Here is a 57,671-nt window from a genome sequence, read left to right as displayed (position 1 = left end):
TCACCCTCGTAAAATTCTGCCTTCCCATTATCGCGTATGCGTTCTAAGGTTTGCGCAAATTCCTCGTATTTGAAGCGTTCACCCGCTTTCCAACCATTTTCGAAAGGAGTAACATAGTTATTTGCCTGCTTGATGAGGTCAACATTTTTGCTCATATAAGAATCGACTTGCAACTGAGTGATGAGCACTCCATTGCGCGCCAAGTCGATAGCAGGCTGGATAAGTTCGGCAAAAGGAAGAGAACCAAACTTTTGATGTACTGCAAAGAGGCCAGCGATAGTACCTGGCACACCTACAGATAAAGCGCCTAATGTACTTTTATCGGGGATGACATTGCCATCTTTGTCTAAATACATATCGCGATGCGCTTTAGCAGGAGCTTTTTCGCGATAGTCTAAAGCGCCTTTTTCGCCATTAGCTAAACGGTACACCATAAAGCCGCCGCCGCCTATATTGCCAGCATTGGGGTAAGCTACAGCTAAGGCAAGTTCGGTAGCTACCATTGCATCGAAAGCATTACCTCCTTTTTTGAGGATAGTAAGACCTATTTGTGAGGCTTCTTCTTTGGCACTCACCACCATAGCGTGTGTGGCTACTACTCCTTTTTCGGGAGAGGTGTGTTTTTCAGTAGGTGTATTGCGGCAACTTATGAGTAAGGTTATAGCAGTGAGGATAGAGAAAATTCTTTTTATCATAAGTTTTCTGTTTTTAGAAATGAACTTTGCCAAAGTTCAAAACTTTGGCAAAGTTGAATGTACAATTCTTAAGTGATTATTAGCTAAGCACTTCCTTCACTTTATCAGCAGCTTCTTGGAAGAGGATTGCAGAGTGAACGGCTAAGCCTGAATTGTCTAAAATTTCTTTAGCAAGTTCGGCATTAGTACCTTGCAAACGTACGATGATAGGCACTTTGATAGCATCGCCCATATTTTGGTAGGCATCTACTACTCCTTGAGCTACGCGGTCGCAACGCACAATACCACCAAAGATGTTGATAAGGATAGCCTTTACATTAGGGTCTTTGAGAATAATGCGGAAAGCAGCTTCTACGCGTTTGGCATCGGCGGTACCCCCTACATCAAGGAAGTTAGCAGGTGAACCACCCGCTTGTTTGATTAAGTCCATCGTAGCCATTGCGAGTCCAGCACCATTTACCATACAGCCCACGTTACCATCGAGAGCGACATAGTTGAGACCTACGGCTTTTGCTTCTACTTCTACTGGGTTTTCCTCACGTGTATCGCGATAAGCTACATACTCAGGGTGACGGAAAAGCGCATTGTCATCAAGAGTTACTTTGGCATCTACTGCCATTATTTTATTATCAGAAGTTTTTAAAACAGGGTTAATTTCAAACAAGCTCGCATCAGAAGATACATAAGCATTGTAGAGTGCTGTTACGAACTTTACCATTTCTTTTTGAGCGTCACCAGTAACTCCTAAGTTGAAAGCAATTTGGCGAGCTTGGAAAGGCAAGAGCCCTACAGCAGGATCGATTTCTTCGGTGAAGATAAGATGAGGTGTTTTTTCGGCTACTGCCTCAATATCCATTCCTCCTTCGGTAGAATACATAATCATATTCTTACCTTTGGCACGGTTTAATAGTACCGACATATAGAACTCTTGGGGTTCACTTTCACCAGGGTAATATACATCTTCGGCGATGAGCACCTGATGTACTTTTTTTCCTGAAGGTGGCGTTTGAGGAGTAACGAGTTGCATACCTATAATTTGAGAAGCGATAGGTTCTACTTGGTCTAAACCTTTGGCTAACTTAATGCCGCCGCCTTTACCGCGCCCTCCAGCGTGTACTTGTGCTTTTACCACATACCACTGAGTATTAGTGGCTTCGGTAAGTTGTTTGGCTGCCTCTACAGCTTCAGTGGGGGTTTGGGCAACGATGCCACGTTGTACGCGTACCCCAAAACTCGAAAGGATTTCCTTTCCTTGGTATTCGTGTAAGTTCATACGAGAATGATTTGGTAACTATTCGGCAAAGATACGAAACAATTTATTAATTAGCAAAAAATAATTAATAATACTTCTAAAAATTGCTAATTTGCTAATTAGCAAATAATCCTTACTTTTGCATTTTAATTGAAAAGAATGAAAAATACCTATATATTAGCTATAGAATCTTCTTGCGATGACACTTCAGCTTCAGTGCTTTGCAATGATAAAGTACTTTCTAATGAGGTGGCTAACCAAGAGGTGCATAAACAATACGGTGGGGTAGTGCCCGAATTGGCTTCACGCGCCCACTTGCAAAATATAGTGCCTGTAGTTGCTCAAGCACTCAAAAAAGCGGGAATAACCAAAGAAGAACTTTCGGCTATTGCCTTTACAAGAGGGCCAGGTTTAATGGGCTCGTTATTAGTAGGCACATCGTTTGCTAAGTCGCTGGCAATGGGACTAAATATCCCACTCATTGAAGTGAACCACATGCAGGCACATATTTTGGCACATTTTATAGATGAAGGACAGCCGAAACCCGAGTTTCCTTTTCTAGCGATGACTATCAGCGGGGGGCATACCCAAATTGTGAAGGTAAACAGTTTTTTTGATATGGAGGTGCTGGGCGAAACTCTCGACGATGCAGTAGGGGAGGCGTTCGACAAAACAGCTAAAATATTAGGACTTCCTTACCCTGGTGGACCTCTCATTGATAAATATGCCCAAGAGGGTAACCCCCAAGCCTTTAGTTTTTCTAAGCCTAAAATATCAGGTCTTAACTTCAGTTTTTCTGGACTTAAAACGGGTATTCTCTATTTTGTGCAGAAAAACACTGAGGAAAATCCTAATTTCATAACTGAACATTTAGCTGATATTTGCGCTTCAGTACAACACACGATTGTGGAAATACTGATGAGCAAACTCAAAAAAGCTGTAAAAGAAACAGGTATCAAGCAAGTGGCTATTGGTGGGGGAGTATCGGCTAATTCAGGTATTCGCAATGCCCTCACAGCTTTAGGAAAGCAATACGGTTGGCACACCTTTGTGCCTAAATTTCAGTATTGTACTGATAATGCAGCGATGATAGGTATCGTAGGTTATCACAAGTTTTTAGAAGGAAATTTTGTAGCACAAGAAGTAACTGCCCAAGCGCGACTTTCTTTTAATTAGCAGATTTGTTAATTTATTTTGAAACATTCAAAATAAATTCGTACTTTTGTCTCCTAAATTATAAAAACCATTGAAACGATGAAGACAGAAACATCATTAAATGAAAAACAAGGGCACTGGATTCTCGCCAAACTCGGCAAGAAAGTGTTGCGCCCAGGAGGAAGAGTACTCAGCGAATGGTTAGTAAAAAACTTAGAGATTACCTCCAAAGATGATATTGTAGAGTTTGCCCCAGGCTTAGGATTTACGGCTAATATAGCCTGTTCTTACAAGCCTTTCAGCTATACGGGAGTAGATATGAATGAGGCAGCTGCTGCTTTGGCTAAAAAGAATATTCACTATGAAAATGCACGTGTGATTGTAGCTGATGCCGCTGCTTCTACACTTCCCGATGCTTTTGCTAATAAAGTGTATGGAGAGGCGATGCTCACTATGCAACCTCTTGAACACAAAAAAGCTATTATAGCAGAGGCTTTTAGGATACTCAAACCAGGAGGTTATTACGCTATTCACGAATTAGGCTTACAGCCAGACAATGTGAGCGACGAGGTGAAAAACGATGTTTTTAAAGAACTAAGTGCCAATATACGTGTGCACGCACGCCCTATGACCCCCAGTGAGTGGAAAGCTCTTTTTGAAGAGCAAGGTTTTAAGGTGGTGAAAGAACAGCACAACGCAATGCTCTTACTTGAAAACAAGCGTGTATGGCAAGATGAAGGGATATTCCGCACGCTTAAATTCTTCTTCAATCTCTTTACCCACCCCGATTTGCGCAAACGCGTGATGAATATGAAGAAAACGTTTAGAAAACACCAAAAGAACTTAGATGCTATAGCTCTTGTTGTTCAAAAACCCCTTTAAACGATTTCACAAAAAAGCTCATATCTTTATAGGAAATTTCCTATAAAAATATGAGCTAAAAAAAGTAACAAATAAAAATAATTCTTCTCTTTTATTGGTCTTTTACAATTACGAGTTGTGCTTTTGAGCCTGTTGCTAAATCCCAACGGTTGCGTATAATGGTATTGCCTTTGTCGTCCAGCACCATAAACTCGGCTGTATTAGGACCCGATTCGCCTTGGTTGAGTGCTAAAAACTCTACTTTGTTGAAGCCAGGTTTTAACTCTACTTTAAAACCTCTGAATTCTCCAAGGAGAAAAATGTCGCGAACTTCTTCTACTCCATTCACATATAAACTCACTCGATCGCCATCAATAGCAGCGAAGTCGCGACAATATACATTTACAAACTTTCCATTATTAGTGAAGTCACCAAAAAATTGGTCGCCTTTAGGTGCTTCGTAATCTTCTCTCTTATGGTCGTTCAGTACCTCATAATTAGGTTTGAACTCTACTTTACGCTGTACTAAATTGCTCTTTCCTGTAAAATCAATACTTTTTTCAGGCATCTTCATCCAAGAGTTGTTTTCTTTTTTAGGAGCTACCCTCAGATTGATAGGGCTACCCTTGTACTCCAGTTCAGGTGATTTTTCTAAAGGAATGACTGCCTTCTCATCTTTTTTTCGTGTTTCAAACGGTTGAGCTTGAGCTACTAAGCCTCCTAATAAAAGTAATATGTACAAGCATAAATGTTTCATATTGTTTGGGCATTTAATTTTTTATAGCTATAACTATGCCAAATTTGCTATTTTGGCAATTGTTTCATACCTTTGCGCTTCATTATAAAGTATTTTTTTATGAAAAACATTACATTATTTGTAGCGCTATCTTCCTTTTTTATAGGAACTGCACAGGACGACCTGATCAAATCTGTAGCAGGAAATCAATCGGCTAACGCTGGTTTTCAGTTTACTACCGTTATTAACCTCGAACGCACCGACGTGAAAGACCAAGGTAGCAGTGGCACTTGCTGGAGCTATGCAGGGGCTTCGTTTATTGAAAGTGAAATGAAGCGTATGGGCAAAAAGCCTATCGACCTTGCCGAAATCTTCACTGCTCGCAATTGCTATATCGAAAAAGCTAAACAATATGTGCGTATGCACGGCAATTTAGATTACGGACAAGGAGGGGAACTCCACGATGTAATCAATATGTACGCCAAATATGGTGCTGTGCCTCAAAATGTTTATACAGGCTTGAACTACGGTACTACCCGTAATGATTTTGGTGAACTACACGCTATCTTAAAAGGATTCCTTGAAGGAATGATAAAGAATGGAGAGAAAAAGAATAAACTCACTCCTAATTGGTTACCTGCTTTCACAGCGACCATCGATGCCTATTTAGGTGCAGTGCCGGAAAGTTTTACGTATGAAGGCAAAAAATATACCCCTCAGAGCTTTGCTAAAGAGCGTGTAGGCATCAATCCTGCTGACTATATAGAAATGGTATCGTATGCCGACCAACCTAAATACCAAAACGTATTTATGGCAGTTCCCGATAACTGGAGTTTTGATCACGCTTACAACATTGCAATGACTGACCTCACAAAAACCATTGACAACGCTCTTAAAAAAGGTTATACGGTAGCGTGGGCAGCCGATGTGAGTGAGCGTTATTTCAGTTGGAAAAACGGAGTGGCTTTTGTGCCAGAAAAAGAAGTGACTGAAATGAGTAATGATGAAATATTGCATCTTTTTTCTAATCCACCTACTGCCGAAAGAACTATCACCCCCGAGATGCGTCAGCGTGATTTTGATAACTATCAAACCACCGATGACCACGCAATGCACATCGTAGGGCTTGCCAAAGACCAAAACGGACGTGAGTACTACATTGTGAAAAACTCTTGGGGCTTGCGCAACGACTATGAAGGCTACTTGTACGTAACTAAAGCCTTTGTAGAGTTTAAAACTACTGCTATTATGCTTCACAAAGGCGGAGTGCCTAATGATGTACTCAAAGGGTGGAAAAAATAATATTAGTAATACGAAATTGCTAATTTTCTTTCATAGGAAATAAATACAAAACTAATCCCCGCAAGATTTAGTATAAGTCTTGCGGGGATTTTTTTCTCTACACGGTATTACTACAATACAGCAATACAAGAAATTTCTACTTCTACGGCTTTAGGCAATTGTGCTACTTGCACAGTTTCGCGTGCGGGTGCTGTTGCCTCGTTGAAATAACGTGCATATACGCCATTTACTTGTGCAAATTGCCCCATATCGGCTAAGAAAATAGTGGTTTTTACTACATTCTCAAAAGTAGCTCCTGCCTCGGTGAGAATGGCTTTGAGGTTTTCCATTACTTGCTCGGTAGCAGCTTCTATGCCTTTTACTACTTCACCTGTTGCAGGATTTACAGGAATTTGTCCTGATACGTAGAGCGTGTTGCCAGCTTTTACCGCTTGTGTGTAAGGGCCTATTGGCGCTGGCGCTTTTTCTGTAAAAATGATATGTTTCATATAGTTATTAATTATTAGTCGTTAGTTTGGTAAAGTTAGCTTTTAGAGTTCCTACGTTGCCTACTCTGTCTTTGGCATTTACGATGAGCTCGTATTTATCAGTTTTAGTAGTATCAATATCACTAAAATGGAAAGTAAGGCATTTGTTTTTGGGTTCGTATTCAAAAAGTATCCACTCACCATTGAGGGTCGCTGAACAAGAGGAAAAACCACTGAAATTATCGCTTACTAAAATTTTGAGAGTATCGGCTTTTACGATACCACCATTTTTGAAATTCACCGCTTTGAGAGTAGGGGCAGTTACATCTTTGCGCAAGGTGAAAGTACCAAAGTTGCGCACACGGGCTGTAAATACACCATCTTTATAAATTGTAGGCTCATAACTACCGCCACGCGAAAGGAACATTTTGCTGGCTTCTTCGGGGGTATAACTATCGTCTTTAATAGTTACAGTAAAGTATTTCTGAGCAGGAATGCGGTAATCACCTACGGTAATAGAATCTTTTTTGCTGGTGATGAGCATTTGCACATCCTCATAAAGAGTATTTTCAGGTAAATAAACACTACCGTGATCTAATTCATAGTAGTTATCGCGAGTGGCTACCACCTGTTTGTTGCCCTTAGGTTCAGGGCGTGGAGTTTTTAGTATTTCGCGTTTGCCTTCTATAGGAATATTGATAGTAGTGGCATTCCCTTTGAAATCTTCGGCTATAATAGTAACAGTGTATTGTTTGCCTTCTTCTATAGTAAGATAGCCAAAATTGCTTTTGGTAGGAGGGGTAGGGTAGACGTCCAAACGGTTGTTAGGCAGTTTGTAAAGACGTTGTACCATACCTCTTTTTTGAGTATACATTTCATAATCTATTAAGGCGTTGAGGTAGCGAGTGTCGTTGAAATTTACCTTGTCTAAAACAGTTTGGAACTGCACCTCTCCATTGAGCAGAAGGGTTACTTTGTAGATGCCATTTCGGTGCATTGTCTCATTTTGTCGGTCGAAGCCTTGAATACCAAATCCAATAGTTCCAATAGCACTGATATTATCGGCGAGATAAGTGCGGTCGGCTTGTAAAGTTTTGTTAATTTGTCGGGGGAGTTGAGTGTTTTCTATTTGAGCATCTTTGCCGAGTGAATAACCATAGAGGTTTATAATTTCGGGAGGAGTAGTATCTTCAATGAGGTCTTTGAAACCGAAGAGCATAGGGTTCCAGCCGTTATCACTAGTGTCGCGCACCTCAAAGTGCAAGTGAGGACCTTGGCTACCCCCCGTGTTACCGCTGAGGGCTACCCATTGGCCTTGCGCTACGGGAAATTGTTTTTCATTGAGGATAATATCGATGTCGTAAGTTTGTTGTGCGTATTGTTTTTGTTTTACAAAAGCCTCTATTTCGGGAGCGTATTTTTGCAAGTGTCCATAAGTAGTTACATAGCCACTAGGATGCGTGATATATAGCATTTTACCATAGCCATACGGACTCACTTTGATACGAGAAATGTAGCCTTTATCGGCAGCTAATACTTGCAATCCTTCGCGACTTTCAGTTTTTAAGTCAATCCCGCCGTGGAAGTGATTAGGGCGCAATTCGGCAAAAGTGCCTGCGAGTAGAGGTTTCGTATTGAGAGGAACTATGGGTTTGAATTCTTGACCTTTTGAGGTAAGAGGGAAAAGATAAGTGATAAGAGATAAGAGAATAGTTAAGTGATAAGTGATAAGTTTTTTCATTCTTTGTTAATAAAAGTTTTGCATATAAAACGGTGCAAAAGTAAGAATAATTTGTCAATTAGCCAATTTGTTAATTAGCCAATTTGTATAATGTACAAAAAAAACTTTGTTGAAGTTTCTAAACTTCAACAAAGTTTAAAGCCTATTGTCTAATACCTAATACTTACAAGGTACTAATATTTAAATCCTTTAAATCTAAAGTAACTCCTATTTCTAAAAGGTGAAGGCGGCGATGGTCGTCTTTGAATTTGCGTTTAGCAGCTTCTTTATCAATTTTGATTACAGGAAAGGTATCGTAATGTACACCCAGCACGTTGTTTACCTCTACAAAACGAGCAGCTGTAAGGGCATCGCGCACTCCCATAGTATAGTTGTTGCCGATAGGGAAAATAGCTAAATTCACTTTGTATTGGTGAGGGATAATTTTCATATCGTAATGCAAGGCGGTATCTCCTGAAATGTAGATAGTATCATCATTACAATCAATCAAGAAACCTGCAGGATTACCCCCATAAGAGCCATCGGGGAAAGATGAAGAGTGTTCAGCTTTAATCATCTTGATTTTTACTTTGCCATCTACGAATCGGTGAGAGCCTCCAAGGTTCATAGCGTGACCACTGAGTCCTAAATTTTCGTAATGAGCGAGAATTTCGGGATTGGTAATTAGCTGAGCACCTGTGCGTTTAGCAATAGCTTCTACATCGGCAATATGGTCACCGTGGGCGTGAGTGATGAGGATGTAATCTGCTTTGATAGAGTTTATATCAATGTGTGAAGCCAAAGGGTTAGGGCTAATGAAAGGATCTACAAGAAAGTAAGTCCCATCAATGTCTATATTCACGCAAGCGTGACCTAAATAAGTTACTTTCATAATAAATTTTTTATAGGTTATCAACAAGGCAAAGGTAGTGATTTATTTTTTAAAGTGCAAAATAATTTAATAATTGGCAAATTGGCTAATTAGCAAATTATTCTTATCTTTGCCGCCGCAAAATATAAAAAATATCACAATGGTTTTACCTATTATAGGATATGGCGACCCTGTGCTTAGGAAAGTAGGGGAGGATATAACTCCCGATTATCCTGAGCTTAAAGCGCTTATCGCCAATATGTACGACACTATGCATCACGCTTATGGTGTAGGCTTGGCTGCTCCCCAAATAGGGCTTGCTATACGTTTGTTTGTAGTAGATGCCTCGCCATTTGCCGAAGATGACGACTTAACAGCTGAAGAACAAGAGTTTTTAAAGAGTTTTCGAAAAACCTTTATCAATGCTAAAATCACCGAAGAAACAGGTGATAAATGGAATTTCAATGAGGGGTGCCTCAGTATTCCAGGGGTGCGTGAAGATGTGAGCCGTCACAAGCAAATCACTATTGAATACCTTGATGAGGATTTTAAACCTCAAACACTCACTCTTGATGGTTTGGCAGCGCGTATTGTTCAGCACGAGTACGACCATATAGAAGGCATATTGTTTACTGATAAACTTTCGGCTTTCAAAAAACAGCTTATCAAAAGCAAGCTGAACAATATTATGAAAGGGAAGGTGAAGGTAGATTACAGAATGAAATTTTCAAATGCTAAGTAAATAATCAATATTAAAAATATAAAAATGAATTTAACGAAAATACTTGCCATATCGGGGAAACCAGGTTTGTATCATTTAGAAACGCAAACGCGTACAGGATTTTTAGCAACTTCTTTAGCTGATGATAAACGCATTTCGGTAGGGATTCGCAACAATGTGAGTTTGTTATCAGAAATAGCTATCTACACTATGGAAAAAGAAGTGCCTTTAAGTGAAGTATTTGAAAGTATGAAAACTTTAGAAGAAGGCAAAGAAGCGAGTATCTCAGCAAAATCTGATGGAGCTACTTTAGAGTCTTATTTTTCTAAAGTACTTCCTAACTACGATCGTGACCGCGTATATGCTAGTGATATTAAAAAAGTAATACAATGGTATAATCTCCTACTCAGCAAAGGATTTTTAGAAGAAACTCCAACTGAGGAAAAAGCATAAGAAAGAGGCTGTAAGAATTAATTCTTACAGCCTCTTTCTTATTTAAACTTCATTTTTGTATGAAAGCTACTGATTACTCAGCGTTTTCAGTATTGTCAATAAGTACTTGTCCACGATAGTAAAGTTTACCTTCATGCCAGTGTGCACGGTGGTACAAGTGGTTTTCGCCCGTTGTAGGGTCTTTTGCAATTTGTGGAAGTACTGCTACATCGTGAGTTCTTCTCTTATCTCTTCTTGTTTTTGATTGTCTTCGCTTAGGATGTGCCATTGCTTAATATTTATTTATCAGTTATTAATTTTTTTAAACTTTCCCATCTTGGGTCTATAGCTTGTGGAGCTATATGGTTTTCTTTTGGGGCTAATGCTTCGAGTTTGTCTAACACCTCGGAGTGCATCGAACCATTGATTACATCAGGATGTACGCGTTTTGCTGGGATTGATAGTACAATGAGTTCATAAAGATATTGAGCTATCTCTAATTGATGTTCGCCGTGAGGGAGTATTAGTAACTCTTCGTCGTCATCGTTGTATTCTTCACCGAATTTTACTACCAAGAACAATTCACCGTTTATGGGTAAATCAAAAGGTTCATTAGAAACATCACAATTCACATTCACTGTTCCTTTATTGTGAAAGAACAATTCCATAAGGTTGCTCTTTTTTTCTAAATCTACAGTGACGGTTTGTTGAGTATCGTTTATTTCATCAAAATTAAAAAGCTCTAAAAACTTCTTATCAATGTTATAAATGAACTGATGTTTTCCTTGTTTTAAGCCTGCAAAAGAAATAGTGTAATCTTTTAACTTTCTCATTTTCTACAAGTTCAGTAATTGATTGCCTATCTTTTGAGGCGCAAAGTTAAGAATTTTCAGTGAACTACCAAAAAAAAAATAAAAAAGTTCCTAAATAAAGCCGTCAGTATCTTTGTTGGCAACCAATCTAAAACCTTCTCCGTGGATGTTTAGAATCTCTACTTTTTCATCTTTTTTGAGTAATTTTCTCAGTTTAGCGATATATACGTCCATACTGCGAGAGGTGAAATAGTTATCGTCTTTCCATATTTTAGATAGGGCGAGTTCTCGTGACATAAAGTCATCAGTATGTAGAGCGAGGAGTCGTAGGAGTTCATTCTCTTTAGGGGAGAGTTTGATAGGATCTTCGTCTTTATATTTAAGGATACGCAATTTAGTATTGAGGAAGAAATTACCTATTTCAAACTCAAACTTATTGTTGTCTACCATTGTTTCGATGTTTTTACGTTGTAACATCGAGCGTATTTTCATTAAGAGAATTTCTGAATCAAAAGGTTTGTTGAGGTAGTCGTCTCCACCAGATTTATATCCTTTGATTACATCTTCGCGCATGGTGCGAGCAGTAAGGAAAATGATAGGGATTTTTTCGTTTTTCTCACGGATTTCTCTTGCAAGAGTAAAGCCATCTTTATAAGGCATCATTACATCGAGGATGCACATATCAAAGATTTCTTTTTTGAATAATTCAAAGCCTTCCATACCATTTTTGGCTAAGGTAACGTCAAAACCACTCATTACTAAGTAGTCTTTGAGTACAGTACCGAAGTTCGGGTCGTCTTCAACTAAGAGGATACGTTTATCCTCGGAGGACGGTTTGGCAGGGTAATAGTTTCCGTTCATATTAATTTTTTTATTTGTTTTTTAGTTATTTTAAGTTGATTTGTATAGTATTTATATGATGGGTAGCTTAATGAAGAAAGTAGATCCTTTGCCTTTTTCACTTTCTACATAAATAGTTCCTTGATGGTAATCTATAATGCTTTTGACATAAGCAAGACCTAAGCCATGTCCTTTTACATTATGTAAATCGCCAGTGTGTTCTCTATAGAATTTATCAAAGATATGTTTGGCAGCTTGTTTACTCATGCCTTGTCCGTTATCTTTAATTCGGATAAGGATTCTGTTTTTAATATTTTCTGTATAAATTTCTATTATAGGGGCTTCTGGTGAATATTTGATAGCGTTTTCTATTACATTTACAAACATGTTGGTGAGATGTGAGTCGTTGGCAGATATATCGCTGTTACTTGCTAAAAAGTGAGTGTGTATTACTCCGCTACGTTCGTTGAGCATCACTTGTACGTGACTGATGGCATTTGTGATAAGGTCGTGCACGTCTAAGGGGTCTCTTTCTAATTGTAGGTTTCCTTTTTCAAGGCGTGATATTTGCAAAATGTTTTCTACTTGAGAGAGCATTCGTTTGTTTTCTTGTTTGAGTATTTTCACATAATGCATTATTTTATCGGGGTTATTTAGGGTAATAGGACTTTTGAGTGTATCGAGTACTAAGTTCATTGTAGCGATAGGGGTTTTGAACTCGTGAGTCATATTGTTGATAAAATCTGTTTTTATTTCGGAAATACGGCGTTGGGTAATCAGTTGGTTTAAAGTAATGATAAACACTGCTATAATGATGAGCATAAAAACAGTGGAAAGACTTGCTATCTCTATAATTGATGACAATACAAAACGCTCTCGTTGTGGAAATATAACAGCTAATTCATAAAAAGAATCGTCGTTGCTATTAGCTCCAAAAAGAGGGGTTCTGTATTCTTTAGTTTCATTAGGTTCAAAGTACTTAGAATGTACTTTTGAAAGTACGTTTTTATTGTATATAGCAAACTCAAAATGTAATTTGAGGTCACTTTTATCTAATTTTTTTTCAATGAGTTTTTGAATCTGAGGGAGCGATACTCGCTCGCTTATAGATTGTTGGCGAATAATACTCTTAAACGATTCTTCAATCATCAAGCGCTCTATTTCAGGCAATTCACTTAGTTTTTCATAAGCTTTTACTAAATATGAATTGGCGTCTAATTCTTCGGTGTTTAAAATACCTCCTAAATCATTATTAGATAAATAAGTAGATGTTATGGGTAGTTCATAATCTTCATCTAAAACCCCGTGATTGTAAGCAAAAGTTTCTCTATTATCTTTGTTGTTTTGTATAAAAATAAAGTCGTGCAAAAGAGGATCTCTAAGTTTGAGAGTGCTGTCATTTTCTCTTAAAAAAATGATTTGAGCTACATATTTATCTACTTCATCTTGCTCAATTTTCTTTACTACATTGTTGAGAACCTGCTGAATAGAGTAAGTGAAAGCCTCTTCTTTATCATCAATTGCTATCTTAATCCAATATCCTTGAATAAAGATAATTCCAACAAGAGATAAACTTGTGAGGACTAAAGCTACTATGTATAAACGTCTATTCATCGCGCAAAGTTAATACAAAATATTAAAAAAACAATAATAAGTCTTAAAAAAACTTTTATCTTAAGGCAAAAAGTTTCGAAATTCTAAGTAAATCAAAAGGGAAAGCCATTAAAAGCTATAAAAAAAATCCTTAAAGCGTAATGTTACTTTAAGGAATTTTTTGTTAATTGTATATGATTATTTCGTTTATTCAAAAAGCGTTCCCTGTTTTGCAGGATGTACTTTTCCTAAATGTTTATAAGCTAAATCAGTTACTTCACGCCCGCGAGGGGTGCGTACAATAAAACCTTCTTGAATGAGGAAGGGTTCATACACCTCTTCAATAGTTTCAGCACTTTCGGATACGGCAGTTGCTAAAGTAGTAATCCCCACGGGGCCTCCTTTGAACTTATCAATAAGGGTTGAGAGGATTTTGTTATCCATCTCGTCTAATCCGTGTGCATCTACATTTAAGGCTTTTAGTCCGAAGCGGGTAATAGCAATGTCTATTTCACCGTTGCCTTTTATTTGTGCAAAGTCGCGAATACGGCGTAAAAGGGCATTGGCAATACGTGGGGTACCTCTACTTCTGCTAGCTAATTCTATAGCAGCTTCCATAGAAATCGGTACTTTAAGAATAGAAGCACTACGCTGAACGATATCTGCCAAAAGTTCGGTAGAATAATACTGCAATCGACTTTGAATACCAAAACGTGCGCGCATAGGAGCTGTAAGTAGCCCTGAGCGAGTGGTCGCACCTATAAGCGTAAATGGATTGAGGTTGATTTGCACAGTGCGAGCATTAGGGCCTGATTCTATCATTATGTCAATCTTGTAGTCTTCCATAGCTGAGTAAAGGTACTCTTCTACTACTGGACTCAAGCGGTGTATCTCGTCAATGAAAAGTACATCGCGTTCATGCAAATTGGTGAGTAACCCTGCTAGATCGCCAGGTTTATCAAGTACAGGACCTGAAGTAATTTTGATGCCTACGCCTAATTCGTTAGCCAAAATATGAGCGAGCGTAGTCTTTCCAAGTCCTGGAGGCCCGTGAAATAGAGTGTGATCAAGGGCTTCGTGGCGCATATTAGCAGCTTTTACGAATACTTTTAAGTTTTCTAAAACTGCTTCTTGCCCTGCAAAATCATCAAACGACAAAGGGCGCAAGGCTCTTTCTATATCGAGTTCTTGCGCCGAATAATTTTCTTTATTTGGGTCTAAGTTTTTATTCAAGCTTTTAGGATTTAGGGAATCGCATCACTTCATATTGCGAAGATTGATTACTTCTTGTTGAGTGAGACGACGCCAATGACCACGAGGTAAATCTTTTTTAGTGAGCCCAGCAAATACAACACGGTCGAGTTTTTCTACTTGGTAGCCCAAGTGTTCAAAAATACGACGTACAATGCGATTACGACCACTGTGAATTTTAATACCTATTTCATTCTTAGGTTTGTCGTTCACATAGCTGATTTCATCTACTTCAATAAGGCCATCTTCTAACTCTAATCCGTCTTGTACTTTCATAAAGTCCTTGTAGTCGAGTTTGCGGTCGAGGATTACATGGTATATTTTGCGCACACCGTGAGTGGGGTGGGTGAGTTTTTTGGTAAGTTCACCATCATTGGTGAGCAATAACAAACCTGTAGTAGCTCTGTCTAAACGACCTACAGGCAAGATACGTGCATTGGTAGCATTTGCCACCAAATCCATCACAGTTTTGCGTCCTTTTTCATCGTTGGTAGTGGTGATGAAGCCTTTGGGCTTATTGAGCAAGATGTATTCTTTCTTTTCAGAAGAAAGGAGTTTACCATCGAAACGCACTTCATCGGTAGGTTTTACACGATAACCAAGCGTAGTCATCACTTCACCATTCACAGTTACATTACCTGATGAAATATACATATCGGCATTACGGCGAGAGCATATACCAGCATCAGCAATATATTTGTTCAAACGTACTTCAGCTGGAGTAATAGTAGGATAGTCTATAGGAGCGTTGTTTTGAGGCTTGTAGGTATTGTTATAAGGTTTCTTGTTGAAAGGTTTTTTATAATTATCGTTTTGCTTATAACCTTCATTGCGGTTATAACTTTCGTTACGATTGTAGCCTTCGTTACGGTTATAGTTGTTAGGTTTACTATATCCCTCATTCTTTTTGAAATTAGGATTATATGATTTTCTGTTTTCTGAGTTATAACCATTGTTACTATTGTTGTAACGATTGCCACCGTTATTTTCATAACGATTGCCACCATTATTTTCATAACGATTACCGCTATTGTTATCATAGCGGTTGCTGTTGTCATAGCGGTTTCCGCTGTTGTTGTAACTGCGTCCTTCGTTCTGTCCGTAAGTTTTCTTTTTGAATGAACTATTGCTGTTGTTGCGATTGTTACCGCTGTTGTAAGAAGAATTGTAAGGCTTTTTCTCTGAATTCCCATTAGAGGAATAGCTATTCTTCTTGTAGTTGTTGTTAAATTTTTTGTTTTCCATATAAAATTAAATCTCTCTATTATGTATCCCAATGTATTACATTATGCTAAGGCCTCTGAACCTCCTACGATTTCTATAATCTCACTAGTAATAGTAGCCTGACGGGCTTTGTTGTAGGTGAGAATAAGTTCATTCTTAAGATCTTGAGCGTTGTCGGTAGCCTTGTGCATAGCTGTCATACGAGCACCGTGCTCAGCAGCTACTGAGTCGCGTAATGCTTTAAAAATTTCTGTTTTTAGCGAACGTGGGATGAGTTCTTCTACAATTTCTTGCTTAGAAGGCTCATAAATATAATCTGTGTTTAGTTCTTTAGCTTTTGATTTAGTAGCTATAGGTTGAATAGGCAAGAAAGTTTCTTCTGTAAGGATTTGAGTAGCTGCATTCTTAAAGCTGTTGTACACCAATACTATTTGGTCATATTTACCCGAAGTGTATAATTCCATCAGTTCTTCGGCTAAAGTTGCTGCTGTCGCAAAGGTGAGCTTATCAAAAATTTCGCTATTATGAGCTATAATATTGTCGTATTTTTTCAATACATCATTGCCTTTTTTGCCTATGGTATAGAGTTGTACTTGTTTACCTTTGTAGGTGGTTTGCTCTAACTCTAACACCTTTTTTATCACACTAGCATTGAATGCCCCACAGAGTCCTCTGTTGGAAGTGATGGGCACTAAAAGTACTTTTTTTACCTCTCCTTTGCGTGGGTTATAAACGTTCTCATCACCCAAAGCAGCGCTAAGGTGTTCTAACAACTGCTTGAGTTTATAAGCATAAGGTTTCATCGCTAGAATAGCATCTTGTGCCTTTTTCAATTTGGCTGCTGATACCATTTTCATCGCTGCTGTGATTTGCATCGTTGAACTTACTGATGAAATTCTGCTACGTATTTCTTTTAAATTTGCCATTTTATTAGGTAAGAGGTAAGAGGTAAGAGGTAAGCCCTATATACCACATTTACCACTAATCATTAACTATTTGTTATTTAATTGTGCTTGAAATTCAAGTGTGAGCGCATAGCTCTCTTCTATAGGAACTAACTTTCGGCTGCTGTTTCCAAGGTTTTTACCTTCTTTTGTCCAAAGTGGAGGAAAGAACGAAAAAACTTCATCGGCATTAGCTTGAGCCACTTCTTCTTTACAACTATTCCAATAAGAACCTTCATAGAACATTTTGAGGTCGCCAGCAAAAACCCAGTTGAGAAAATCAGAATAACTGCAATTCAAATCTTCCCACTGTAATGTGTCAGGGGCTAAATAGAATATTTTTCCTAAACTTTCTTCACTGAGACCACCTCCATTAATAGCGAAATACCCGCCAAGCACATCGTCTGCAATGAGGAGGAAACGAGGTTGTTCGCCATAATTATCGAATGATTTACCTTTGTTCCATTCCATTATACCTCTTTGCAATCTTTCGCAACCAGAACCTAAGATCCGTATCCAACCACCATCAATGAGAATACCACCTGTTTCGTAGATGATTGCGCCCATAGGAGAACGGGTAGTTATCTGTGCTCTTACCAATTCTTCCTCAGCACGTTTGATATTGCGAGGGAGTATTTCATAAGGATTGGTAGCCTGTTGCAACCATTCTTGCACTAAGTCCCAGCCAGGCTCTTCGGTATTAATGAGCTCTTTTAAGGTTTTCATTCAATTATTTTGCGTATTTTTCGCTCAAATCTTTAGCTACTTTTTCGAGAGTAGCTGTAATCTCATCAGTAAGTTTTCCTGCTTTGAGCTGGTCTAAAATATCACGATGAGATACATTCAGGAACTCTAAATATTCTTTTTCGAACTCTTTTACTTTATTTACAGGAACTTGACGCAACAAGTTCTTAGATCCTGCATAGATAATTGCAATTTGACTTTCTACAGGGTAAGGGTCGTTTTGTGGTTGTTTTAAGATTTCCACATTGCGTTTTCCTTTTTCGATAACCCCCATAGTAGCTGCATCGAGGTCAGATCCAAATTTGGCAAAAGCTTCAAGTTCACGGTATTGCGCTTGGTCTAATTTGAGCGTACCTGCTACCTTTTTCATTGATTTAATCTGAGCTGAACCGCCCACACGAGATACTGAAATACCTACGTTGATAGCAGGGCGTACCCCAGAGTTGAATAAGTCAGATTCCAAGAATATCTGTCCGTCGGTAATAGAAATTACGTTAGTAGGGATATAAGCTGATACGTCACCCGCTTGTGTTTCAATAATAGGTAAGGCAGTGAGTGATCCCCCACCTTTTACGAGTGGAGCGATACTTTCGGGTAAGTCATTCATCTGGCGTGCAATAGTATCATCACCAATTACTTTGGCAGCGCGCTCTAACAGACGAGAGTGCAAGTAGAATACGTCACCAGGGTAAGCCTCACGTCCAGGTGGGCGGCGCAATAAGAGTGATACCTCACGGTAGGCTACCGCTTGTTTAGAAAGGTCGTCATAGATGATAAGAGCTGGGCGACCTGTATCGCGGAAGTATTCGCCAATAGCAGCCCCTGCAAAAGGAGCATATACCTGCATAGGGGCAGGATCGGAGGCGTTAGCCGCTACAATAGTAGTATAAGCTAAAGCACCAGCATCTTCTAAGGTTTTAGTAATACCTGCTACAGTTGAGGCTTTTTGACCAATGGCTACATAGATACAATACACAGGATTGCCTGCATCGTAGAACTCTTTTTGGTTTAAGATCGTATCGATACACACTGTAGTTTTACCTGTTTGACGGTCGCCGATTACCAACTCACGTTGCCCACGACCGATAGGAATCATAGCATCGATTGCCTTGATACCTGTTTGTAGAGGTTCGTTTACTGGCTGACGGAAAATAACCCCAGGGGCTTTGCGTTCCAAGGGCATTTCGTATAGTTTGCCAGTAATAGGACCTTTACCATCAATAGGTTGCCCTAAGGTGTTTACCACACGACCTACGATGCCTTCGCCTACATTGATAGAGGCGATGAGCCCCGTACGTTTTACTGTATCACCTTCTTTAATATCGGTTGACGGTCCTAGGAGGGTAATCCCCACGTTGTCTTCTTCGAGGTTGAGGACAATCCCTTGTAGACCGTTGTCAAATTTCACTAATTCACCATATTGCGCATTCGATAGTCCGAAGATACGCGCAATACCATCGCCCACTTGTAGTACGGTACCAACTTCTTCGAGAGAAGCATTGGCATCGAAGTGCGCTAGTTGTTCTTTTAAAATTGCTGAAATTTCAGCGGCTTTTATTTCTGCCATTTTTTCAGGTTTTATTTCTTAGTCGTTAGTTTTTTATCGTTTTTGTTGAAAATCTCAAACTTGGAAACGTTCCTCTATTATTTACAAAAATAATTTTTCTTGAAACTCTTGTTTCAATCGGTTGAGTTTGTGTGCTACACTGGCGTTGTATTGCACATCGCCTACACGGAGGATAAAACCTCCTATGATATTCTTATCAACCTTATTTTCAAGGGTAACATTGTTGTTTTTTGTGAGTATCATCACTTTTTGAAGCATCTCTTTACGAGTAGACTCGTCAAGAGGGGTAGCTGTAGTTACTACAGCTGTTTTCTGATTTTTATAGATGTTGTACTGCACAACAAATTTTTCGGCTACTACCCCAAGTATTGGCAAACGTCCATTATGGATAAGCAACTCAAATAATCGCTGAGTTTCGGGGGTAACCATTGTAAAGATTTTGGAGAGTACATTCTTTTTTACCGTTGTTTTCACAATAGGTGAAATGAGCATACGTTCCAAATTCTTATGAGATTTTATTGTTTTGTCTATCAAGGTCATATCAGCGAATACAGCCTCCAAAGCATTTTGTTGTAAGGCGTATTCCAAGAGTGCCTTGGCATATCTGTTTGCTACTCTGAATCCGTACATAACCTATTTAGTTTAGGGTAACACTTTTTAAATAATCGTTGATGAGGGCAGTTTGTTTTTTCTCGTCGGAGAGTTCGCTCATCATCACTTTTTGCGCCATTTCGATAGAAAGTGCTGCAACTTGGTCTTTTAGTTGTGCTAAAGCCACTTTCTTCTCACTTTCAATAGCTTGTTGTGCTTGCTGAATGAGTTTTACACCTTCACGATGAGCTTCTTCTTTAGCTTCACTTACAATTTTATCTTTGATATCTCTTGCTTCTTTTAAGATAACATCTCTTTCAGCGCGTGCTTCGGCTAAAAGACGCTCGTTATCAGCTTTGAGGTTTGCCATTTGTTTTTGCGCTTCTTCGGCAGCTTCTAAAGCCTGATTGATAGAGTTTTCACGCTGTTTTACAGCTGCCATTATAGGTTTCCAAGCAAATTTTGCTAAGAGGAAAAGCAAGATGAGAAAGATAATGGTATTCCAGAATAATAAACTTTCAGGATGTGATAAATTCATTGTATTTAATTATTAGGTGTTAGGTGTCAGGTGTTAATAAAGAACCGTTGTGCAACCAACCGTTACACAACGGTTTTTTTTAGTACTATTTGAGGAAAGCTACAACAATACCGAATAGGGCTGCCCCTTCGATAAGAGCTGCTGCAATCAACATCATAGTTTGGATTTTAGAAGCGACTTCGGGTTGGCGTGCTACACCTTCTACGGCAGAAGCACCGATTTTACCAATACCGATTCCGGCTCCGATGGCTGCTAATCCAGCCCCAATTCCTGCTAAAGACATAGGAGTCATATTTATAAAAATTAATTAGTTACTTTTGTTAGGTTTTAGAGATTAGTGAGTTTCTTCTACAGCTTGCCCTATGAATAGTGCGGAAAGCAATGTAAATACATAGGCTTGCAATACAGCTACTAATAACTCTAACATTTGCATAAACACTGTAAAGGCAACCGATACAGGGGCTATTGCTACTGATTTGAATATGAATATCAGTGATATCAAACTTAGGGCGATGATGTGACCTGCCGTCATATTGGCAAACAAACGTATCATCAAGGCGAAAGGTTTGGTAAATACACTCAAAATTTCGATAGGTATCATAATAGGCAATATCCACGAGGGTACCCCAGGTGGAGCAAAAATATGTTGCCAATAGTGTTTGTTGCTACTAAATAAGGTAAGGATAAGAGTGAAAAGAGCTAACATACCCGTAAAGAGAATGTTGTTGGTTACAGTGCCTGCAAAAGGGAAGAAAGGTATAAGTCCAAAGAGATTTCCTACCCAAATTAGGAAAAACACTGTAAGCAAATAAGGCATATATCTATTGTAGTACTTTTCGCCTATATTAGGAATAGCTATTTCGTCACGCACAAAGATTACAATAGGTTCTAAGAGACCTGCCAAACCTTTGGGAGCTTTAGGATTCTTTTTATAAGAACGCGCTACTGCAATGAAAGTGAACAATAATAGTATTGATATTAACATCAATGAAACGACATTCTTAGTAATAGAAAAGTTGAGAGGGCGAGCATTGGTTACATCACCTTGAGCATTAAGTGTAAGAGGTGTATCAGCATTGACGTAGTAGATATCTTCTTTGTAACGCACAAAGCGCTGTCCGTTTTTTTCAACTACAACAGTTCCTTTGTTGTCGTGATGAAAGGCACTTGATAAGAAAGTTACCAATCCGTTATCAGTCCATAGGATTATAGGTAAGGGCAACGAATAAGCGTGCCCATTGTAATCAAACAAGTGGAAATCGTGAGAATCACCAATATGTTCATCGATCAATTCGTTGATATTAAACTCCTCACTCCCTTCATTTTGGGTAGCAAAACCTTGTAGAGGTATCAGTGAGATTACAAATAAAGTGATATATAGAATGTAATTCTTTACTTTCATTACTTGTTTTGTTTTTATTTGCGCAAATGTAGGATTTTTTATTTAAGTAGCGAAATTTTTTAGTATATTTTTTAATTAGAAATATTTAAATAGTTGATATTTAATAGTTAATATTTCTAATAAGTAATTTTTAGCTCTCTGATTTCTACAAAATACTATACACTTCGTAATTTTTTAGTTTATCACGCCCTTTGAGGAAATGCAGTTCCATCAAAAAATCGATCTGGACAATATCTCCCCCGAGACGTTCTACGAGTTTTACTACGGCTTCGGCAGTACCACCAGTAGCGAGGATATCGTCGTGAATAAGTACTTTTTCACCTTTAGAGATGGCATCTTCGTGGATTTCGAGAACATCTTGACCATATTCTAAATCGTAAGTTTGAGAGAACGTTTTATAGGGTAATTTACCTTTTTTGCGGACAGGTATAAACCCTGCTTCTAAACGTTGTGCCAGAAGCATACCGAAGAAAAAACCACGGCTTTCCATTCCGACCACTTTGTCGATTTTCTGACCGTGCAGGTTTTCTACCAATAGGTCGATTACATATTTTACCCCTTTTACATCCATTAGTAGAGGAGTAATGTCTTTAAAGATAATACCTTCCTTAGGAAAGTTCCTAATGTCGCGTATTTTACTTTGAATATATTCTTTTTTGTCCATATTAGTTGTTAGTGTTTAAAGTTCGAGGGTTAAAGATTTCGGCTAGCATACAGCGGGCGCTGCCTCCTCCACAGGTTTCAATGGTTTCTAAATTGCTGTGAATAATAGCGGTATGCTTTTCTATAGTTTCTCGTTGTTCGGGAGTTAGACTGTTATAGGCAGCATCACTCATCACTAAATAAGTACTATCTTTTCCTTGCACTTGCAACATATTACCAGCGTATTGCTCCATTTGCTTAGGGGTAATGTTAATCACCTCTTTTTTATCTTCTTTGAGGTGATGCAAGAGGTTTTTGCGTTCGCTTTTATCGGTAATAGTATCTAAGCATACTACTGCGAAATCTACGCCTAATGCCATCATCACATTGGTATGGTAAATAGGTAATTGCTCATTATTTACCTGCTGATAGGCTTTGAAAATCACTGGAGTATATTCAAAATCTTCACAGAATTCAATAAAGAGTTCTTCATCGGCGCGAGGAGAGAGCGCACAATAGGCTTTGCGATTCACCCTATCAAGCACCATAGCACCTGTACCTTCTAAGAAAATGTTTTCTTTCTCGGCATCGGTATAGTCGTATACGTTTTCGATATCAAAACCTTCAGCTTCTACTTTGTCTAAAATATCCTCACGGCGTTCACGGCGGCGATTTTCGGCAAACATAGGGTAGATAGCTATATCACCATTCTGATGGAAGGTAATCCAATTGTTTGGAAAAACCGAATCGGGAGTATTTTGTTCATAAATATCGTCTACAACAATCACTTTTACCCCTACGGTACGCAATTTTTCTACAAGAACATCAAACTCTTGTTGGGCTTGGCGGTTGATTTCGTCGTTCTTCAAATCCATTTCCTCTTGGAAATAGTTGTTTACAACGGTTTGTTCATTCATACGGAAGCGCACAGGGCGCACCATTAACACAGTATTGGTAATTTGTTTTTTCATCAGTAAACAGAGGTTAGCAATCAAAGGTACAAAAGTAAGTATAATTTGTTAATTAGCCAATGAGTTAATTAGAAAATGTTTGTATTTTTAAATCTTCGGGAGTATTGAGGTTTGTAAAATATCTTTTTGTATTAGGATGTACTGGATAGGCGATTTTTTGAGCGTTGAGAGCAGTTAGTACTTTCTGCAATTGCAGTATATCATTCTCTATAAACGTCTTAAGAGCTGAGGCTACATTATATGGGTAAATTCCTAAAGTAGGAAATATTTGTCCGTTGAACTCAAGTACATTGATGCGTGTAAAATCATAATTAAGCAGTAGAAAATGAAGTACATAAGTATTTATAAAAGGCATATCACAAGGGCACACCAATATATCATCCTTACAATACTCCAAAGCACTGTAGATACCACCTAAGGGTCCTTTCTCGGGATAAACATCGGCGATTTGAGGATAAGGGAAACTGTTGTAAGCTCCTTTTTTACCTGATATATACACTTTGCTATTCACTTCTTGCAAGATGTTAGCAATGTGTAATAAGAGAGGTTTTTCATTAAAGAGAATTAGGGCTTTGTCTTGCCCCATTCGGCTACTTTTCCCCCCCGCTAATACGACTGCTTTCATCTTCAGAAAATTCTTTAAAGCACTTATTAATTTTTTTGAATAAGGCGACGATTCTTTTCCCTTCTTCTGTAAGTATACTTCTACCTCCGTCTTTACCTCCTACTTCTTTGATTACCAAACTCTCTTTAGCATTAGTGTTCATATCCTTAATCATTCCCCACGCGCGGCGATAAGGGATTTCGAGTTTACGTGCCGCTTCGGAAATAGAACCTGAATTTTCTATTTCTTCTAATAATTTAGCTCTGCCTTCGCCTATACGTAAGCCAGAAGCAGTTTGAAACCAAATATGTCCATTGATAGTTATATTCTCCATATTTTTACTTTTTCGTCTTGAGTGAATGAAGCTTTTCCCGCTGGGAACTCTATGATACAATTCGTTAGAGGAAGAGTGTCTAATTTATGTGATTCTTGAGAGTGTAACACCATTACTTTAGCTTTATCTACATAGGCTTTAAGATACTGAGTGAGCTCAGCCTTTGCACGCGGATAATCGTGGGTGATGGTTGCATAATCCATTTCTTTACGGAAGTTATTTCTGCCGTAACATCCTAATAAAAAAGGTTTTACATATAAATGATAACACGTGAATACCGAAGCAGGATTACCAGGAAGTGCAAATACACTTTTAGTGCCATATTTGCCAAAATAAAGCGGTTTACCAGGTTTTTGTTGTACTTTATAGAAAAGTTCATCTACCCCAATATTTTGTAATGAAGATAAAACAAAGTCGTAATCACCTACTGATATCCCTCCTGTGAGTAACAAGATGTCTACTTGTTCTAAGGCTTCGGCAATTGCTTTTTGAGTATCAGATTGATTATCAGGAATATGTTTGATAAATTGGAACTGCAAGCCTATTTCAGCTAAAGCAGCTTGCAAAAAATAAGTATTAGAATTATATATTTTACCCTCGCTAAGAGGTTCGCCGATCTCTACTAATTCATCTCCCGTGTAGAGAAGTCCAATAGTAGGTTTAGCAAATATTTTCACGCGGTCAATCCCCATACTGCTCAAAAAACCTATTGTAGCGGCATTCAAGTATGTATGTTCGTGTAATACAAGGTCTCCCGTTTTGGTTTGTTCTCCTTCTAAACGAATATTTTGACCTTTTTTAAGGTGGTTTTTATCAAAGCGAATATGGTCTCCTTCGCGAGTTACTACCTCTTGCATTACCACAGTATCTACTCCTGCAGGAATTTTTGCCCCCGTAAAGATACGCACAGCCTCTCCAAAGCCTATATTTACAGACGAATTTTTACCTGCAGCTACTTCTCCTACAATCTTGAAAGTATCGGTAGTGAGTGTATCAATATACCTAAAGGCATAACCATCCATTGCTGAATTAGAAAAAGAAGGTATATTTATAGGTGAAAACACGTGTTCAGCTAAGTATCCCCCTAAGGCGTCCATAAGAGGAACTTCTATAATATTTGTAGTTTCTATATGAGCTTCAATGAGGTCTTTGGCTTGATTTGTTGTAACCATCTTATTATAATTGTATAATAGTTGGCGGCAAAGGTAGTGTATAATTAGCAAATTAGCAAATTTAAAAAACTACTTTATTTGGTTAGTTGAAAAACTATTACTACTTTTGCCCCCGAAAAGACAACTATATTTTTTTAGCTTTCGTTATGTTTTATAACACATAACGTTTTTATATTTAATAGCAAACTAACTATAAAGAAATGAAAAACAAATATTGGGCTTTTGCTTTAACTTTGCTTTCAGCAGCTGCTATTCAAGCTCAGGAAAAAGATTCTCTTCCTGAAAAATATTACGACCTTCAAGAGGTTACCATTTTAGGAAAACCGACTGAAAAAGTATCTGTAGTTCCTATACAAGAACTAAAATCTACCGACCTTCAAAACAACAACAAAACCAATGTGGTAGAAGCACTTAACTTGCTTACAGGTGTGAGTATCACTCAATTTGGCGGTCGTAATGAAGGTTCTATCTTAGTGCGTGGGTTCGACAACCGTTGTACTCCTGTGTATTATGATGGGATTCCTATCTATGCTCCTTATGACGGTAATTTCGACCTCAGTCGCTTCCTTACTTATGACTTGGGAAGTATTTCAGTAGAAAAAGGATTAGTGTCCGTAAAATATGGGGCTAACGCTATGGGAGGTGCTGTGAATATCGTATCGCGTACCCCTCAAAAAGAATTGGATATCAACGGTACCTCAGGTGTTGGTTTCGCCGATGGTGCTGGCGTAAACTCTTATTTCACTGGCTTGAATGTAGGTACACGCCAAGATAAATTCTACGCTATGGTATCAGGTTCTTTCAACAAACGTGAAAACTTCGTACTCTCCAAGAACTTCGAGCCGACACAATACCAAGAAGCTGGCAAACGCCGTAGCTCTGAGGCTTTTGACAAGAAGATAAACGCCAAAATAGGCTATACGCCAAATGAAACCGATGAATACGCTTTAGGTTTTGTAAACCAACAAGCTAATAAAAATATTTCTCCTAATGTATATACTGCAGGTAATAGCAGTTGGCGTGATTACCCTATCTACAATAAAACAAGTCTATACGCTAAAACAAAAACCAAAATAGCACGCGAGACTTTTATGAACTTCACTGGGTATTACGACAAATATTACAACGAAATGCGTCAGTATGACGATGATACCTATACTATTATGAATCGTAATTCTTCTTTCCGTAGTATTTACGACGATTATTCATTAGGTGGAATCCTCACTTTTAGTTCTAAAGCGCTTAATCGCAACGCTATCACGCTTACTATCAACGAAAAATACGATCACCACAAAGAACACAATGCCGAAGTAGCTGCCAATGCTCTCACTAGGCAAATGTTCAAAGCAGGAGAACCAGAACAATCTTATAAAGATAATACCCTCTATGTAGGGTTAGAAGATGTTGTTACCCTCACCGATTGGCTTAATGTAGTAGTAGGAGCATCTTACAACCAACGCGAAAATATCTTAGCACAAGAGTATGGTACACACTACCTTACTGGTGCGCGCAATACTTTATACGATTTTCCAACAGGTAGCGACAACGCTTTCGATTTCAAAGGCGGACTCGTATTTAAACCTCTCGAAAACCACCAAATCACCCTTTCAGCTTCTAAACGCTCTCGTTTTGCCTCTCAAAAAGAACGCTATTCAAGCAAATTTGGCGGTCAAGTGCCTAATCCCGATTTAAAATCTGAATACACTATTGCTTACGACCTCAACTACACAGGTAAAGCCTTAGATAACAAATTGCAATACGAATTTTCAGGCTTTATCAACGATGTAAGCAACGTTATCTACGAACTAACTGTAGAGGTAGACAATAGTGGCAGAAATATAATTTATAACACCAATCTGGGTAAAGCTCTCTATCAAGGTTTTGAAGCAGGTGTAGGATATGCACCTATAAAATACCTCACTTTAGGGGCTAACTATAGCTTTATTGAAATGAAAGACAAAACCAAAAACAGCGATTTGAAACTCACCAATGTTCCTAAATACAAATTGGTAGGTTTTGCGACTATTTCAGTGCCTGAAATTAAAACCCAACTACACGTAAATACTGAAACTTACGGCAAACGCTATCTCAACAGCCAAGGTGATGAAGCCCCAGATTTTACATTGGTAAATGCTAAACTCAATGTAAAACTTTACAAAGGATTAGACTTCAACTTTGGGGTGAATAACCTTTTAGACAGAGATTACTACTGGGCTTATGGCTGGTCACAAGCAGGTCGTAATTTTATCACAGGAGTATCCTATAACTTCTAAATTTTGTTTTTACTCTTAATAGAAATGCTTTGGTAGGACATCTATCAAAGCATTTTCCCTAAGCAAACTCTTAAACACTATTATATATCAAATGAAAAGATTTTTTGAGGTGGCAAAATAATTTCATATATTTGCACTCTGAAAATTAATGTATTATGGAATTATTTAAGGAACAAAGCCTCTTAGAGTTTACTGAACGCTTTAAAACAGACTTAGATTGCGAAGAATATCTAGCTTCTTTAAAGTGGGAAGATGGATATTGCTGTCGCAAATTACGAGGTATATATTCTTGGTTTTCAGAGTTTAATATAGACCGCTATTTAGCTGAGTATAGTTTTAGAATCAATCGCTCACAAAGCAAAGATACTATCTTTAACAAATTAATAAAAAGAATTGTAGAACGTTCTCCCGTTTCCCAAAGTCAATTAGTATGTAGCTAAATAGATACCTCAATAAGATTAATTTTCTTTGTTTTTTAAGTTTTTATTGTAGATGTATATAGAAGTGAAATCAGGATAATTTTGCTTTCTATGAGCAAAAGTTATGTTTGGGATTGTAGTGTTGGTTATTAAATCATAAAAAAGTTTGTTTCATTCATTTATTTTTATTAATTTTGCTCCCTGATTAGGAAGCCCTTGAATAAAAAAGGGTTTTCCATAAGAAAATCTTTAATAATTAACAGTTAATAATTAAATTTATTTGTAGTATGTTTCAAAAGTACTTTATTGAGGTTTTTACCAAAAACTTCGCTAATTTCAATGGGAGAGCCCGCAGAAAAGAGTATTGGATGTTCTTCCTTTTTAACATTCTTATCTCCTATGGTCTTCAGGGGGTAGCTATTGCACTAGGAGAAAATGGGGGAATTATCTTTCTTATTGTTGCAATGCTTTATGCGTTTGCAAGCTTAATTCCTAGCCTTGCTATAGCAGTACGTCGTATGCACGATGTAGGAAAAGATTGGTGGTATATTTTCATCCCTATCTACAACCTAATCCTTTGTTGTACTGAAGGAGAACGCAGAGAAAATCAATATGGACCAGATCCTAAAGCTGGAGAGTAATCCATAGATATTTAAAATGTATTAATGAGTTAGTGGGGCATCTCTTACTAACTCATTTTCCTTTTGCCAATGATTGCTTTTGACCCTATCTATACACATCCTGTTCCCCAGAATCATCGCTTCCCAATGGAGAAGTATGCCCTCTTATATGAGGCTTTGTTATGGGAAGGGATTGCGGAACCTACTGATTTTTTCACTCCAGAACCAGCTTCTTTTGAGCAGCTTATATTGGTACATAGCCCTACCTATGTACGTCAGTTTCTCTCCTTGACTCTTCCTCAGCGTGAGGCGATTCGCATAGGCTTTCAGCAGAGTGAGCAACTAGTTCGTAAGCAGAGGGATACCCTTGTATATGAATATATACAACGTTATAGGCTACCTATACAGTGTAGTATGGGAGGGGGGTATTCTCCTAAAATAGACACGATTCTTAAGGCGCATACCAATACCTTTAGCGTATTTCTCTCATAAAAGGGATAGCCTACCTATCCCACACCAGTCATTAACAATTAGCAACAAATAATTATCTTCCTTTTAACCGCACAATCCCTTGACTTTTGTTGCTAAATATTGTATTTTTGCAAGAAAATAATTGAGGTGTCAAAATAATTTCATATATTTACACTCTGAAAAATTAATGTATTATGGAATTATTTAAGGGACAAAGCCTCTTAGAGTTTACTGAACGCTTTAAAACAGACTTAGATTGCGAAGAATATCTAGCTTCTTTAAAGTGGGAAGATGGATATTGCTGTCGCAAATTACGAGGTATATATTCTTGGTTTTCAGAGTTTAATATAGACCGCTATTTAGCTGAGTATAGTTTTAGAATCAATCGCTCACAGAGCAAAGAGACTATCTTTAACAATCTAATAAAAAGATTGATTGAAAGAAAACCTATTTTCCAATCTCTGTTAATATGCCATTAACTTGACACCTCAAAAGATTTTTTCTATATTTGCACCTTTCAAACAAATTATCATTCATTAAATGAAGTATTTATTCCCTATACTCATCGCTTTCCTCCTTTCAGCTTGCGACAATACTCCTAAAAAGCAAGCTAATACAGCTGAAAAAGTAACTATTACCGATATGGCAGGGCGCAAAGTCTCTGTGCCTAAGCAGATAAACCACGCTTTTATCGACCGTTCATCGGTGCATCTCATCTATGCACTCGATACTTTGTTACCCGTCAATAGAGTCTTTAACTACAACGAATCAGAAAAGAAGTACCTCAAAAAAGGCTTCTATGAAGGCAAACCTTATGTAACGGGTTCGCCTATCGAAGAAATTATAAAGCTACACCCCGATGTAATTCTCTTTACTGTTTCCTTGCAAAACGATACTGAGCGTGCCAAAGAAACTGAAAAAGCCAATGCGCTCCAGCAGAAAACTAAAATTCCTGTAGTACTCTTCAGTGGTGAATTCCAGCAATATACTGAGGCTATTAGCCTTTTAGGAACGCTCTTGCACAAAGAAGAAAAAGCTAAAGAGCTGAATGCTTTTATAGAAAAATATTGTTATTCTATTCCTAAAATAGTAGCTACCATCCCCGCGAATGAACGCAAAACTATCTACTATGCCGAGGGTATGAACGGACTGCAAACTGAGCCCCCTACCTCATTGCACAGCTACCTTATTAATTATACAGGTGGGAAGAATATCGCCGAGGTAGAACTCCTCCCTGGCAAAGGGAAAACTAATGTTTCTATCGAGCAGATATACAATTGGAATCCCGATATGATATTAGTATGGTCTGGTAATTTTGATGATTTGTACAGTTATAAAGCCATTCGCCAAGAGAAGATATGGCAACAATTGCGTGCCGTAAAAGAAAATCAAGTATACCAAGTGCCTTGGCGTCCTTTTGGCTGGATCGATCGTCCCCCTGGGCTCGGTCGTGTGATGGGTAGTATATGGCTTGCAAGCCTTACCTATCCGCATTATTTCAAAGCCGATTTAGTGCCTATCACCCAAGAGTTCTTCAAGAAATTCTATCATTACGATATGGATTATGTAGAAACCCGAGACATTATAGGCGCACAACCCGATATTACAAACAAATAACAATGATAACAATTCAAGTATTCGGTAAACTAACCGAAATCTTAGGTACCAATACCTACACCATCGACTTCACTAAAAAAACAGTAGCCGAGCTCAAAGCCCAGCTACATACAGCGTTTCCTGCCCTCAGTACAATGACGTACTTTGTGGTGGTCAATAACCAAAAAGCCCCCGATGAGGCAACAATCCCCCCCGATGCTCAATTGGCACTATTACCTCCCTATTCAGGAGGTTAATGTTTAATATCACTTCACCATTAATCATTAGTTACTCGTGTTTTCCCCCCTTCAATACTTTAAAAATATGCAATACTGCAGGGAAAAGAGCATCCATCGACTCACTCGCACCTTTGGTAGATCCTGGAAGGGCTATCACCAAAGTATTGCCTATAGTCCCCGCCACACTGCGTGAAAGCATAGCATAAGGCGTACGGTCTTGTCCGTAATTTCGCAAAGTTTCTGCAATACCATCAATTTCGCGGTCTAATAGGGGGCGTACAGCTTCTGGAGTAACATCGCGAGGGGATAGTCCTGTTCCTCCCGTGATGAGTACCAAAGAAGTACCTGCGTCTACCGCTTTTTTTATGTTACTTTGTATATCAGCTATTTCATCAGCGATAATAGTATAAGTAGCAGGAATGGCGTAACGCTCCAAATGCGTTATAATTGCTTTGCCTGCTTTGTCTTCTTTCTTGCCCGCAAAAATACTGTCGGAGCATACAATCACGGCTGCGGTAAGTCCTTCAGCAGCCTCTTTGTAGTCTGTTTTGCCTCCTTTCTTCTCAACTAAACGGATATTGCGAATTTCAATTCCCTTGTCAATAGGTTTTAGCATATCGTAGAGCGTAAGAGCCACTACCGAGGCGGCGTGCATCGCTTCCACTTCCACACCTGTTTTGTAGATAGTGTGTACTTCTACAAAAATATGAATTTCCAATTCCTTTACCTCAAAACTGATATGTGTATATTCAATGGGCAGTGGGTGGCAGTCAGGAATCATATCGCTAGTGCGTTTAGCGGCGAAAAGTCCCGCTGTTTTGCTCATTTCAAACACATTGCCTTTAGGCACTTGATTATTTTTTATAGCAGCAATCGTCGCTTCCGAACTTACTGCCACCACTGCAGTCGCAATCGCTTGACGCAGGGTATTACTTTTATGAGTAATGTTTACCACTTTATTAATTGTTAATTATTAATTGTTACTTGTTTTCCTTCCATTGGTGTCCTCCTTCTTCAAAGAGTTCTTTCCCAAAGATAGGCACTTCTTTCTTGATGCGGTCTACCATCTCATCACATGCCTGAATAGCTGCCTTGCGATGAGGCGCTGAGGTAAAGACAAAAAAACACAATTCACCTGACTTTATCTCTCCAAGTGAATGGTGGATATGCGCACACGACAAACCGTATTTTACTATTATTTCCTCGCGTATCTCAGCAGCTTTCTCATTCGCCATTGCCTCATAAGCCGTAAACTCAATAGCCGACACCGTTTTGCCGTCTATCACATCAGCACGCACCTGACCTAAAAAGATGCTATGCCCACCAATCTGCGTTTTTACTTGATGTTTAGCAATACTCTCAGCCACAAGAGTAGGGGAGAGCGCCCCTTGTTTAAAGATATTTTTCATAATGATGATTTTTTATTTTACTAAAGAAGAAAACCCAAGTTTAAAACTCTTCAAATCTTTCTCAGCCAATACTTCTTTGGCAAAACGGAGCGCCTTCATACTGCGCACGCCCGCTACACACACAAAGCAAATATGGTCGTATGTTTTCAGTTGCTCCCATTGCGTAGGAAGTTCAGAAAGAGGCAATTCCAATGCCTTAAACAAGTTGATTTTAGGCATTTCATCAGCTTCGCGCACATCTACTAGCACACTGTTTTCTTGTGCCAAAAACGCTTGCAAATCCTCTACGCTGTGAAGTTCTTCGCCTTCTGTTTGATGACAAAAAGCAGGATAGCTATACCCCTCTACTTCTTTAGGGGTTTGTGGGGATGAAGTATTCATTTTACAATATTTGATTTTAGTAAGTTGATAAGTTTGTGTATTGAATAACAGAAGAGTATGCACAAGGCAATCATCTATCTTTCCTAAGAGCAATTTCAGCACCTCATTGGCTTGCAAATGCCCTATCATCGATGAAACGGTCGGTAAGATGCCCGCCTCATTGCACGTCGGTACTTCCTCAGGTTGCGGTGGGGTAGGGAAGAGGTCGCGGTAAGTAGTCGTATAACCATCTTTCTTAACGTTGAACACACTCACCTGCCCCTCGTAGTGATACAGCGCTCCATATACTAAGGGTTTACCTGCAATAGCACAAGCGTCCGATAACAGATAGCGCACCGCAAAATTATCAGTGCAATCCACCACTATATCATAGCCGTCGATAATAGCAAATACATTCTGAGCGCTAAGGCTATAAGGGTACGTTCTGAAAATAGTGTCACTGTTGCGCGCTTGCAGTCGCTCTACAGCAACTGCTGTTTTCAGTTGTTGCACATCTTTTTCGGCAAACAGAAACTGGCGGTGCAAGTTGTGAAGCTCCACCTTGTCAAAATCTACCAAACCCAGTGTGCCTATTCCTGCCGAGCAAAGCAGTTCCAGCACAGGGCAACCCAAGCCTCCTACCCCTACGACCAACACTCTGGCGCGGTGTAATTTAGCTTGGTTCTCACTCCCAATGAGTTGTATTTGTCGAGTATAACGCGTCATTCTATCCGTGTATTTTCTTTAAAAGGTTGCGGTTGGCAATCCTGATGTGTTTGCCTTTGAGTTCTACAATACCATCTTTGGCAAAATCAGAAAGGGTGCGAATAAGCGACTCGGTAGCTGTACCCACCAAATTAGCAATTTCTTCACGCACCAAAGGAGAAGCAATATAACCTTGCACATCCGTGCCAAAAGTGTTTTCTAACAAACATAAGGTTTCAGCTAAACGCTGTTTCACACGTTTATGCACCATATCCACTATTTGATTATCCGATTTTCTCAACTCATCACTCACTATTTTAGCGAGTTCCATTACAAAAGAGGGGTTTTCGCTAAATGCAGAGAGAATGTATTCTTTGGGGATTATATAGTATTGTACATCGGTGAGAGCAGTAGCCATCAAGTTAGTAGTATTTTGGCTCATTACGCTGCGCAACCCGAGAAGTTCTCCTTTTTTCGTCAATCGGATGATGTGATTTTTGCCTGTTGGGCTCAATTTACTCGTTTTACAAACGCCTTCTATTAAGTAAAACACACCTTTGATATGCTCATTTTCTTTAAAAATCACACTGCCTTTAGGAGCTTGTAGAGGAGTATCATCAATTATTTTATCTAATAGTAATCGTTTTACATATTTGGTAATACTTCCTTGAAGCACTACATCATTCATAGTTATTGCTTTATTCACGGCACAAATGTACGAAAAAAAACGAACTCTATATTATATTTTAGAAAATTCGTTATGTTTTTTTTGACAAAACTATTATCTTTGCACTTTATTTTTTCGCCAATGAACATTACAATCAACCTTATAGGATATCTCAAAACACCTTTTGAAGCAGTTGCCAATATGCCTATACAGCCTTCAGTAATCAGACAATAGATTTGAATAATGATTTTAAAAACATTACATAAACGCAACGCTCTGTTGGTCATTCAGTTGTTATGCCTGATAGGGCTTTGCCTAATAGCGCTGAGTGTAGGGCGATATCCTCTGCCTATTGGCGACATTATAAAATTTATCTTCTCTAAAGCAGCCGTTGATGAACACACCGCTTTGCTACTTTTAGAAGTGCGCTTACCGCGTGTGCTGGGGGCTGTATTGGTAGGTGGCGCCTTGGCAGTATCAGGGGTAGCCTATCAAGGAATGTTCAAAAACCCACTGATTAGTCCCGATATATTAGGAGTGAGTTCAGGAGCGGGATTTGGAGCCTCAGTAGCCATACTCTTTTCGCTAAGTATGCTGGGCATACAGCTTTCGGCTTTTGCATTTGGTTTAACCGCTGTATTCATAGCTTTAGCCTTGAGCCGAAGTATCAGCAAGTTGCACAACCAAACACTGGTACTCCTGCTTTCGGGTATTATCACAGGCTCTATGTTTGGGGCTTTTATCTCGCTAACCAAATACCTTGCCGATGCCGAATACAAACTCCCCGACATCACTTTTTGGCTGATGGGAAGTCTTACCAATATCACCAATGAACAAATAATGATAGTCGCCCCTATCGTGCTACTGGCTATCATTCCGCTTTATCTCTCGTCGTGGAAACTGAATGTGCTGTCGTTTGGTGAAGATGAAGCCAGCAGTATGGGGGTGCAAGTATCGCGATTGCGGTTTATTGTTATTTTATCGGCGACATTGCTCACCGCTACCGTAGTTTCAATCACGGGACTCATAGGCTGGATAGGGCTGGTAGTGCCTCATATTGCGCGTTTTCTCATAGGCTCGGATAACCGCTGGTTGCTACCATCGGCATTTATTTTAGGAGGAATGTTCTTACTGCTCATCGACCTACTCTCGCGCACCATTTCAGCCTTAGAAATCCCCTTGGGCATCATTGCCTCTATCATAGGAGCTCCTATCTTTTTCTTTGTGTTAAAATCGGTAAAAAGCAAACGCAACTTATGGGAATAATCACTAATAATCTAACGATAGGCTACCAAAACCCAGTGCTCAGCGATGTAAATCTATCGGTGAACAAAGGAGAAATACTGTGCGTATTGGGCAAAAATGGTTCAGGAAAAACAACCCTTTTCAAAACCTTATTAGGACTTTTGCCGAAGTTATCTGGGGAGATATTATTAGACGACCAACCTTTTGACTTCAGCAAAAAACAAGAAAATGCTAAGAAAATAGCCTATATTCCCCAAGCGCGGAAGATTGACTTTAGTTTTACCGCCTTTGAAGTGGTGCTCTTTGGGCGTACGCCACACTTGCCCTATTTTGGATTTCCCTCTAAAAAAGATAAAGAAATTGCTACTGAAACAATGGCTCAAATAGGTATTCTATCGCTGAAAGACAAAGTGTTTTCGCAGATGAGTGGCGGGGAACAACAGCTTACCATCATCGCGCGCGCCCTCACACAAGAACCTGAGTATATAGTGATGGATGAGCCTACTTCGGCACTTGATTTTGGTAACCAAATAAAAGTAATTCAGCAGATTAAATCATTGCAGAACAAACATATAGGCATTGTGCTCTCTACTCACAACCCCGACCACGTTTTTTTGTGCGATTCTAAGGTTGCGGTAGTGAAAGACGGAAGACTTGCTGTAACGGGCACTCCTGAGGAAGTGATGAGTGAAGCACTTTTGAAAAGCCTTTATGATATAGATATGAAAATCATTGATATAGAGGGGCGCAAAGTGTGTTTCCCCTATACTTTAAACCATTAAAATATTGAAAAAATGAAATACCCTATTACAATTATCGGTATGGGACCGGGCAACCCACAACTGCTTACTTTGGCAGCTAAAAAAGCTCTTGATGAGGCTGATGTCATCCTGTTTGATTGTATGCCCGACGACAGTTTGCTAAAAGAATTTAACTTCAAAGCTGAAATTAAAGCTATTGATAAGAAGATAGACCCCACAGCAATGCTCAATGAAATGAAAAAGCATTATGATATGGGGAAGAAAGTATGTCGCTTAAAACCTGGTGATGCCCTGATGTTCAACGGAGGAGGAAAAGAAGCACGCGCCTTAAAAGCCAATGGAATTGACTTTGTTATGATACCAGGGATTACAGCATCGTGTGCTGCTACTAATATTTTTGCCATACCTACTACCGAAATGGAAGAAAGTGATGTATCGGTAAATTTTGTGTATCACAACAATGAGAAGAATCATCAACTGCTGAAAGAATTGGCAAATACCTTGAAATACGGTAGCACTATTCACATCTACTTTGCCAACACCGATTGTATAGCCGAAATAGTAACAATCATCACATCGGCAGGAGTTTCAGCAGATATGCCTGTAGCTGTAACCTCACGTATTTCGGCAAAAGATCAAACCTCAGTAATGACTACTCTGGCAAAAGTAGAACAAACACTTCGCGCTATAGATATGAAGCGCCCTATGCTTTTTACTGTAGGACAATACGTAGAAATCCTTTCAAAAAAACAGATTATCCCTTTGGATATTCCTCTTAAAGTTTAGAAAGATGTTTATAATGTTATAATAGTATCGGCTTCTGCCTGAAAATCTTCAGGTTGATGACTGATAACAAACACGGTACTTTGGGTCTCTTTGTGAAAATTGAGAATTTCTTGTTTCATCAGGGCTTTCATTGTAGCATCTACCGATGAGAGAGGTTCATCAAGCAAAGTAATGGAAGCCTTTTGAGCCAAAGTGCGCGCTAAAGCCACCCGTTGTTGCTGTCCCCCAGATAGTTGTGTTACTTTTCGGTCTTTGAGAGTCGTTATTTGAAAAGCGTCTAACAAGCGGGTGATATAAGTAGGGTCTTTTTCTTTTTGGGCAAAGGCGATGTTTTCCCAAACAGTCATATTAGGGAAGAGCGCATAATCTTGAAACATTAGGGCAACATCGCGCTGTTGAGGTGGCAGATTGATGTCTTTTTCAGTGCGTAGTAATATTTTATCACCTATGCGAAGGTAGCCATAATCGGGTTTTACCAATCCTGCCAAGATACGAAAAAAGGTAGTTTTGCCTATCCCTGAAGCTCCCGATAAGAATACTAAATCGCCTTCGTGAAACGTTTTTTGTATCAATAAATCGGTGATGCCGTTGGAAGTGTAGAGTGTATGAGATATATCAATTGTAATCATTAGAAGAGTGTTTTCTTTTTATTGATGCTGAAAATAATCATCAGCAAGATAAACGAAATAGCAAATAGTATTAGAGCATATTGGTTAGCAAGATCATAATTGAGAGCTTGCACTTGGTCGTAGAGTTCGATAGAAGCTACTTTAGTTTCGTGAGGAATGCTACCGCCAATCATCAGTACAATGCCAAACTCGCCAATACAATGGGCAAAGGTGAGAGCTAACCCTGTGATGATAGAAGGTTTGATATTAGGTAATAACACTCGCCAGAAGGTTGTCCATCGGCTTTTGCCTAAGGTGTAAGCTGCCTCTTTGAAACTTTTGGGTAAAGCAGAGAAGCCGTTTTGCAGAGGCTGAATCATAAAAGGTAGATTGGCGATGATACTAGCTATTACAATCCCCTCGAAAGTGAAAGCGAGTTGAATATCAAAGGTTTCGTTTAAAAACTTTCCAAACCCTCGTGTAGGGCTGATGAGCAATAGAAAATAATAACCTAATACGGTAGGTGGGAGCACCATAGGCATACATACCAAAGCCTCGAATATCACTTTCCCCTTAAACTTGCTATAAGCTAACCAATAAGCGATAGGCAAACTAAAAACGAATAAAACGGCAGTAGTGATTACTGCCATTTTACCCGTTAGTAATAAGGTTTTTACAAATTCTTCCATTATTTTAATTCGTAACCGTGTTTTTTCCAAATAGGTTTTGCTTTATCACTTAGCAAATAATCTAAAAAGGCTTGTGCAAGAACTGTATTTTTATTTTTGATGACTATCCCCGCTTGTGCAATAGGGGCGCATTCTTCATTATTTAGCACATAATAATTACCTTGCTTACCTTTCATTTCAGGCGCTAAAATAGTAGAAAGCGCTACAAACCCCACTTGGGCATTGCCCGTAGAGACAAAATGTGCTGTTTGATTGATATTCTCGCCCCATACTATTTTAGATTCGATATTTTTGTATAAACCTAATTTTTGCAAGGTTTCTACCGCATTTTTGCCGTAAGGAGCTAATTTAGGATTTGCAATGGCTATACGGGTTACTTTGGGATTCTCTAAAGTAGCTTTAATCCCTTTTTTTACATTGAGAGTCATACTCCAAAGAGCAACTTTGCCATAACAATACACCACCGATTTGCCGTGACCAAAACCTTGATTGATTACTTCTTCAGGAAAATTAGTATTAGCTGCTAAAAAGAGGTCGAAGTTAGCGCCATTCACTATTTGTTGAGTAAGTGTACCCGAGGCACCAAAAACGATATCTATTTGGGTGCCTTTGTGTGATTTTACGTATTGTTGTTTCAGTTCTTCTAATACGTAACGCAAATTAGCTGCGGCGGCTACCGTAATTTTATCGGCAGCAAATGAGTGCGTATGAACGAATAACAATAATAGTAGTGTGGAAAGTGTTTTAAAAAGATGTTTCATATCAGAGTGGTTTTTACGTTATGTATAAAAAAGCATTTCGTTAATCAAAAAAAATCAGCCTCCTATTTTTATCATACTGCGGTTGATAATCTTACTGTTATCAACAGTATTCATCTCAGTAAACTGACCACCTTTTTCTTTGTGCTTGCGCCATACGCCTTCTTTTATAAGGTTGTCTATATCTTCACCTGCCCTATAAAGACTCAGTAAATCAAATTCTTCCGCACCAAAGAGGCAGTTTTTCATCTTGCCATCAGAAGTGAGCCTTATGCGATTGCAACCACCGCAAAAAGCGTTGCTCATTGTAGTGATAAAGCCAAAACAGCCTTTGCTATCCTCGGAGAGTTTGTACTTACGCGATGTATCGTGTTTGTCATCGTGGAGCTTGATACAAGAGTATTCTCGTTCAATAACCTGAAGCATTTCGTTTATTGGCATCACTTTGCCTTTTTCCCAAGAATTGCCGTAGAAAGGCATAAACTCTATAAAACGCATTTCAATGGGATAGTTGTGAGAGAGCATTGCCAGCGAAAGAAGCTCATCGTCGTTCACCCCTCGCATAATCACCGCATTGAGTTTCACTTTAAACCCTAAGCTGATACTCTGCATTATATTGTTCCACACTTGAGGCAATAGGTCGCGTTTAGTAATCTGCTTGAAGCGCTCGCTGTCTAACGAATCAATACTGATGTTTAAGAGTTGTACTTGGTTTTGTTGCAATAGTGAGAAGTATTTGTCTAACAATACCCCATTGGTAGTAACTCCTAAGGAGACCTGAAGGGTTGCTAATTTTTCGATAATTTCAGCAAAATCGTGTCGCACTAAGGGTTCGCCCCCCGTAATGCGAATTTTAGAAATACCGAATTGTTCTGTGAAAATTTTAGAGATGCCAAATATTTCATCACTACTCATCAGTTTAGAAGAAGAACTACTGCTGAAAGGTTCATCAGGCATACAGTATAAACAACGAAAATTGCAGCTATCCGTTATGGATAGCCGCAAATAGGTATGTTTTCGTCCGAATGAATCGATTAGATTAGTACTCATATTCTTCCTCTTTTTCGTTGCCTTTCAATAGTTTACCCGTTTTGATAAGTGGGATATAGCGGAGGAAGAAGAGCAAGCAAGCAAAAATCACTACTGAACCAATAGCCGACCAAGTAGCAAAAGGCATTACATCAATCTCGGTGTTGTACAAGTATAAGGCTTTGTTGATACTACCAAATAAAAGCCACATTTGTAAGCCTGTGAGCAAAATGTAAATAGCGATAATGAATACTAACATATCATTGACACGTGTGGTCACTTTTGATATGGGTTTCTTTCTGATTGCCATAATTTGTTAATTATTAATTATTAATACTTAAGAATGTGCTTTGTGGTTGATTTGCTTTTCATAAGTGTAATCTTCCACAAATATTTTGTTGTCTTTAATTACCACACCCAATTGAGGTAGTGGGCGTGGTGGAGGACCTTGTAATACCTTACCGTCTTTGGCATCAAAAAAACCATGGTGGCAAGGGCACTCTATCATTTGGTGCTCGTGGTCATAAATCACAGCACAAGATAAGTGAGTACATTTTTGTTCGTACACGCGCCAATCGTTCTCAGCTAAGCGAATGAGCATATAAGGGTTTCTATGATCACCATCTACATAGAATGTTTTTTGTCCACCTATTGCCAATTCTGAGGTATTGCACACAAAATAATCCTTGATTTGTTTTCTTTTGTGAAAAAAGTTGAATACAGGAATAAATACACTTGCTACCGCCATAATACCTGAGAAAAGGGTAATCACTTTCAAAAAGTCACGACGCGCTACATAGCCTGCTTCTGTTTTTGAAATAGGAAAATCAGCTTTCCAATCGGGTATGTTTTTATTTTCGTCTCCCATTGTTTAATGTTGTTTTTTAGAAATTAGAATACTTTTATTTCTTCACTGCCCTTAGGCATCATTAGGTTTACTTTAGTAGTTACTACTTCTTCACCAAAGATAAACTTCTTAATAGGAGTACTATTAGGGCGTTTTTTAGCCACGTTTTCTTTGGTATCGAAAGTGAGCGCACCACTTGGGCAAACAGTAGCACACATAGGTTTTAAACCTACACTGGTACGATCGTAACACATATTGCACTTCATCATCAAAAGCGCATTTTGGTCGGGGATTTGAGGTACCCCAAACGGACAGCTGAGTACGCAGTTCGCACACCCGATACATTTAGAGACATCAGCGGAGTGCACTATGCCAAATTCATCTTTTACGATAGCATCGGCGGGACACACATTAGCGCAGATAGGGTCATCGCAGTGCATACACACCTGTACAGTGGTTTGCACAGTTTCACGTCTATCTACGTAGTGAATATGAATCATTGAGGTTTCTCCATTGGTTTCGCATTCTGCACAAGCCATCTCACAAGAGTGACAGCCTATACAACGCTGCATATCCAAGAAGAACTCCATATCGTTGAATTTCTTAAATTGATCTGCCATTGAATTTTGTTTTTACTCTTTTGTATAGTTTAGATTTACTCTCTTAGTTAGGAATAGGGGTATCACCTTCAGCGAATAGCACATCACGACTGCGATAAGCGTATTCAGCTGAGTCCTTAGCTTTTTTCTCACCTGTTTTTTCTATTTTGCAGGCACATACTTTGAACTCAGGCATTTTGGAGATAGGGTCAAGCCCTTCAAGTCCCACAGTAAGCTGATTGATAGAGTTTACCCCTCCCCAGTGATAAGGTACAAAAATAGAATCTTTGCGGATAGTTTCCACTACATTAGCAGGGAATACAGCTGAGTTACGACGGGTAGTGATACGCACTAAGTCGCCTTCTTCTATGCCGTATTTAGCTGCCAATTCAGGGTGTATTTCCATTAGAGGCTCTGGATAGATATCTATAAGTTTACCAATACGGCGGGTTTGAGTACCGCTGAGATACTGACTTACCACACGCCCTGTAGTGAGCACTACTGGATAATCAGCATCGGGTTCTTCTACTGGTGGTTGATATGGAGTAGGGTTGAAGTGTGCCTTACCGTCATTGGTTTTGAATTTCTTATCTTCCCAAAGGCGTGGTGTACCTGGGTGATCAAGACTTGGGCAGGGCCAGAAAACCCCCATATTTTTTTCTACTTTTTCGTAAGTAATACCGTAGTAATCAGCATACGAACCTTTCGAAATATGGCGAATTTCATTAAATATATCCTCGGAAGTAGGGAAGTTAAACTTATCTTCTTGACCAAGGCGTTTTGCTAATTCTTTAAGAATTTCGATATCGCGTTTGGCTTTTCCTGGAGGGTTTACAGCTCCAGAAATACGTACTACACGTCCTTCTGAAGTAGTGGTAGTACCTTCTTCTTCTTCTTGCAAAGAGCCCGCTAATACGATGTTAGCGTGGCGCAATGTTTCTGAGAGGAAGAAATCAATACCCGCATAAAATTCGAGTTTTTCTAAAGCACTTTTTACGTATTTGTTATTAGGTAAAGAGATGATAGGGTTGAAGCAGATAGAGAGTAACCCTTTGATTTCACCTTTGTTGATAGCATCAATAATCTCGTAAGCACTGAGTCCTTTACGCGGTAGTTCTGATTCAGGGATACCCCAGAAATCGGCTACTATCTGGCGGTGTTCAGGGTTTTCGATGTCGCGGTTACCAGGAAGCTGGTCGCATTTGTGTCCGTGCTCACGACCTCCTTGTCCGTTACCTTGCCCTGTGATAGTACCATAGCCACAGTAAGGTTTTCCAATACGACCTGTAGCTAACACTAAGTTGATACAACTCAACACATTGAGTACCCCTTTGCGGTGTTGCTCAATACCGCGAGCGTGTACGAGGAATGAAGTTTTAGCTTTTCCCCACATCTCAGCAGCCTTGTAGATGAGCTCTTTAGGTACTCCTGTAATTTCTTCACCCCATTCAAGTGTGCAGTGTTCTACTGTTTTAGCAGTTTCTTCCCAGCCAGAGGTATAGTTATCGATAAAATCGTGGTCTAACCAATCGTTGTCAATAAGCACTTTTAGCATAGTGCTCATCAACGCAGTATCAGTACCTGAACGCAATGGAAGGTGTACATCGGCAGTACGAGCTAACGGAATCACACGTGGGTCGATTACTATGATTTTTGCCCCGTTGTCGCGGGCTTCCCATATACGATAAGTAAGCACAGGGAAACATTCGGAGATATTAGCCCCTGTTATAATAATCACTTCAGCGTGAGCGAGGTCAGCCCAAGAGTTAGACGATCTGTCCATCCCGAAAGCCTTTTTGTTACCAGCCCCAGCACTTACCATACACAAGCGTCCGTTGTAATCTAAGTTAGCTGTTTTAAGAGCTACACGGGCAAATTTTCCTACCAAATAACTCTTTTCAGTAGAAAGTGATACGCCTGAAAGCATTGCAAAAGCGTTTCTGCCGTATTGTTCTTGGATACGCTTGATTTCGCTCACTACAGTGCTATAGGCTTCTTCCCATTCAATAGGTACAAATCCCACGCCTTCTACGCGTTTAATAGGTTGCAATAGGCGGTCGGGGTGGTTATCTTGCATATAACGTTGAACCCCTTTTGGGCAAAGACGACCCTCATTAAAAGGGAACTCACGCCAAGGTTCAAAGCCTACTACTTTTTTATCTTTTACTTTTAGCTTAATGCCGCATTGTAATCCACAAAAACAACAGTGTGTTTTTACAAATTCATCAGCGGTTTGAGAGGCACGTGCTCTAGCGCTCTCTTTGGTCATATAGTGTTTATGAGGTCCCCATTTAGCTATAATTTCATCTACGGATACGGGTAACGTTGCCATAATCTTTTAGTGTTTTCTTTTAAAATTAGTGATATTAGGAATTAACCGAAGAAACTACCCGCTTCCTCACGGGCTTTGAGGTGTGCTTTGGCAAGCATACAGCGTTTGCCTTCAGGGCTGTACTCCAAATAGCTCATTCCCTTTTCGTTTTCTAATTTGAAACCGAGCTCTTTGGTTACTTCTTTAAGATCGTTAATCTGCATTTTGCAAGCGTATTCTTCTTTAGTGTGAGGACAAACTTGCATTCCTTCTTTAGCACCTTCTATGCGGTATACATTTGCCCCTATTTGAGCAGGACGCTGGAAGATATGGAAGAATTTACCAAAAGGGATCCACATTAAAAACATCGCTACAGTGATAGCGTGGGTAATAGCCATAAACTGACTCATTTTTCCTTCTAAAAATGAATAGTCAAACCAAATACCTAAACCGGTTACTGATACAATGATAAGTAGAATAAGTGGCACCCAATCGCGCTCAAACCACTGAGTAGCCATTTGCCCCTCGTCTATGAAACGACGGTGCATCATTATAGCACTACCTATAATAACCATTATAGCTGTCCAAACAAGGATGTGGAAGAGAAATAAAGCTACAATAGTACCGAGTTTGAACTCCATTACGGTGAAGCCCATAAAGTGGGTTTCATACATATCGGTAGTGCCGGGTACTAAGGTGAAGTGCATCCACCCAAAGGTAAGCCCAAAGGTTACTCCAAAGGAGATTAAGCAACCTACAGCTAATAAGAAGTGCCCTACCCAACGCATCTTGCCACGAGGCATAATGAACTTTTGAAGCAGTAAGTTCTTGAACGACAGTTTCCCATAGTTCTTCAACTGAGACCAATAGTTTCTACTGCGCAAAAGCTGCCAAGTGCGTTTCCAATACATTTTGGTAGGAGGGCGTTGCAACCATATCGAGTGACGGTAAGCAATCCCAAAGGTCATACTGATGGTACCAAAAAAGTATATCATCAGGGCGGCATCGTAGTTCTGCAAGTTTACAGAGCCTATCACGGTAATAGCTATTACTCCTAAAGTAGCAATAACAGCATTGCGAAATGCCTTTTTGTTTATTTTAGTAAAAATACGGAACATAAATTTTGTTTTACTCTAGGGGACAAAAATACAACTAAAAAAGTGAATTACAAACATTCTTAGTAATTTAGAATCATTCGTAATTCACTTGTTTTATGTAAGTTATTGTAATATAAGTTTATTACATCTTTTTTAACATTTTATTTAACTCGGTCTCTCACAACCTTTACGAGTATAGAAATGCCAATTTATCCATGTTGCAATCACGCATAAAGCAAACACACACCAAAAGAAAGGTTCTGAATTGCCAAACCAAGCACGTGATTGAGGAATCATTATATTGAAGATAAAAGGACCAAAAGCAGCTACTGCAGCTGTCCATCCTATTACTCCTGCTGATTTACGTGGTGAAGCAGCAAAAATAGTAGGGTATTGCTTGAAAGTAGCAGCATTACCTACTCCTGTAAAGAAGAAAATCGCCATAATGATAGTGAAGAACATCGGGAACTGGTCTGCTGAAGTAGGGGTAAGATAACCTCCCAAGATAAGTATAGCAAAGAGAATCGCCATTGCAATACCAGTGATATGGGTGAGGATAGCCCCTCCAAATTTATCAGCTATTTTACCAAAAAGCACACGCATTGCCGAACTAATTAGAGGTCCATAGAAAGCGTAATGCAAAGGCTCGAGAGTATTATCCAAAGGCACATACATATTTTTAATCATCAATGGGAAAGCCGCAGAAAGTCCTGCGAAAATCCCAAAAGTCATAATATAAGTGACAGTGCAATACCAAGTGTGTTTATCACCAAAAATATCCAACTGCTCTTTAAAAGAGGCTTTTACAGGGATACTCTTCAATGATACCCAAGCCCATATACCTACAAGAAATAACGGAATTACATAGATGAAGGCTACGTTCTCTAAAAAGATAGTTTTGCCAGTAGCTATCACTGTTTCTCCTCCACCTAAGAAAGAAAAGATACTAAGGCTGATGACGATAGGTGAAAGCAATTGTACCAAACTTACCCCAAAGTTTCCTACACCTGCTTGAATACCTAAAGCGGTACCTGATAGGCGTTTAGGGAAAAATAAAGAAGTAGAAGGCATATAGGATGAGAAGTCACCACCTCCTATACCGAGCAAAAATCCTATTAGCATAAAATAGCCATAAGATGATGAAGGATCCATTACGGCAAAACCTAACATCAATAAAGGGATAATCTTTAATAAAGCACTGATAGATACTACTTTTTGTGTTCCGAAGATAGGAATCAAAAAGGTGTTGAGGATACGCAAAAGCCCTCCTGCTAAACCAGGCATCGCTGCCAACCAAAACAATTGGTCATCAGTGAAATGAAACCCAATTTTAGGTAATTGTACCACTACGGCACTGTATAGAAACCAGCACGCAAACGACATTGTAAGCGCGATAGTAGTAATTGTAAGCGTTCTATTCGCTATTTTTTTTCCTGTGGAATGCCAAAACTGTTCGTTTTCAGGCTCCCATTGTGATAACCATTTACTCATTTTTATTAATTTGTCAATTTGTTGATTTGTCAATTAGTCAATTGCTAATTATTCAATTTTATCTCGCAACTCTGGGGCTGCTTTTTTGTTTAGTTTATTGATAGTGCGGTGCATCCAGTAGAGACAGACAGCCGAAGTGAGGAATACAAAAATCCAAGAGCTTGTCCATAAACCTGTAAAGTCAAGAAGATACCCAAAGAGGATAGGTCCTATAAAACCTCCTAATCCACCGATGAGTCCTACCATACCTCCTACAATACCTACTTCATTAGGAAAATATTCAGGAATGTATTTGTATACCGCTGCTTTTCCAATACCCCACATAATACCAATGAGGATTACCAAGATAGTATATACCCACAAGTGTGCTTCAAATTTAATGAGTGTTTGTCCTTGGGCAAGCACTTCTTTTTTCTTCACTTGTTGGTTCTCTTTCACGAGGGCTTCTTGCCACGAATAACTTTTTGGGAAAATGTAGTTACCATCTTTAATTTCAGGTTTTTCTGTAAGTTGTATCACTTCACCTGTAGCAAGGGTAATAGCATTTCCTTCTACTTTTTCAACAGTAGTATTTTTCTTGGCTGCTACTCCTTTTCCTGGCGTAAGAATTTCCATTTTAGGCAACATCAAGAGTCCTCCTATGATAAGAGAAGAGAGCAATACCCAGTGCATTACGGCACGCGCACCAAATTTATCGGATAAGTAACCTCCAAGTGCTCTAATCACCCCACTGGGCAAGCTAAAGGCTGAAGCAAGCATACCTCCTAATATCAAGGTTGTGCTGTATACGTTGATGTAGTAAGGTAATAGCCATTGTGAGAAGGCTACAAACAAACCGAATACTAAGAAATAGTACAACCCAAAACGCCATACACGAGTAGATTTGAGCGGAGTGATCATTTCGTGCATCGATTTAGGTGCTTGTGCAGCTTTTTTATTTTTGGTAAAGAACAAAAATATCAAGCCCATTAATAAAATTACACACCCGTAGATTATAGGTAGCCAACGCCATCCATCTAAGTTCTCATTGTTGTTAGTGAGCCATTTAAGTAGTGTAGGTGCTAAAAAAGTAGTAAGAGCTGCCCCTGCATTTCCCATACCGAAAATACCGAGTGCACGACCTTGCCAGTTTTTAGGATACCATACTGAGGTAAAAGCAATCCCTACAGCAAAACCTGTTCCCACCATACCAAAAAGAATACTCAAAATGAAGTACATCCAATATGAATTTACGAAGTACATCAAGAAGAATGGGATAGCACAGAAGATAAGCAATGTACTAAACACGGGTTTCCCTCCGTATTTATCGGTGAGCATCCCCATCAAAGGGCGGAAGATAGAACCTGAAAGGATAGGCAATCCTAAGAGCCAGCCTGTTTGTACTACACTCCAATTGAAGATACCATTATCTACTAAATAAGTTACCAAAACACCGTTCAGTGTCCAGCAGGCAAAACAAATAGTAAAAGCTAAAGTGTTGAGCGTAAGCACAAAATGCGAAGTACGCAAAGAGGTTGTAGAATTCATTAATAATTAGTTTATTTATAAAAAGATTAAATTAGGCGGCAAATGTAAGTGTTTGAAAGAAAATGAAACTATGATAATTATCAGTTTGCGATAATAAAGTATTTTTTATACGATTATTAATTCAACAACTTTTATAAAACTTCTTAAAAAGAAAAAATAACAGATTGTTAAAAATGTTAATTATTAATTGGAAATTGTCAATAGTTTTTTATCTTTGCCCCGATTTATATTCTCCTATAATGTATCTCCCATTATGAAATATACTTATACACTATTCATACTACTCTTTTTCAGTGTTTTAACAACTCAAGCTCAAGTAACTCCCACTACTACCGAAGGTACTCAAACCGAGACGACCGTGCGCAATGGCATTGGGCGTGTGGGGTTAGAGCAGCCTAAAAGTATTGTACAACAGTATACATATAACCCTACACTTGATCGTTATGTGTATACCGAACAACTTGGCAAATACGACCTTAGAACACCTATGTTCCTCACTGTAAAGGAATATGAGAACTTGGTGTTGCGTGAGCGTATGAAAGCGTATTATGATGAAAAACTCGCAACTTTGGGTGATACAAGCACAAGTACAATTGATAAAAAAAAGGCACAACGCAATTTGTTGCCGGAATTGTATATAAATTCTGATTTTTTTGAGAGTGTCTTTGGGGGGCGCAATATAGAGCTCACACCACAAGGGAGTGTAGGGGTAGATTTGGGTGTACGCTATACCCGTAATGACAACCCCGTGGTAAGTCCGCGATACCGTAGTTCGTGGGGATTAGATTTTGAGCAACGCATTAGCTTGGGGCTTACAGGGAAAATAGGTACAAGGTTGAGCCTCAATGCGCAGTATGACACTCAAGCATCTTTTGATTTTCAAAATGTCTTCAAATTAGAGTACTCACCCGATGAAGATGATATCGTACAGAAAGTAGAGTTAGGGAACATCTCTATGCCGATGTCTAACTCACTGATTACTGGTTCACAGAGTCTATTTGGGGTAAAAACAGAACTGAAGTTCGGGCGTACAACCATTACGGGGGTATTCTCTGAACAGAAATCTGAGCGCAAAACGGTGAGCGCACAAGGTGGTGGTACCATTACCGAATTTGAATTTTCGGCTTTAGACTACGATGAAAACCGTAACTTCTTTTTAGCACAATTCTTCCGTGATAACTACGATCGCGCCTTAGAGAACTATCCTTTTATCAATAGTAAAGTACAAATTACCCGCTTGGAGGTATGGGTTACCAACCGCAATAGCCGTATGGGGAATATTCGCAATATCTTGGCATTGCAAGACTTAGGAGAACCTAAAGAAGTAAATACCCGTTTGAAAGATAAGGCAGGTTCTACCTTTTTCAATGCTACTACAAATAATATGCCTACCAATGCTGCTAATAAATACGACCCTACCCGAATAGGAACATCTAATTCAGTACTTACCAATGCAATTCGCGATGTAGCAACGGTACAACAAGGTTTTGGAACAAATGCTTCGTATGTAAGTCAGGGTTATGACTATGCTATCATTGAAAATGCACGAAAACTTGAAGAAGGAGTTGATTATAAGGTAGATAATAAACTTGGTTATATATCTCTTGTTACAGCTTTGAGCAGTGATGAAGTGCTGGCAGTAGCCTACCAGTATACCTATGGTAGCCAAGTGTACCAAGTAGGTGAATTTGCTAATGATGGTATTTCGGCAACTACTAACCAAATTTATGGTGGGGGTAACAATGCTATTACCAATAACCTTTTAGTACTGAAAATGCTCAAAAGCAACCGTTTGAACGTGAATGACCCTATTTGGGATTTGATGATGAAAAACGTTTATTCGGTAGGTACAGCGCGACTTTCAGCTGAAGATTTTCGTATGAATATCTTCTATTCCAATCCTTCGCCTATCAACTATATAGAAAAGGTGGATAATGTAGGTTGGCCTGCGAGTTTAGACGATCGTATTTTGCTCAATCTTTTTAATTTCGACCGCCTCAACAAATACAATGACCCACAACCAGGGGGGGATGGTTTCTTCGATTACCTACCTGGGATTACTATAGATGAACAATACGGCAAAATCTTCTTTACCAAAGTGGAACCTTTTGGTAGTTTCCTCTACAATACTTTAGGAGGTGGAGCTAACTACGATGATCCTCTTTCTTATAACAACAATCAGAAAAAGTACGTTTATACTTCACTCTATAAAAACACTAAATCGCAAGCACAAATGGATGGCGATAAAAACAAGTTTGTGATGAAAGGTCGCTACAAAGCCTCAAGTCGTAGGGGGATATCGTTAGGAGCTTTCAATGTGCCACGAGGTTCGGTAGTAGTAACTGCAGGTGGGCGCATACTCGTGGAGGGTATCGACTATTTGGTGGATTACCAATCGGGTACAGTGGAGATTATCAATGCGAGTTTAGAAGCCTCTAATTTGCCTATACAAGTATCAGTAGAGAACAACCTAATTTTCGGCGGTCAAACTACTCGCTATATGGGTGTGAATGTGGAGCATAAATTCAATGATAAGTTCATCGTAAACGGAGCAATTGTAAACTTGCGCGAACGACCTTATACACAAAAAACTAGCTATGGACAAGAGAGTGTGAACAATACAATCTTTGGGGTTGGGGCTACTTATTCTACAGAGTTGCCTTTCCTTACTCGTTGGGTAAACCGTATTCCTACTATCAAGAGTGATGCACCTTCTAACCTCTCATTACGTGGTGAGTTTGCTTATCTGAGAGCAAGTACCCCTAAAGCCGACGATTTTGATGGTGAAACTACTGTATATTTAGATGATTTTGAGTCAGCTCAAGCCACTATTGATATACGTTCACCTCTGGCTTGGAAATTAGCAAGTACACCTTTAGAGTTTGGTCCTGGTGGAACAGCTTCACGTACCCTTTACGGAAGCAGTCCTACCGATACTGATAACTTGCGCAATAGTTTTGGTCGTGCTAAATTAGCTTGGTATACTATTGACCCTGTGTTCTATTCAGCTCAAAAACCTTCAGATGTAAATAGCAACGAAATTTCTAAAAATAGTACCCGTCGTATTTTTGTAGAAGAAATCTTTCCTCAACAGCAATTAGCACAAGGACAATCTTTAGTACAAACTACACTGGATTTAGCTTACTATCCTAATATAAAAGGACCTTATAACAACAGCCCTTCTTTCAATACCGAAAATAAATGGGGAGGTATTATGCGCGGTATGAGCTACTCCGATTTTCAAGAGAGCAATATAGAATTTTTGCAATTTTGGGTAATGGATCCATATTATTCAGGCGAATATAGTGGTAATGGAGAGTTGGTGTTCAACTTAGGAAATATTTCTGAAGACGTCCTTAAAGATGGTCGTAAACAATATGAAAACGGCTTACCTGGACTTTCCTCTACTGCAAGTACTAACCAAACTTCTTGGGGTAAAGTACCTGCCGCTCAATCGTTAGTTTATGCTTTTGATGAGAACAGCTCTAACCGTAGTTTACAAGATATAGGGCTCGATGGACTTACTGATGCCGATGAAAGAAATATCTATACCAATAACCTTGCTACTTCACCTAATGACCCTGCAATGGATAACTATGAGTATTTCTTAACACGTGGAGGAGGTATTCTCAATCGTTACTATAACTACAATGGTACTCAGGGCAACTCACCTGTAAATAATACCGATAGCAATAGAGGTTCTACAACCATACCCGATCACGAGGATATTAATGGCGATTATACTATGAACACAGCCAATAACTATCTTGAGTATCGCGTTCGTATGCACCCTAATATCACTACAAATGATACTTATGTAAATGACATACGAGTAGTATCAGTAGAAGCTCCTAACGGTCAGCAAGTTTCTACTCGCTGGATACAATATAAAATACCGATTGCCAGTGGTGCACTATGGCGTGAAGGTTATAGTTTCCCTGTAGGTACTGTTTCTAAAACTGAACAAATCAATATCATCAATTCGATGACTCATATGAGGATGTATCTCACTGGTTTCCAAAACGAGATGCTCTTGCGTTTTGGCACACTCGACCTTATTCGTGGCGATTGGCGTTACTACAACTATCCTCTCAATGAGAATATAGGTGTTACTTCGGCTACTACTGTCGAAATCAACTCAGTAAACCTTATTGAGAACGAAAACCGTCAGCCTATTCCTTATCGTATGCCACCAGGGGTACACCGCGAACGTATCAATACTAATAATACTTTGGTAGAACAGAATGAACAAGCCTTGTCATACATAGTGCGCGATCTTAGAGATCAAGATAGTCGTGCTGTGTATAAAGCCTTGCGTTTTGATCTACGACAATATAAGTATATCAAGATGTTCGTACACGCCGAAGCCTATAAAAACAATCCTTTGACTGATAATCAGGCAGTGGCTTTTATACGAATAGGTACCGATTTCAACAACAACTACTACCAAATAGAAGTCCCCTTGCAGGTAACCCCTGCAGGAGCAAGCACTGATTACCTGATATGGCCTAAAGAAAACGAGCTGAATATCCCAATGGAGATACTCACCAAGCTGAAAGCTATCAAGTTAAGAAGCGCTAATGGATTAAGTGATGAAACGCATTACGATCAGAATTTTAATGTAATCACTAATCCTTATACTACTCCTCACGTAGCAGGGCAAAACCGCTATGTCATCAAAGGAAATCCATCTCTTGGTAGTGTGCGTTCTGTGATGTTAGGAATAAAGAATGCATCGGGTCGCGACCTCAGTGGAGAGTTTTGGTTTAACGAACTTCGCGTTGCCGAATTAGATAATCGTGGAGGTTGGGCAGCAGTGGGCTCTCTTGATGCTAACGCTTCTGAACTGATGAATATTTCGGCAACAGGTCGTATGCACACGGTAGGTTTTGGAGCTGTAGATCAAGCTCCTAACCAGCGAGCACTCGAAAGTACCCGTGAGTACGATGTGATGATGAATATCAATGCGGGTAAACTCTTGCCTCCTAAATGGAATATGCAAATACCAGTAGGGTTAAATCACTCTCAAAAACTCTCAACACCAGAGTATGACCCTGTATATCAAGATATCAGACTGCAAGACAGATTAGATGTTGCCCAAAACGCAAGTGAGCGAGAAATCATCAAACAGCAGGCTGAAGACTATACTCTAAGACGCGGTATCAACCTTATAGGGGTGAAGAAAAACTTAGCTGAAGGACAAAAGAACCGCATCTATAATATCGAAAACTTTACTTTCAACTACGCTTATAATGAGAAAAATCACCGTGATTATGAGCTTAGTTATGAAGATGAACAACAAGTGCGTGCAGGCTTTATGTACAACTACACGTTTAAACCTACAACGGTAGAGCCTTTCAAAAAGAGTAGCAAGTTTGCAGGCAAACGTTATTGGCAGTGGTTGGCTGATATGAATCTGAACATCTTGCCTACAAGCATTATGTTTACAGCAGATGTCAATCGTTCGTTTACTAAACAGTTGTTCCGCGATGTGCATTTCGATGGTGTAAATGCAAGTCAGCAACGTGCCTTGCCAGAATTGCAACAACGCAATTATCAAATGAATCACCAATACGCGATTAACTACAATCTCACCAAATCATTGCGCCTCAATTTCAATGCAACTAATAATAGCATTATTCGCAATTACTATAGGTATGATGCCAATGGTGATATATCAGGAGTAGATAGAGAGGTATCGTTGTGGAATAATTTCTGGGATTTAGGAACTCCTGATCACTTCTTCTCTAAATTCCAAGTGAATTACGAGTTGCCTTTTGCGAACTTCCCTTACTTTGAATTTATCCGTGCTAATTATACATATTCAGGAGATTTTGATTACCAACGCGGATCACAAACTCTCTTGCAGTTGGCTCGCCAAGAAGTGAATACCTTGCAGAATGGCAATACCCATAACTTTACAGCGAACCTTACTTTCGATCAGCTGTATCGCTATTTGGGTGTAAAAGCAACCCCAAGAGGTGAGAAGGCTAGCGTAGGTAAATCTCTTTTAACGATGATTAAAACCGCTGGTGTGAACTATTCAGTTACTAATGCTCGCACTATTCCAGGTTACACTCAGCAAGTAGGTTTCTTAGGAACTTTCAAACCTTCAGCAGGCTTTATGTTTGGTGACCAAACCGATTTGCGTTACGAAATGGCTAAACGAGGTCAGCTTACTGAATTTGCTGATTTCAACGACCAATATATCAGATCACAAGAAAAACAACTCTTGCTCACCGCTAATTTGCAACCAATCCCTGATTTGCAAATCAACTTAAAGGCTAATAGGCAATTTACAGAAAACTATACCGAAACCTTTGAGGTGCGCAATTTTGTATACAACAAATTAGTAGGTAATCAGGTAGGTAGTTTTAATATTTCTACTAACCTCATAGCAACAGCTTTCAATAAAATAGACGAATACAACTCAGCTGCCTTTGAACGCTTTAAAGACAACCGACTTACAGTCGCTCGCCGTTTAGCTGAGGCTCGCGGCTTGAATCCTTCATCAGTAGATTCTGAAGGATATCCTATAGGATACAGCAAAAAAAGTCAGGCGGTGATGATTCCAGCGTTCTTTGCGGCTTATTCAGGTGGTAATGCCAGTGGTGTGTCTCTTGATGCCTTCAAAAATATTCCTATCCCTGAATGGAATGTGCGTTATACAGGCTTGATGCGTATTGAGTTTATTAAGAATACTTTCCGCCGTTTCTCATTGGCACACGGTTATCGCGCAAGCTATTCACTTAGTGAGTTCCGCACCAATTTGGAATATGAACCTGCAAATCCTAATAAAACGAATGTAGCAGGCGATTTTCTAAATGAGAAATTGTATTCTACGGTTACCCTTGCTGAGCAGTTCAATCCGCTTATCCGTGCCGATATGGAACTTAAAAACTCTATGAGTCTCTTGGCAGAGTTCAACCGCGATCGCACCATTTCTATCAGTTTAGACAATGATTATCTTACCGAAATCCTCAAACGAGAATATAAATTTGGATTAGGATATCGATTTAAAAACTTGACTTTTGTAACTCGAGTGAATGGTAATCTCACTACGCTGAAGAGTGATTTGGTGCTCAAAGGTACGCTTTCTTACCTCAATGAGTTTACCGTAATACGTAATATGGAAATATTTAACAACCAAGTAACTGCAGGACAAACCTCTTGGTTAGGTAATCTCACTGCCGAGTATGCCCTCAGTCGTAACTTATTGGCATCGTATTATTTCCAATACAATTTCTCTAAATCGGCTATTTCTACAGCCTTCCCTATGACCACTATTCGTACAGGACTCTCAGTGAAATACACCTTTCAATAACCCCTGACACCTGAAACCTGACACCTGAATAATGGATACTTATAAAACCATAGCTTCCTCTGTACAAGAGGTAATCTTTAAAGAGAAGAGTAGTAAATTTCTCGGCTATGCTTTTCCAGTTACCTCTGAAGAGGAGATAAAAGCGCATCTTGAAGAAGTAAAAAAGGCTCATTTTTCAGCACGACATTGGTGTTATGCGTGGCAATTAGGTTATGGTACTAACCAACGCTATCGTGCTAACGATGACGGTGAGCCTAATAACACGGCAGGTATACCTATTTACGGGCAAATTCAGTCCTTTGAGCTCACTAATATATTGGTGATAGTGGTGCGTTATTTTGGAGGAATTAAGTTAGGTGTCGGCGGATTAGTGCAAGCCTATAAAACTACTGCCCAACTTACCCTGCAAGAAGCCGAAATTGAAGAAAAACTCATTACCGAAGAGTTGCGTATCCGTTTTGAATATCCATTAATGAACAAAGTAATGCGCGTAGTAAAGGAGCAAAACCTCAATATCACCCAGCAGTTACTTACCGAAAATTGTGAGTTACACCTTGCTATTCGCCAAAGTGATTATCAAAGAATGCAAGAGCTTTTTGAGAATATCTATGGAGTATTAATAGTTAAAGATTAACATTTTGATACCTCTTACTTGTTATTTGTTACCTAAAAAATGAATATAGCACTTTGTAGTTTTGGAATGAGCGGACGTGTGTTTCACGCTCCTTTTATCGCTCAACATCCTCATCTCAACCTTTATGCGGTGGTAGAACGCCATCGCTCAGAATCTCGTGAATTATATCCCAAAAGTAAATTGTATCGTTCAGTAGCCGAAATGCTACAAGACCCTTCGGTAGATGTGGTAGTTGTCAATACTCCCGTACAAACCCATTATGAATATGCCAAGGAAGCCCTTTTAGCAGGAAAACACGTATTAGTTGAAAAACCTTTTACAGTAACTGCTGAAGAAGCTCGTGCTCTTGATACTTTAGCTAAAGAAAAAGGAAAGTTACTCACGGTTTATCAAAATCGTCGTTATGATGGTGATTACTTAAAGGTAAAGGAAATATTAAAAAGCGGTGTATTAGGCGAACTTAAAGAAGTAGAAATACGCTTTGATAGATTCCGTGATAGTATCAGTGCTAAAGCTCATAAAGAAACTGCCGAGAGTGGGGGAGGAGCACTTTATGATTTGGGCGCACACCTTATAGACCAAGCCTTGCAATTATTTGGAAAACCTATAAAAACATACGCCGATTTGGGCTACCTTCGAAAAGGAACTCAAACCGACGATTATTTTGAAGTGATATGCTTCTATAACAATCAGTTGCGTGTACGTCTTAAATCTACAACTTTTGCTTTAGAACGCCAATGGGAATATGTGTTACACGGTACTAAAGGCAGTTTTTTGCAACAGCGTTTTGACGGACAAGAAGCTGCTTTAGTAGCAGGAACTATTCCTGCTCCTACACCTTGGTTACCAAATATTCAAGAGCCTAATGGCATCTTGCATACGCTTAAAAGTCGCACACTCACCACAGCCCAACACGGTAATTATTGGCAGTTTTACGAAGATTTCTATCAAGTTCTTATAGGAAAAAAAGAAAATCCCATACCCGCAAGTGAGGCTATAGAAGTAATTAATATCATTGATGAATTGGCAAATCGCCAAATTAACTAATTTACAACCTTCCTTGTAGGAATTTCTTTACTTTTTTTGGGTCGTACCCTTTGCCATCTTCTAAATCTTCACTTTTTTGAGTGAAGAGCACTTCACCTTTAGCACTGAGGATTAAAAAAGCAGGATACCCGTATTGTTCACCAGGATTGCCATACTTTTTAAGAGCCTTTTCATTCTTATTTTCAGGTGAATAATTCAAGTGGTAATAGATATATTTTTTGTTGAGAATTTGCTTTAGTTCAGGAGTAGTAGTTACTAAATGATTGAAACGTAAACACCACACACACCAGTTGCCCCCAATTTGAACCAAAACTTTTTTACCTTCTTTTTTAGCTTGTTTCAACAACTGATTGATACGCATATCACCATCTTCTTCAGGGTGATAAGGTTGTTCATAACCAGCGCGTTCTTTTTGTACTTCTTCGCTAGTTTGTGCGAATATAGTATTTCCAACCAAGCAGAGCAAAGTTATAAAAATGATTTTCTTCATAAAACAATTCTTTTTTTAACAGAATAAAAGTACAAAATCTATACCATCTTTTCGTTTTAAATAGTAATCTTATTTTTTACTTCTTTAAGATGATATATGTGTAAGGTGAGAGAAAAAAGTATGCATTCTAAAAGTGTTAAAAAGGTGTTAAAGTTATAGCGACACGTTTGGAAGTAAAAATAATATCGTATTTTTGCGCGTGAAACCCTAATTGTGTCGATTTCTACA

General features: G+C 39.1%; 57 protein-coding genes and 1 pseudogene (1 of these 58 running past the window's edge). 18 read left to right on the top strand and 40 right to left on the bottom strand.

The genetic code is table 11. The features are described 5' to 3' along the window. Window positions 1–695: the 5' portion of a gamma-glutamyltransferase gene (gene ggt / locus Q0162_RS04750; RefSeq protein ID WP_297889871.1), read on the bottom strand. 1,012 nt of this gene lie to the left of the window's left edge; only the first 695 of its 1,707 coding nucleotides appear in the window; it begins with the start codon at window positions 693–695; its stop codon lies off the left edge, out of view. A gap of 79 nt (window positions 696–774) precedes the next feature. After that, window positions 775–1,968, bottom strand: coding sequence for an ADP-forming succinate--CoA ligase subunit beta (sucC, locus tag Q0162_RS04745; protein WP_297889869.1), 1,194 nt, complete (start codon window positions 1,966–1,968; stop codon window positions 775–777). 138 nt (window positions 1,969–2,106) lie between these two features. On the opposite strand from sucC, the gene tsaD reads away from it, so the two are divergent. Continuing rightward, window positions 2,107–3,123, top strand: a complete 1,017-nt coding sequence (gene tsaD, locus Q0162_RS04740; RefSeq protein WP_297889867.1) for a tRNA (adenosine(37)-N6)-threonylcarbamoyltransferase complex transferase subunit TsaD — start codon at window positions 2,107–2,109, stop codon at window positions 3,121–3,123. Between the two features lie 78 nt (window positions 3,124–3,201). Beyond that, the gene (locus Q0162_RS04735) at window positions 3,202–3,984 is read left to right on the top strand and encodes a class I SAM-dependent methyltransferase (RefSeq protein ID WP_088594793.1); all 783 of its coding nucleotides are present in this window, start codon (window positions 3,202–3,204) and stop codon (window positions 3,982–3,984) included. Between the two features lie 91 nt (window positions 3,985–4,075). On the opposite strand, the gene Q0162_RS04730 is transcribed toward Q0162_RS04735, so the two are convergent. Beyond that, window positions 4,076–4,720, bottom strand: a complete 645-nt coding sequence (locus Q0162_RS04730; protein ID WP_297889864.1) for a hypothetical protein — start codon at window positions 4,718–4,720, stop codon at window positions 4,076–4,078. Between the two features lie 99 nt (window positions 4,721–4,819). Here Q0162_RS04730 and Q0162_RS04725 point away from each other — a divergent pair, with 99 nt between their 5' ends. Next, window positions 4,820–6,001, top strand: coding sequence for a C1 family peptidase (locus Q0162_RS04725; protein ID WP_297889862.1), 1,182 nt, complete (start codon window positions 4,820–4,822; stop codon window positions 5,999–6,001). Between the two features lie 110 nt (window positions 6,002–6,111). Here Q0162_RS04725 and Q0162_RS04720 read toward each other — a convergent pair whose 3' ends face one another. The 3 genes from Q0162_RS04720 to Q0162_RS04710 form a co-directional block, all read right to left on the bottom strand. Then, a complete protein-coding gene (locus Q0162_RS04720; protein ID WP_009413305.1) occupies window positions 6,112–6,489 on the bottom strand; it encodes a RidA family protein in 378 nt (125 codons plus the stop codon). Window positions 6,490–6,496: 7 nt separating this feature from the next. Then, the gene (locus tag Q0162_RS04715; protein WP_297889860.1) at window positions 6,497–8,209 is read right to left on the bottom strand and encodes a M23 family metallopeptidase; all 1,713 of its coding nucleotides are present in this window, start codon (window positions 8,207–8,209) and stop codon (window positions 6,497–6,499) included. Window positions 8,210–8,372: 163 nt separating this feature from the next. After that, window positions 8,373–9,080 (bottom strand): metal-dependent hydrolase, encoded by a 708-nt coding sequence (locus Q0162_RS04710; protein WP_297889858.1) that lies wholly within the window; start codon window positions 9,078–9,080, stop codon window positions 8,373–8,375. A 139-nt stretch (window positions 9,081–9,219) separates the two neighbouring features. Between Q0162_RS04710 and def the strand changes: the two genes are divergently transcribed. Together def and Q0162_RS04700 are read left to right on the top strand one after the other, a co-directional pair. Continuing rightward, entirely contained in the window at window positions 9,220–9,801 is a 582-nt protein-coding gene (def, locus tag Q0162_RS04705) for a peptide deformylase (protein WP_297889856.1), read from the top strand. 24 nt (window positions 9,802–9,825) lie between these two features. Continuing rightward, a complete protein-coding gene (locus tag Q0162_RS04700) occupies window positions 9,826–10,233 on the top strand; it encodes a DUF5606 domain-containing protein (protein ID WP_297889853.1) in 408 nt (135 codons plus the stop codon). A 73-nt stretch (window positions 10,234–10,306) separates the two neighbouring features. Here Q0162_RS04700 and rpmF read toward each other — a convergent pair whose 3' ends face one another. From rpmF to glp, 18 genes are all read right to left on the bottom strand, one after another. Further along, complete coding sequence (gene rpmF / locus Q0162_RS04695) at window positions 10,307–10,501, bottom strand: 50S ribosomal protein L32 (protein WP_002681079.1); 195 nt, start codon at window positions 10,499–10,501, stop codon at window positions 10,307–10,309. 10 nt (window positions 10,502–10,511) lie between these two features. Beyond that, a complete protein-coding gene (locus Q0162_RS04690) occupies window positions 10,512–11,045 on the bottom strand; it encodes a DUF177 domain-containing protein (RefSeq protein ID WP_297889851.1) in 534 nt (177 codons plus the stop codon). Between the two features lie 90 nt (window positions 11,046–11,135). Beyond that, window positions 11,136–11,885, bottom strand: a complete 750-nt coding sequence (locus tag Q0162_RS04685) for a response regulator transcription factor (RefSeq protein ID WP_297889850.1) — start codon at window positions 11,883–11,885, stop codon at window positions 11,136–11,138. A 51-nt stretch (window positions 11,886–11,936) separates the two neighbouring features. Next, a complete protein-coding gene (locus Q0162_RS04680) occupies window positions 11,937–13,478 on the bottom strand; it encodes a HAMP domain-containing sensor histidine kinase (RefSeq protein WP_297889848.1) in 1,542 nt (513 codons plus the stop codon). Between the two features lie 186 nt (window positions 13,479–13,664). Continuing rightward, complete coding sequence (gene ruvB / locus Q0162_RS04675) at window positions 13,665–14,690, bottom strand: Holliday junction branch migration DNA helicase RuvB (RefSeq protein WP_297889846.1); 1,026 nt, start codon at window positions 14,688–14,690, stop codon at window positions 13,665–13,667. Window positions 14,691–14,714: 24 nt separating this feature from the next. After that, window positions 14,715–15,953, bottom strand: a complete 1,239-nt coding sequence (locus tag Q0162_RS04670; RefSeq protein WP_297889844.1) for a pseudouridine synthase — start codon at window positions 15,951–15,953, stop codon at window positions 14,715–14,717. Between the two features lie 41 nt (window positions 15,954–15,994). Continuing rightward, window positions 15,995–16,858: an ATP synthase F1 subunit gamma gene (atpG, locus tag Q0162_RS04665; RefSeq protein WP_297889843.1), complete on the bottom strand. Its 864-nt coding sequence runs from the start codon at window positions 16,856–16,858 to the stop codon at window positions 15,995–15,997. Window positions 16,859–16,924: 66 nt separating this feature from the next. Beyond that, the gene (locus Q0162_RS04660; RefSeq protein ID WP_297889841.1) at window positions 16,925–17,602 is read right to left on the bottom strand and encodes a DUF2625 domain-containing protein; all 678 of its coding nucleotides are present in this window, start codon (window positions 17,600–17,602) and stop codon (window positions 16,925–16,927) included. Between the two features lie 4 nt (window positions 17,603–17,606). Further along, window positions 17,607–19,187, bottom strand: a complete 1,581-nt coding sequence (gene atpA / locus Q0162_RS04655; RefSeq protein WP_095897937.1) for a F0F1 ATP synthase subunit alpha — start codon at window positions 19,185–19,187, stop codon at window positions 17,607–17,609. Between the two features lie 81 nt (window positions 19,188–19,268). Next, window positions 19,269–19,817 carry an ATP synthase F1 subunit delta gene (gene atpH / locus Q0162_RS04650; protein ID WP_297889838.1) on the bottom strand — a complete coding sequence of 183 codons (549 nt, stop codon included), beginning with the start codon at window positions 19,815–19,817 and terminating at the stop codon, window positions 19,269–19,271. A 7-nt stretch (window positions 19,818–19,824) separates the two neighbouring features. Continuing rightward, window positions 19,825–20,316, bottom strand: a complete 492-nt coding sequence (locus Q0162_RS04645; RefSeq protein WP_278637600.1) for a F0F1 ATP synthase subunit B — start codon at window positions 20,314–20,316, stop codon at window positions 19,825–19,827. 85 nt (window positions 20,317–20,401) lie between these two features. Further along, on the bottom strand, window positions 20,402–20,599 hold the full coding sequence (gene atpE, locus Q0162_RS04640) for an ATP synthase F0 subunit C (RefSeq protein ID WP_002681043.1): 198 nt from the start codon (window positions 20,597–20,599) through the stop codon (window positions 20,402–20,404). A gap of 51 nt (window positions 20,600–20,650) precedes the next feature. After that, window positions 20,651–21,718, bottom strand: a complete 1,068-nt coding sequence (gene atpB, locus Q0162_RS04635) for a F0F1 ATP synthase subunit A (RefSeq protein WP_297889835.1) — start codon at window positions 21,716–21,718, stop codon at window positions 20,651–20,653. A 145-nt stretch (window positions 21,719–21,863) separates the two neighbouring features. Then, the gene (locus Q0162_RS04630; RefSeq protein WP_297889833.1) at window positions 21,864–22,382 is read right to left on the bottom strand and encodes an adenine phosphoribosyltransferase; all 519 of its coding nucleotides are present in this window, start codon (window positions 22,380–22,382) and stop codon (window positions 21,864–21,866) included. 1 nt (window position 22,383) lies between these two features. Continuing rightward, window positions 22,384–23,331, bottom strand: coding sequence for a citrulline utilization hydrolase CtlX (ctlX, locus tag Q0162_RS04625; protein ID WP_297889831.1), 948 nt, complete (start codon window positions 23,329–23,331; stop codon window positions 22,384–22,386). A gap of 64 nt (window positions 23,332–23,395) precedes the next feature. Then, window positions 23,396–23,956: a molybdenum cofactor guanylyltransferase gene (locus Q0162_RS04620; protein WP_297889829.1), complete on the bottom strand. Its 561-nt coding sequence runs from the start codon at window positions 23,954–23,956 to the stop codon at window positions 23,396–23,398. Next, window positions 23,922–24,269, bottom strand: coding sequence for a winged helix-turn-helix domain-containing protein (locus Q0162_RS04615; RefSeq protein WP_002680990.1), 348 nt, complete (start codon window positions 24,267–24,269; stop codon window positions 23,922–23,924). The genes Q0162_RS04620 and Q0162_RS04615 overlap by 35 nt, the downstream gene beginning before the upstream one ends. Continuing rightward, window positions 24,257–25,441 carry a gephyrin-like molybdotransferase Glp gene (glp, locus tag Q0162_RS04610; protein WP_297889825.1) on the bottom strand — a complete coding sequence of 395 codons (1,185 nt, stop codon included), beginning with the start codon at window positions 25,439–25,441 and terminating at the stop codon, window positions 24,257–24,259. The genes Q0162_RS04615 and glp overlap by 13 nt, the downstream gene beginning before the upstream one ends. Before the next feature lie 200 nt (window positions 25,442–25,641). Here glp and Q0162_RS04605 point away from each other — a divergent pair, with 200 nt between their 5' ends. The 7 genes and pseudogenes from Q0162_RS04605 to Q0162_RS04575 all read left to right on the top strand — a co-directional run bounded on the left by Q0162_RS04605 (window position 25,642) and on the right by Q0162_RS04575 (window position 31,077). After that, window positions 25,642–27,714 (top strand): TonB-dependent receptor, encoded by a 2,073-nt coding sequence (locus tag Q0162_RS04605; RefSeq protein ID WP_297889823.1) that lies wholly within the window; start codon window positions 25,642–25,644, stop codon window positions 27,712–27,714. 155 nt (window positions 27,715–27,869) lie between these two features. Then, window positions 27,870–28,154 carry a hypothetical protein gene (locus Q0162_RS04600; RefSeq protein ID WP_297889821.1) on the top strand — a complete coding sequence of 95 codons (285 nt, stop codon included), beginning with the start codon at window positions 27,870–27,872 and terminating at the stop codon, window positions 28,152–28,154. Between the two features lie 266 nt (window positions 28,155–28,420). Beyond that, window positions 28,421–28,774, top strand: a complete 354-nt coding sequence (locus tag Q0162_RS04595) for a DUF805 domain-containing protein (protein ID WP_297889819.1) — start codon at window positions 28,421–28,423, stop codon at window positions 28,772–28,774. A gap of 69 nt (window positions 28,775–28,843) precedes the next feature. Continuing rightward, a complete protein-coding gene (locus tag Q0162_RS04590) occupies window positions 28,844–29,245 on the top strand; it encodes a hypothetical protein (RefSeq protein WP_297889813.1) in 402 nt (133 codons plus the stop codon). A 173-nt stretch (window positions 29,246–29,418) separates the two neighbouring features. Then, window positions 29,419–29,535: pseudogene (locus Q0162_RS04585) on the top strand (IS1595 family transposase); the annotation flags it as partial. Window positions 29,536–29,764: 229 nt separating this feature from the next. Beyond that, window positions 29,765–30,841, top strand: coding sequence for an ABC transporter substrate-binding protein (locus Q0162_RS04580; RefSeq protein ID WP_297889810.1), 1,077 nt, complete (start codon window positions 29,765–29,767; stop codon window positions 30,839–30,841). 2 nt (window positions 30,842–30,843) lie between these two features. Next, window positions 30,844–31,077, top strand: a complete 234-nt coding sequence (locus tag Q0162_RS04575; RefSeq protein WP_297889807.1) for a MoaD/ThiS family protein — start codon at window positions 30,844–30,846, stop codon at window positions 31,075–31,077. A 31-nt stretch (window positions 31,078–31,108) separates the two neighbouring features. Here Q0162_RS04575 and moaCB read toward each other — a convergent pair whose 3' ends face one another. From moaCB to Q0162_RS04555, 4 genes are read right to left on the bottom strand one after another with little or no spacing between them, the layout of a single operon-like run. Further along, window positions 31,109–32,014, bottom strand: coding sequence for a bifunctional molybdenum cofactor biosynthesis protein MoaC/MoaB (gene moaCB, locus Q0162_RS04570; RefSeq protein ID WP_297889804.1), 906 nt, complete (start codon window positions 32,012–32,014; stop codon window positions 31,109–31,111). 25 nt (window positions 32,015–32,039) lie between these two features. Further along, a complete protein-coding gene (locus tag Q0162_RS04565) occupies window positions 32,040–32,468 on the bottom strand; it encodes a molybdenum cofactor biosynthesis protein MoaE (RefSeq protein ID WP_002681006.1) in 429 nt (142 codons plus the stop codon). A 12-nt stretch (window positions 32,469–32,480) separates the two neighbouring features. Continuing rightward, entirely contained in the window at window positions 32,481–33,554 is a 1,074-nt protein-coding gene (locus Q0162_RS04560) for a HesA/MoeB/ThiF family protein (protein WP_297889797.1), read from the bottom strand. Window position 33,555: 1 nt separating this feature from the next. Then, window positions 33,556–34,221, bottom strand: coding sequence for a Crp/Fnr family transcriptional regulator (locus Q0162_RS04555; protein ID WP_297889794.1), 666 nt, complete (start codon window positions 34,219–34,221; stop codon window positions 33,556–33,558). 222 nt (window positions 34,222–34,443) lie between these two features. On the opposite strand from Q0162_RS04555, the gene Q0162_RS04550 reads away from it, so the two are divergent. Genes Q0162_RS04550 through Q0162_RS04540 form a run of 3 tightly spaced genes read left to right on the top strand, consistent with a single transcriptional unit; the run spans window position 34,444 to window position 36,992 of the window. Continuing rightward, complete coding sequence (locus Q0162_RS04550; RefSeq protein WP_002681089.1) at window positions 34,444–35,466, top strand: iron ABC transporter permease; 1,023 nt, start codon at window positions 34,444–34,446, stop codon at window positions 35,464–35,466. Beyond that, window positions 35,457–36,227, top strand: a complete 771-nt coding sequence (locus tag Q0162_RS04545) for an ABC transporter ATP-binding protein (protein ID WP_297889790.1) — start codon at window positions 35,457–35,459, stop codon at window positions 36,225–36,227. Before Q0162_RS04550 ends, Q0162_RS04545 begins: the two co-directional genes overlap by 10 nt. Before the next feature lie 12 nt (window positions 36,228–36,239). Continuing rightward, window positions 36,240–36,992 carry an SAM-dependent methyltransferase gene (locus Q0162_RS04540; protein ID WP_126370434.1) on the top strand — a complete coding sequence of 251 codons (753 nt, stop codon included), beginning with the start codon at window positions 36,240–36,242 and terminating at the stop codon, window positions 36,990–36,992. An 8-nt stretch (window positions 36,993–37,000) separates the two neighbouring features. On the opposite strand, the gene Q0162_RS04535 is transcribed toward Q0162_RS04540, so the two are convergent. The 11 genes from Q0162_RS04535 to Q0162_RS04485 all read right to left on the bottom strand — a co-directional run bounded on the left by Q0162_RS04535 (window position 37,001) and on the right by Q0162_RS04485 (window position 47,948). Continuing rightward, window positions 37,001–37,621: an ATP-binding cassette domain-containing protein gene (locus tag Q0162_RS04535; RefSeq protein ID WP_297889784.1), complete on the bottom strand. Its 621-nt coding sequence runs from the start codon at window positions 37,619–37,621 to the stop codon at window positions 37,001–37,003. Further along, window positions 37,621–38,289, bottom strand: coding sequence for a molybdate ABC transporter permease subunit (gene modB / locus Q0162_RS04530; RefSeq protein WP_096089201.1), 669 nt, complete (start codon window positions 38,287–38,289; stop codon window positions 37,621–37,623). The genes Q0162_RS04535 and modB overlap by 1 nt, the downstream gene beginning before the upstream one ends. Next, window positions 38,289–39,050, bottom strand: a complete 762-nt coding sequence (gene modA, locus Q0162_RS04525) for a molybdate ABC transporter substrate-binding protein (protein WP_297889781.1) — start codon at window positions 39,048–39,050, stop codon at window positions 38,289–38,291. Before modA ends, modB begins: the two co-directional genes overlap by 1 nt. 54 nt (window positions 39,051–39,104) lie before the next feature. Beyond that, window positions 39,105–40,097: a GTP 3',8-cyclase MoaA gene (gene moaA, locus Q0162_RS04520; protein ID WP_297889779.1), complete on the bottom strand. Its 993-nt coding sequence runs from the start codon at window positions 40,095–40,097 to the stop codon at window positions 39,105–39,107. Next, on the bottom strand, window positions 40,087–40,386 hold the full coding sequence (locus tag Q0162_RS04515; protein WP_040361641.1) for a hypothetical protein: 300 nt from the start codon (window positions 40,384–40,386) through the stop codon (window positions 40,087–40,089). The genes moaA and Q0162_RS04515 overlap by 11 nt, the downstream gene beginning before the upstream one ends. A 27-nt stretch (window positions 40,387–40,413) precedes the next feature. Then, window positions 40,414–40,944 carry a ubiquinol-cytochrome c reductase iron-sulfur subunit gene (locus tag Q0162_RS04510; protein ID WP_002681062.1) on the bottom strand — a complete coding sequence of 177 codons (531 nt, stop codon included), beginning with the start codon at window positions 40,942–40,944 and terminating at the stop codon, window positions 40,414–40,416. 23 nt (window positions 40,945–40,967) lie between these two features. Further along, window positions 40,968–41,543 carry a 4Fe-4S dicluster domain-containing protein gene (locus tag Q0162_RS04505; RefSeq protein ID WP_002681026.1) on the bottom strand — a complete coding sequence of 192 codons (576 nt, stop codon included), beginning with the start codon at window positions 41,541–41,543 and terminating at the stop codon, window positions 40,968–40,970. 43 nt (window positions 41,544–41,586) lie between these two features. Then, on the bottom strand, window positions 41,587–43,854 hold the full coding sequence (locus Q0162_RS04500) for a molybdopterin oxidoreductase family protein (protein WP_297889776.1): 2,268 nt from the start codon (window positions 43,852–43,854) through the stop codon (window positions 41,587–41,589). Window positions 43,855–43,895: 41 nt separating this feature from the next. Beyond that, window positions 43,896–44,951 (bottom strand): MFS transporter, encoded by a 1,056-nt coding sequence (locus tag Q0162_RS04495; RefSeq protein ID WP_297889773.1) that lies wholly within the window; start codon window positions 44,949–44,951, stop codon window positions 43,896–43,898. 144 nt (window positions 44,952–45,095) lie between these two features. Beyond that, complete coding sequence (locus Q0162_RS04490; RefSeq protein ID WP_297889771.1) at window positions 45,096–46,421, bottom strand: MFS transporter; 1,326 nt, start codon at window positions 46,419–46,421, stop codon at window positions 45,096–45,098. A gap of 48 nt (window positions 46,422–46,469) precedes the next feature. Next, entirely contained in the window at window positions 46,470–47,948 is a 1,479-nt protein-coding gene (locus Q0162_RS04485; protein ID WP_095897914.1) for a nitrate/nitrite transporter, read from the bottom strand. 253 nt (window positions 47,949–48,201) lie between these two features. On the opposite strand from Q0162_RS04485, the gene sprA reads away from it, so the two are divergent. From sprA to Q0162_RS04470, 3 genes are read left to right on the top strand one after another with little or no spacing between them, the layout of a single operon-like run. Beyond that, a complete protein-coding gene (gene sprA, locus Q0162_RS04480) occupies window positions 48,202–55,272 on the top strand; it encodes a cell surface protein SprA (protein ID WP_297889764.1) in 7,071 nt (2,356 codons plus the stop codon). A gap of 31 nt (window positions 55,273–55,303) precedes the next feature. After that, on the top strand, window positions 55,304–55,906 hold the full coding sequence (locus Q0162_RS04475; protein ID WP_002681052.1) for a YigZ family protein: 603 nt from the start codon (window positions 55,304–55,306) through the stop codon (window positions 55,904–55,906). Between the two features lie 39 nt (window positions 55,907–55,945). Next, window positions 55,946–56,953, top strand: a complete 1,008-nt coding sequence (locus Q0162_RS04470) for a Gfo/Idh/MocA family oxidoreductase (RefSeq protein WP_297889759.1) — start codon at window positions 55,946–55,948, stop codon at window positions 56,951–56,953. A 1-nt stretch (window position 56,954) separates the two neighbouring features. On the opposite strand, the gene Q0162_RS04465 is transcribed toward Q0162_RS04470, so the two are convergent. Continuing rightward, window positions 56,955–57,443 (bottom strand): thioredoxin family protein, encoded by a 489-nt coding sequence (locus tag Q0162_RS04465; RefSeq protein WP_297889756.1) that lies wholly within the window; start codon window positions 57,441–57,443, stop codon window positions 56,955–56,957. Between the last annotated feature and the right edge of the window lie 228 nt (window positions 57,444–57,671).

It is taken from the genome of uncultured Capnocytophaga sp., from assembly GCF_937936315.1.
Taxonomy (GTDB): Bacteria; Bacteroidota; Bacteroidia; order Flavobacteriales; family Flavobacteriaceae; genus Capnocytophaga.
The sequence above is the reverse complement of the archived record's forward strand: the minus strand, read 5'-3'. Positions and strand labels throughout refer to the sequence as shown.

Bases quoted from the DNA above. Each gene is read 5' to 3' on its own strand.
- sucC (WP_297889869.1), bottom strand. From the start codon at position 1,968: ATGAACTTACACGAATACCAAGGAAAGGAAATCCTTTCGAGTTTTGGG.
- tsaD (WP_297889867.1), top strand. From the start codon at position 2,107: ATGAAAAATACCTATATATTAGCTATAGAATCTTCTTGCGATGACACT.
- Q0162_RS04735 (WP_088594793.1), top strand. From the start codon at position 3,202: ATGAAGACAGAAACATCATTAAATGAAAAACAAGGGCACTGGATTCTC.
- Q0162_RS04730 (WP_297889864.1), bottom strand. From the start codon at position 4,720: ATGAAACATTTATGCTTGTACATATTACTTTTATTAGGAGGCTTAGTA.
- Q0162_RS04725 (WP_297889862.1), top strand. From the start codon at position 4,820: ATGAAAAACATTACATTATTTGTAGCGCTATCTTCCTTTTTTATAGGA.
- Q0162_RS04720 (WP_009413305.1), bottom strand. From the start codon at position 6,489: ATGAAACATATCATTTTTACAGAAAAAGCGCCAGCGCCAATAGGCCCT.
- Q0162_RS04715 (WP_297889860.1), bottom strand. From the start codon at position 8,209: ATGAAAAAACTTATCACTTATCACTTAACTATTCTCTTATCTCTTATC.
- Q0162_RS04710 (WP_297889858.1), bottom strand. From the start codon at position 9,080: ATGAAAGTAACTTATTTAGGTCACGCTTGCGTGAATATAGACATTGAT.
- def (WP_297889856.1), top strand. From the start codon at position 9,220: ATGGTTTTACCTATTATAGGATATGGCGACCCTGTGCTTAGGAAAGTA.
- Q0162_RS04700 (WP_297889853.1), top strand. From the start codon at position 9,826: ATGAATTTAACGAAAATACTTGCCATATCGGGGAAACCAGGTTTGTAT.
- rpmF (WP_002681079.1), bottom strand. From the start codon at position 10,501: ATGGCACATCCTAAGCGAAGACAATCAAAAACAAGAAGAGATAAGAGA.
- Q0162_RS04690 (WP_297889851.1), bottom strand. From the start codon at position 11,045: ATGAGAAAGTTAAAAGATTACACTATTTCTTTTGCAGGCTTAAAACAA.
- Q0162_RS04685 (WP_297889850.1), bottom strand. From the start codon at position 11,885: ATGAACGGAAACTATTACCCTGCCAAACCGTCCTCCGAGGATAAACGT.
- Q0162_RS04680 (WP_297889848.1), bottom strand. From the start codon at position 13,478: ATGAATAGACGTTTATACATAGTAGCTTTAGTCCTCACAAGTTTATCT.
- Q0162_RS04670 (WP_297889844.1), bottom strand. From the start codon at position 15,953: ATGGAAAACAAAAAATTTAACAACAACTACAAGAAGAATAGCTATTCC.
- atpG (WP_297889843.1), bottom strand. From the start codon at position 16,858: ATGGCAAATTTAAAAGAAATACGTAGCAGAATTTCATCAGTAAGTTCA.
- Q0162_RS04660 (WP_297889841.1), bottom strand. From the start codon at position 17,602: ATGAAAACCTTAAAAGAGCTCATTAATACCGAAGAGCCTGGCTGGGAC.
- atpA (WP_095897937.1), bottom strand. From the start codon at position 19,187: ATGGCAGAAATAAAAGCCGCTGAAATTTCAGCAATTTTAAAAGAACAA.
- atpH (WP_297889838.1), bottom strand. From the start codon at position 19,817: ATGTACGGATTCAGAGTAGCAAACAGATATGCCAAGGCACTCTTGGAA.
- Q0162_RS04645 (WP_278637600.1), bottom strand. From the start codon at position 20,316: ATGAATTTATCACATCCTGAAAGTTTATTATTCTGGAATACCATTATC.
- atpE (WP_002681043.1), bottom strand. From the start codon at position 20,599: ATGTCTTTAGCAGGAATTGGGGCTGGATTAGCAGCCATCGGAGCCGGA.
- atpB (WP_297889835.1), bottom strand. From the start codon at position 21,718: ATGAAAGTAAAGAATTACATTCTATATATCACTTTATTTGTAATCTCA.
- Q0162_RS04630 (WP_297889833.1), bottom strand. From the start codon at position 22,382: ATGGACAAAAAAGAATATATTCAAAGTAAAATACGCGACATTAGGAAC.
- ctlX (WP_297889831.1), bottom strand. From the start codon at position 23,331: ATGAAAAAACAAATTACCAATACTGTGTTAATGGTGCGCCCTGTGCGC.
- Q0162_RS04620 (WP_297889829.1), bottom strand. From the start codon at position 23,956: ATGAAAGCAGTCGTATTAGCGGGGGGGAAAAGTAGCCGAATGGGGCAA.
- Q0162_RS04615 (WP_002680990.1), bottom strand. From the start codon at position 24,269: ATGGAGAATATAACTATCAATGGACATATTTGGTTTCAAACTGCTTCT.
- glp (WP_297889825.1), bottom strand. From the start codon at position 25,441: ATGGTTACAACAAATCAAGCCAAAGACCTCATTGAAGCTCATATAGAA.
- Q0162_RS04605 (WP_297889823.1), top strand. From the start codon at position 25,642: ATGAAAAACAAATATTGGGCTTTTGCTTTAACTTTGCTTTCAGCAGCT.
- Q0162_RS04600 (WP_297889821.1), top strand. From the start codon at position 27,870: ATGGAATTATTTAAGGAACAAAGCCTCTTAGAGTTTACTGAACGCTTT.
- Q0162_RS04595 (WP_297889819.1), top strand. From the start codon at position 28,421: ATGTTTCAAAAGTACTTTATTGAGGTTTTTACCAAAAACTTCGCTAAT.
- Q0162_RS04590 (WP_297889813.1), top strand. From the start codon at position 28,844: ATGATTGCTTTTGACCCTATCTATACACATCCTGTTCCCCAGAATCAT.
- Q0162_RS04580 (WP_297889810.1), top strand. From the start codon at position 29,765: ATGAAGTATTTATTCCCTATACTCATCGCTTTCCTCCTTTCAGCTTGC.
- Q0162_RS04575 (WP_297889807.1), top strand. From the start codon at position 30,844: ATGATAACAATTCAAGTATTCGGTAAACTAACCGAAATCTTAGGTACC.
- Q0162_RS04565 (WP_002681006.1), bottom strand. From the start codon at position 32,468: ATGAAAAATATCTTTAAACAAGGGGCGCTCTCCCCTACTCTTGTGGCT.
- Q0162_RS04560 (WP_297889797.1), bottom strand. From the start codon at position 33,554: ATGACGCGTTATACTCGACAAATACAACTCATTGGGAGTGAGAACCAA.
- Q0162_RS04555 (WP_297889794.1), bottom strand. From the start codon at position 34,221: ATGAATGATGTAGTGCTTCAAGGAAGTATTACCAAATATGTAAAACGA.
- Q0162_RS04550 (WP_002681089.1), top strand. From the start codon at position 34,444: ATGATTTTAAAAACATTACATAAACGCAACGCTCTGTTGGTCATTCAG.
- Q0162_RS04545 (WP_297889790.1), top strand. From the start codon at position 35,457: ATGGGAATAATCACTAATAATCTAACGATAGGCTACCAAAACCCAGTG.
- Q0162_RS04540 (WP_126370434.1), top strand. From the start codon at position 36,240: ATGAAATACCCTATTACAATTATCGGTATGGGACCGGGCAACCCACAA.
- Q0162_RS04535 (WP_297889784.1), bottom strand. From the start codon at position 37,621: ATGATTACAATTGATATATCTCATACACTCTACACTTCCAACGGCATC.
- modB (WP_096089201.1), bottom strand. From the start codon at position 38,289: ATGGAAGAATTTGTAAAAACCTTATTACTAACGGGTAAAATGGCAGTA.
- modA (WP_297889781.1), bottom strand. From the start codon at position 39,050: ATGAAACATCTTTTTAAAACACTTTCCACACTACTATTATTGTTATTC.
- moaA (WP_297889779.1), bottom strand. From the start codon at position 40,097: ATGAGTACTAATCTAATCGATTCATTCGGACGAAAACATACCTATTTG.
- Q0162_RS04515 (WP_040361641.1), bottom strand. From the start codon at position 40,386: ATGGCAATCAGAAAGAAACCCATATCAAAAGTGACCACACGTGTCAAT.
- Q0162_RS04510 (WP_002681062.1), bottom strand. From the start codon at position 40,944: ATGGGAGACGAAAATAAAAACATACCCGATTGGAAAGCTGATTTTCCT.
- Q0162_RS04505 (WP_002681026.1), bottom strand. From the start codon at position 41,543: ATGGCAGATCAATTTAAGAAATTCAACGATATGGAGTTCTTCTTGGAT.
- Q0162_RS04500 (WP_297889776.1), bottom strand. From the start codon at position 43,854: ATGGCAACGTTACCCGTATCCGTAGATGAAATTATAGCTAAATGGGGA.
- Q0162_RS04495 (WP_297889773.1), bottom strand. From the start codon at position 44,951: ATGTTCCGTATTTTTACTAAAATAAACAAAAAGGCATTTCGCAATGCT.
- Q0162_RS04490 (WP_297889771.1), bottom strand. From the start codon at position 46,421: ATGAGTAAATGGTTATCACAATGGGAGCCTGAAAACGAACAGTTTTGG.
- Q0162_RS04485 (WP_095897914.1), bottom strand. From the start codon at position 47,948: ATGAATTCTACAACCTCTTTGCGTACTTCGCATTTTGTGCTTACGCTC.
- sprA (WP_297889764.1), top strand. From the start codon at position 48,202: ATGAAATATACTTATACACTATTCATACTACTCTTTTTCAGTGTTTTA.
- Q0162_RS04475 (WP_002681052.1), top strand. From the start codon at position 55,304: ATGGATACTTATAAAACCATAGCTTCCTCTGTACAAGAGGTAATCTTT.
- Q0162_RS04470 (WP_297889759.1), top strand. From the start codon at position 55,946: ATGAATATAGCACTTTGTAGTTTTGGAATGAGCGGACGTGTGTTTCAC.
- Q0162_RS04465 (WP_297889756.1), bottom strand. From the start codon at position 57,443: ATGAAGAAAATCATTTTTATAACTTTGCTCTGCTTGGTTGGAAATACT.